The following is a 57399-nucleotide window of genomic DNA, read 5'->3' on the forward strand; positions in this document are numbered from 1 at the left end:
AACGCGATATCCTGCAGTCGCTTCCGCTCGCCTCCACCCTTCTGTTTGCATTTTAAGTCCGGAGCATAGTTTCGATGTCGAGCGTGAGGGCCGGCGGCCCCAGTGAGTTGAATGTTGGCACGACCGACAGGCGCGAACTCGCCTCGTCCACGATGGACGAAGGCTATGGAGCCTATGGTGCAGGGTCCGGAACTGGGCAGGAACTTTCGCTGTCGCTGCTGTGGCGCGTCGCCGTTGAGTGGCGATGGTTGATCCTGGCAGCTATCGGCGTTGGAATTGCTGCAGCAGTTCTCCTCACGTTGCTAACGCCGCTGAAATATCGCTCGGTTGCTTCGCTTGAGCTCAACCCACCGCAGGTTGAAGTCCTGAGCGACGAAGATAACGTCAGCGGGCGGCAGGCTTCCGCTGGTAGCGACACGAACTTTATCGGTACGCAGTTGGGCCTGCTCGAAAGCGATGCATTGGCTGAACGCGTCGCGCAGGATTTGAATCTCGCCAGTAATGAGGAAATCGTTGGAGAAGGTGGAGATCGTAGCGTCAATACCGAGATAGCTGCAAGTTACGTGGCTTCCGGGCTTGAAGCTGAGCTCGAGCCTCAGAGTATGATCGTGCGTCTGTCGTTCGTTGCTCGCGACCCCGAACTGGCAGCGCGGATCGCCAATGCGGCAGCTGAAGCCTATATCGCCATGAATTTAGAGCGGCGTTACCAGTCGACGTCTTATGCTCGTGATTTCCTTGAAAAACAGATTGCGACAACGCGGCGCGATCTCGAACGTTCGGAACGCCAGCTTACAAATTACGCTCAGGAACAGCAGCTCATCACGACGCAAGGCGGCGCCGAGGGTAGCGCGGGCGGCGACACGAATTCGTTGACCGGCAATTCGCTGGTGGCACTCAATTCGGCTCTGGCCGAAACACAAGCTAGGCGCATCGCGGCAGAGCAGCGTTATCGTCAGGCGGTATCCGGTGGAACGACAAGTGAGACCACGGCGAGTACTGCGGGGCTGCGCGGCCAAATCGCAAGTCTGCAGGCTGAATACCAACAAAAACTACAGACGTTCAAACCCGATTATCCCGAGATGGTCGCGTTACAAGCGCAAATCGATGCGCTGAGGAGCGCTGCTACGCAGGAAACCCAAGGCGCTCGAACGGATCGCTTGAACGCTTTGAGGCAGGATTATCAGGCGGCGCAGGCCGAGGAAAATCGCCTTAAGCAGCAGGTCGCTAGCCTCAGCGGGCAAGTGCTCGATCAGCGCGGAAAGCGTATCCAATACAATATTTTGCAGCGGGACGTCGACACCAACCGCGAGCTCTACAATGCGCTACTTCAGCGGTACAAGCAGATCGGCGTGGCGGGCGGCATTGGCGCTGCCATCGCGTCCGTGATCGATCCAGCGCAGCCGGCAAACAGTGCTTTTTCGCCTAATCTCTACCTGAATCTGTTGATCGGGACGGTTCTCGGATTGATCGTGGGAATGCTTTCGGCGCTAGCGCTCGAATTCGTCAACGACACGATCAAGTCACCCGACGACGTTCGCAACAAACTGAAATTACCCTTCCTAGGCGGGATTCCGACTACGCAGGCGGAGCGCCCCGTAGACGAATTGCGCGACAGCGGGTCGGCGATGTCGGAGGCCTATCTTTCGCTGGCAACCGCGATGCAGTTTGCGACAGAAGGAGGTGTACCGAAAACCCTACTTGTCACGAGTACGCGCCCGGCCGAGGGCAAGTCGACCTCTGCATGGGCGATGGCACAAAGCTTCGCACGACTGGGCAAGAGCGTCTTGATGATCGACGCCGACATGCGCCGCCCTGCCTTCGTTACGGGGAAGGAAGACGTCGGCCTCTCTTACATTCTTACCAACACAGAATCGCTTACGGAGCATGTGTTAAAAACCGACGTAGCGAACTTGTGGATGATGCCTGCTGGCGCTATCCCGCCAAGTCCTCCGGAGCTACTTGCCTCCGCACGTTTCGCATCCCTGCTCAACGATGCATCGTCGACTTTCGATATTGTGATCGTCGATGGTCCCCCTGTACTTGGTCTCGCCGACAGCCCGATGCTATCCAGCGTAGTTCAGGCGACACTTATGATCGTCGAAGCCGGGCGCACGCGAACGCGCGCCGCCGTCGAGGCTCAAAACCGGCTCAAGACCGCTGGTGCCCATATGATTGGTGCCGTTCTTGTCCGCTACCAAGCGCAGTCGGCTTATGGCTACGGCTATGGCTATGGTTACGGCGACAAGCAGGAACAGTACCGATACGTGCCGGACGAGAACAAAAAACGCCGCATTCGTTTAACGGTGGAAAATGAAGATTGACGCACTAAAGAGTCCTCGCGGAGCGGTTACTGCCTTTTTGCTCTTCCTTGCTGGCCTGGCACTTGCCTGGTGTTGTTTTCAAACCTCAGTTTCGCGAGTGCTTCCAGCAACATCGCCACTCTCCCTAGCCCTTGATCCCGAGAATCCGCGGATCACGCTAGGACTCGCTATTGCAAAGGTTGCGCAGGTCAAGCCCGGCTCAAAAGCCACGCTTGATGAAGCCGATCTGGAAGCGGTTCGCCGTGTCGCCGCGACTGAACCATTGAACGAGCAACCCTACCTGATTCTTGGCCGTCAGAACGCTATTGACGGCGATTCTGAGCGCGCCACCTCGCTGTTGGAGGCTGGCCAGCGGCTCGATCCACGCAATCGTTTGATCGACGCTTTTTTGCTCGAACGATATTTGCTTGATCAGCAATATGAAAAGGCCGCCGAGCAATTCAGCCTCCTGTCCCGCCTCGTCGGAAGGGCCAACACGCCGATTACCAAGGCGCTGGTAGCCATGGCGACTGATCCTCGAACTCTTCCTGCGGTACGGCGAACATTGCAGACCGATCCGGCGCTCGAGCAGCGTGTTCTTTTGGCGCTTGCCAACGGAGACGCGGAAGCAGCGCGCATCTTCGACTTGGCCAGTCCAACCGCGATCAAGAACGCGGGCGCAGAAGGCAGTTGGGGTCCCGCCTTGATAGGACGGCTCGTCTCCAACGGGCGGTATCGCGACGCACGAGCGATCTGGAGGCGGATATACCAGATTGCCGAGGCGCAGGCGGCCGCTCCCATCTACAATTCCGATTTCGAACGGACCGTGGGCTCCCCGCCGTTCAACTGGACCTTAACTGCGAACAGTCTCGGTGCAGCGGACCCTGGCAAGCAAGGTCTTTCCGTGGAATATTACGGTCGAGAATCCGGCAGCTTGGCCTCCCAGACGCTCGTGCTCAAACCAGGCCGCTATCGCCTGACTTTTGCATCAGAGGGGGGCAAGTCGAATACCGCATCAGGTCTGTTTTGGCGGATTTCTTGCGCGACGGGAAAAAACGCTTCGCTTATTAATCTACCCGTGGGCGACTAGCCCGCCGGAAAACAGCGCAGCGGTGCCTTCACCGTGCCGGAAGACTGTGCAGCACAGAATTTCCAGCTATATGGCGAGGCTGGAGAATTCCCGGAAGAAATCAACACCACCGTTCGCGACGTTGCCATTCGGTCGCTGGGATTGAAGGAATAATGATCCGTCACCTCGTTGTTCCCACGTATTTGCTCGCCTGTCTTCTGCTTGGCGGTGCCAGCGCCGCTGGCTATACCGTCAATCTGTTGCTTCAGCTTGCGGCGATTCCGATTATCGGTTGGGCGTTGTGGACCTTGGCGCAAACGGGCATTCCCACCGCGATAAGAGCGCCGCTTGCTCTATGGGCGCTGCTGGTTCTGATTGCGCTGGTGCAGCTCATCCCGCTTCCGCCTTCAATCTGGACCTTACTGCCAGGTCGCGGCTCCGTGGTAGAGGGGTATCGGTTGCTTGAGATGCCGCTACCCTGGCTCCCACTTTCGCTCGCTCCCGGCAACAGCCTGGCGAGCCTTCTCTGGTTGCTACCGGCGTTCGCGATCTTCTTGGCTACTGTCGTATTGGGCGCATTCCGCGGTCGTGGGGTCGCTATTGTGGTCGTCGCCGTTACGCTCGTTTCCGTTGCACTTGGTGCCCTCCAGGTCGTCAGCGGCGGCAGCGCCTATATTTACGAGATTACCAATTACGGAGCCGCGGTCGGTTTCTTCGCAAATAGCAACCATAACGCAACACTGCTTCTCGTCTCCATTCCCTTTCTTGCTGCGCTACAAAAGGCACTTCTTAAGCGCCATCGCTCACCCCGAAACGTATCCGCTATTAGGCTAATGATCAGCGGTGCCTATGCCGTAATTTTGGTAGGCCTGTTGATTAACGCGTCGCTGGCCGGTATCGGCCTCGGCGTGCCCATTACCTTGGTTACCTGGTTGGTTTTTGGGAAGCAGCGTCCGATTTTCCGTCGGCTAGCGCTCGGAATTACCGCAATCGGAACCGTCGCGGCCATCCTGACAATCGTCATCGGCCCCTTTGGGAACAATCTTTTCGGTAAACAGGGCGATCAGGCTAATTTCTCGCGGCAAACATCCTTTTCCCGGACACTGGACGCGGCTGGAGATTATTTGCCGGTCGGCTCGGGCGTAGGAACATTCCAGAGTATTTACCGCACTCAGGAACCTCTGAGCACGGTTACGCCGTTTTACATGAACCACGCGCATAGCGACTGGATAGAGCTTCTTCTCGAAACCGGTTTGCCCGGTATCGCTCTGGCCGTCCTTTTCCTGATATGGTGGAGCGTACGAGCGCGCGCGGTCTGGGGCGCCGATGAACGTGAGCCTTTCGCTCAGGCAGCCATCATAGCCGGAACGGCGATCATGCTGCATAGCATGGTCGATTATCCTTTGCGTACGGCGGCCCTTTCGGCGGTTTTCGCATTGTGCGTTGGCTTGGTATCGGGCGTGCGACCCTATGTCCGACCGCGACCGGCCTCGGCCACCAAGTCTGGTGCGCGACACATTTCGATCTGATAAAACGGATACGGCTAACCGTCAGCGAGTAAGGCTCGGTCAATCGCTTCCAGATAGCGGTCCTCGATTATGCGGACGTCGAACTCGCGTTCAGTAATCAATCGGCTTGCACGACCCATCGCCTTGCGTTCCTCGGCTGACCGTTCGATCATAACAGTGATAGCGTCAGCCAAGGACATGGCATCGCGCGCCTTGCACAATACCGCATTCTCCCCTTCTCGCGCGATTTCCGTGCAGCCTGGTACATCAGTCGCTACAAGCGGACGGCCCATAGCCGCAGCTTCGAGTAACGAACGCGGCATGCCCTCGCGATAGGAAGGAAGTACCACCGCCGTAGCTTCGGCAAGATGCGGGCGCACATCATTCGTTTCGCCTAGATACCGCAAGATTCCTTCCTGCTCCCACGCGTCAACCATATCTCGACCGATGGCAGTGCGGTTTGGCGCGTCCAAGAAACCGAGCAGACGAAACTCCGCATGAGGAGTGCGTCCTCGAACGATCCGCGCTGCATCAGCAAATTCGATGACGCCTTTGTCTCGCAACAAGCGCGCGACCATCAGGAAGGTCGGTGGCGATATGTCCCTGCCCGCCCCTTCTCCCGGACAAAATTGAGTCAGGTCGATTCCAGAGCCGGGCAGTAATGCGGCGCGCCCCTCCCCTACGAGACGCTGATCGACGAACAAAGCGCGATCATGATGATTTTGAAAGAATACCGTCGATGCCCGTGCCAGTGCCAGGCGGTAAAGCGCGCGCACGACATGCGTCACCGGTCCCTGCTTGATGAACGCGGTTCCCAGCCCGGAGATATTGTTAATGACCGGAATGCCGAGCGACCGCGCCGCCAAGGAACCGTACACATTCGGTTTAATCGTCCAGCCGAGAAAGGCATCTGGTCGCAGCTTTTTCAAAATTTGCCGATACCGAAAGGCCAGGCCAGCATCGTGTAATGGCGAAAGACTTTTGCTATCGATGTCTAGCGGAACATGGCGCACCCCCATCGCCTCGAGTGCAGGACCATGCCCATCATTCGGCGACAGGGCAAACACCTCGAATCCCTCAGCTTGAAATCGTTCGATCAGATTGCTGCGAAAATTGACGAGGTTCCAGCTTGTGTTGATCGAAAGCGCGAGCCTGCCTTTCATGCCGGGCCATTCTCGCGCAACCAAGCCTGGAACATCAGCACGGCCCAAAGAGCCGGTGTATCCTCGGCGGTTCCATCCAGATGGCGCTTCCACCTTGTGCGGATAGGAGCTGGATCGAGATAGCCTTCCTGCCGCATGCGGGAAGGATCAAGCAGATCTTCGGCCCAATCGCGTAAGGGGCCGCGCAGCCACGGACCTAGCGGGAGGGCGAAGCCCGCCTTGGGACGTTCGAACAGTTCGCGCGGAGCATGGCGGTACAGTACCTGACGCAGCACATGCTTGGTGCTGGCACCGGCAATTTTGTGCTCCAGCGGAACGCGTGCGGCGATGGCGGCCAGATTGTGATCGAGAAAGGGAACGCGCGTTTCGAGACTGCAAGCCATCGCGGCGCGATCAACCTTCGCGAGAATGTCATCCGGAAGATAGCTAACAGCATCGGCATACATCATCCGCACTGCATCCGGCGCCCCCGCGCCGAGGTCCATGTCGAGCGCTGGCCGTTGGTGGCTGTCCACACCCAACACGGGTGTATTGACCAGATGCCATTCATCCAAAAGCGAAGCGAACACGTCATCGAGTCCCTGCGCGCGGGCTGCGGTACGCAGAGCCTTCTTAACTTTACTGCCGAAAAATGGCGGACGCCGACGACGTGCCGCGATCGATCCCAGGATGGTCCACGCCGTGTCGGGAAGCCGCCCGCCCGCCCCTGCCAGCGAACGCCGTACGGGTGCCGGCAACCGAGACAAACTGCCCCACAGGCGAGGTGCATGCAGGTAGCGATTGTAACCGCCGAAAAGTTCATCTCCACCGTCGCCGGAAAGCGCCACGGTAACGTGCCGGCGCGCGAAAGCGCTCACCAAATGCGTAGGAACCGCCGAACTGTCGGCGAAGGGCTCGCCATACATTTGTGGCAGGCGAGGAATCTCGGCAAGTGCGTCGGTCGCACTTACGTACATCTCGTGGTGATCCGTACCGAAATGGTCCGCCACTTCGCGGGCGTAGACCGCTTCGTCGAAGCCAGCTTCTTCGAAACCGATCGAAAAGGTCTTTATCTGCCCAGAGGTAACGGCGTGATAGAGAGCCACCACCGTGGACGAATCGAAGCCACCCGACAGAAAAGCACCGACCGGTACATCGGCCACCGCTTGACTCGATACCGCCTCACGCAAACCTGCTTCTACCGCATCGGTCGCCTCTTCCAGACTACTAATCGGATCACCGAGACCGGCTTGCACGACGCTTCGGTAAGACCAATAGGTTTTCAGATTCGCCCCGTCACGTTGCCCTTCTTGCAACGGTTGCGTGCGTGGCTTCGCCACCGCATCTCGCGTTACCGTCAGAATGGTAGCCGGCGGTAGCTTGTAGATGTTCTGATAGATGGAAAGCGGGGCTGGAATATAGGTGCGCGAAAGCAAGGTTGACAGCGCGGCCCTATTGACTGGATTGTCGAACCCCGACAGCGTTCGAATAGAACCCAGTTCGGAGGCAAATGCAAAAACGCCCCCGGCCCACCCGTAATATAGCGGTTTTTCTCCGAAACGATCGCGAGCTAGGGATAGGGTTCCTTCTCGCTTGTCCCACAGCGCCAAGGCGAACATTCCGGTCGTGCGCCCAAGGGTCGCCTTGAGGCCCCAGCTATCGATCGCCGCAAGAAGCGTTTCCGTATCGGAGTGGCCTCGCCATTCCTGGGAAGCGCCCTCGGACTCCAGCGCTTTGCGAATATCGCGGTGATTATAAATTTCGCCGTTGAAGACGAGCATATAACGGTCAGATGCGGAAGCCATGGGCTGGTGACCCGATGGCGAGAGATCGATGATCGACAAGCGACGGTGTGACAAACCAATTCCACACTCGCTGTCGGTCCATACGCCGCTATCGTCCGGTCCGCGATGCTGCAGGGCGTCTGCCATGGTGCGCACGCTATCAGTAGAAACTGATGTCTGGCTGAGTAAGCCGCTGATACCGCACATATCTGTTTAACCCCAGTGTTTCGCATCTGTAAGAAGTTCAGAGCGCTTCGCGAGCTCCGCCGAGTGCGCTTGACAGTTTAGCGTGTGCCCTTAGAGCGCTTCGCGGCAATAAGGAACCTCCATGCTTTCTGGCAAATCCATTCTCGTTACCGGCGGTACCGGTTCGTTCGGTCAGGCGTTCATCAAACGCGTTCTCGCGGATCATCCCGAAGTCAACCGGATCGTGATTTTCTCGCGTGACGAGTTGAAGCAGTTCGAAATGCAGCAGCATTTATCGCCAACTGAATATCCGCAGCTGCGCTATTTCATCGGAGATGTCCGCGATCAGGATCGTCTCCGTCGCGCGCTCGAAGGCATCGATATCGTAATACACGCAGCCGCGTTGAAACAGGTGCCGGCGGCCGAGTACAATCCTTTCGAATGCATCAAGACCAATGTTCTTGGCGCACAGAATCTGATCGAAGCCTGTCTCGACACCGAAGTAAAACGCATCGTGGCGCTGTCGACCGACAAAGCTGCTGCTCCGATCAACCTGTATGGCGCAACGAAGTTGTGTTCAGACAAGTTGTTTACTTCCATTAACAATATCAGTGGTTCACGCGACCTGCGCGCATCGGTCGTGCGTTACGGCAACGTGATGGGCAGCCGTGGATCGGTGATCCCCTTCTTTCTCGCACGCCGTGAGACCGGTGAACTCCCGATTACCGACTCCACTATGACGCGGTTCAACATCACGCTCGCCGAAGGCGTGAACATGGTGCTCTGGGCGCTCGAAAACATGCGCGGCGGTGAATTATTCGTCCCCAAAATCCCGAGCTATAGAATCGAGGACGTGGCCGAAGCGATTGCACCGGGCTGCGACAAACCGGTAGTGGGCATTCGTCCCGGCGAGAAAATCCACGAGGAAATGATCACCGAGAGCGACAGTCTCAATACCGTCGATATCGGAGAATATTACGCATTGCTCCCCAGCGGGAACGAGCGGCTGCGCAAAACCTATCTGGACGAGGGCGCGACCGAAGTTCCCAAGGGATTCCGCTATGACAGCGGATCGAACGAAGACTTCCTGACGGTTGAGGAGCTACGCAGCCTAATCGAAGCACAACTCGGCACCGGCCCGCTCGCGTGAGGGAAGGCTCGGTGACGCTGCTCGTTCTCGGCGCCACCGGCCTTCTGGGCCAGGCCTTTCTCGCAGAGGCGAGTAAGCAGGGCATCACGGCACGGGGAGCAGCGCGTCGCCAAGCCGACATCGCGCTGGATATCACGGATCCCGATGCTCTTGCTGCTACGCTGGAAGCCGAGCGACCGGACATCATCGTCAATTGCGCCGCGCTCGTCGATGTCGCCGCGTGCGAGGCTGATATCGGCCTTGCTTACCGGATCAATGCCGAGCCGCTCATCACATTGGCCCAATGGTCGCGCAAGACCGGCGCGAAGCTGGTACATGTCTCCACCGATCATTATTTTGCAGGCAACGGCCCGATTCCGCATAACGAAGACGCGCCGATTACCGTCTTCAACCAATATGCCGCCACCAAATTGGCGGGCGAGCGTTTCGCGGCATTAAATGCAGAAGCATTGACGCTTCGCACAAGCATCGTCGGAATGCGCGGATGGGAAAAACCGTCCTTCGCCGAATGGGCGATCCAAGCCGTTCTTCAAGACCAGGAAATGACGCTGTTCGCCGATGCCTACACCTCCAGCATCGACACTGGCTCTTTTGCGCGCGCCGCTTTAACCTTGGCGCGTCGCGGAACATCCGGGGTGCTTAATCTTGCCGCTCGCGAAATCTACTCGAAAGAAGCTTTCATTCGTGCGATCGCTGACGAATTGGGCGTTGAGCTGACCAAGTCCAGCTCCGGTTCAGTTGCAGCGCTTGATCCACCCCGTCCGAAGAGCCTCGGGCTGGACGTCTCCCGTGCTGCCGCGCTATTGGATCATCCCTTACCGGATCTACCACAGGTGGTTCGCACCCTCGTGGATGCCTATCGGAGCAGAAAATGACATACAGTAAGGCCATTAAGATCGGGGATCGCGAGATTTCCGACAGCAGCCCGACTTACTTTATCGCAGACATCGCCGCCAATCACGACGGTGACCTCGGCAGAGCCAAAGACCTCATTTGGAAATCCAAGGAAGCTGGCGCCGATTGCGCTAAGTTTCAGCATTTTCAGGCCAACAAGATCGTCAGCGACGTGGGATTCTCGAACGGTGTCGGTCAGGTTTCGCACCAAGCCGCATGGGAAAAACCAGTCGATCAAATTTATGATCAGTACCATACCCGGCGTGACTGGACGCAGGAGCTGGTCAATACCTGCCGCGAAGCCGACATCGAATTCATGACCACGCCCTATGATGCGGAAGCAGTGGAAATGTTTTCCGGCATCGTGAACGCTTACAAAGTTGGATCGGGTGACATCACCTTTCATTCGCTGATCAAAAAAATTGCGCAGCAAGGAAAGCCTGTGCTGTTGGCAACAGGCGCGGCCGACATGGCCGATACCGAAAGCGCGGTAGAGGCCGCGCTGGCGCATAATCCGGATATCTGCCTGATGCAGTGCAACACCAATTATACCGGTAGCCTCGAAAATTTCGGCTTCGTCAATCTCAACGTCCTGAAGACCTTTGCCGAACGCTGGCCGGGGATGCCGCTCGGCCTCTCCGATCACACGCCGGGCCACTCGGCGGTGCTGGGGGCCGTGACGCTGGGCGCGCGCGTGGTGGAAAAACATTTCACCGACGACAACGCACGTATTGGTCCGGATCACGCTTTCGCGCTGAACCCGGTTACCTGGCGCGCCATGGTGGACGCCACGCGCGAACTGGAACTGGCGATGGGCGACGGTGTGAAGCGTGTCGAAGGCAATGAGATGCAGACGATCGTAATCCAGCGTCGTGCCTTGCGCGCCGCGGCTGATCTTCCCGCCGGCACTACGCTGACGAACGACAATGTCGAGGCGCTGCGGCCCTGTCCGGAAGGGGCGATCTCGCCTGCCCATGCCGACGATGTGCTGGGTAAGGTCCTGACGCGCGATCTGGCGCGCGGCGCGGAGGTGGTTTGGGACGCGCTTCGCTAGTCGTCGTCATCCCCGCATTCCGCGAGGAACGCACGATCGGCCCGGTCGTGCGCTCCGCTCGCGAGCATGCTGATGTAATCGTGGTCGACGATTGCTCGCCGGACGCAACTGGCGATCGGGCGCGTGAGGCTGGGGCAATTGTCGTGCGCAACGTCGCTAATCTTGGCTACGACGGCACCCTCTCTGCTGGCTTCGACGCCGCAGCTGAAGCGGGTTACACTCACATCGTAACGATGGATGCAGATGGCGAGCACGATCCGGCGCTGGTGGCGAAGTATCGCGAAGCTCTCATTGGGCGCCACATGCCGCTTGTGTTGGGCGTTCGGCCGCACAAACAACGCGTTGCGGAAACAATCATGGGCTTGGTTATTCGCGCCCGGTTCGGCGCGAATGATATTCTGTGCGGCATGAAGGGCTACGACATGCGACTGTGGGAACTTAACGGCGGTTTCGACCACCATGAAGGTATCGGAACAGAACTGGCGATTAACGCGTTGAAGGCTGGTGTATCATTCGAAGAAATTCCCGTCGCAGGTACGCCCCGCGCTGACGCACCCCGCTTTGATCGACGCTTGCGAGCTAATATGCGAATAATAAGAGCATTGTTTGGCGCAGTCACCCGTCCAAATCAATTTGATGTCGGAGAGGCTCGCTTCTGAAGTCGGAAGAAGGCAAGATAATGTATTCTTTCGAACGGCGCGACTCATGCCCATCCTGTGCTTCCGAATTGCAGGACGTACTGGCACGCACGAAATTTAAAAGCGACCAGCTTTGGCCGGTTGTCGCCTTGCAATGCAACGCACCTGAAGGCTCGTTGGGAGAGCAGGACTACGAAGCGGTGCAATGCCCGGTTTGCAGCACGATTTATCAGAGTTGGGTCGGCAATGAGGAATTGCTTGCAGACCTCTACGGAGAATGGATCAGCGATGAGTTGACCGACCGGGAGAAAGTTCGATTTGCCTGGTTGACCGATAACCCCAAGCTTAGTCGCGACGCCCATGATCTAATGACTGCCGCCGCTATTTTAAAAACCCCCCTGAGCGAATTGAAGACCCTCGATTACGGCATGGGTCTTGGACTCTGGGCTGAGATTTCCGGTAAACTGGGATGCGCCTCTTATGGATTTGACTATTCTAAAAGTCGCACGGAACTGGCCGCCATGAAGGGCATCCGCACAACCACTCTCGCGGAAATCGATGGCGCAAACTTTGATTTCATAAACCTTGAACAGGTCATGGAACATGTAACTGATACGGACACCACAATGACACTGATTCAATCGGGCCTGCGCCCCGGCGGGCTGTTGCGCATCTCCGTCCCTGGCCAGAACGCGCTCCGGTCCGCGCTAAAGAAGCTAGGTTCAGGTACTTCCCCTTCGGCCTCTGAGATAGATCCGCTCAGCCCACTGCAACATGTGAACGCTTTCACCAGTAAGGGCCTCCGGGAACTGGGGCGTCGATTCGGCGTGATACCGATCTCCCAATTCTACGCGCAAAGATTCGCATTTCTTTTGAAAGGCGGTATTTCGGTCCGCTATCCGATCGATGGAGCGAAGGAACTACTGCGGCCTCTCCTGCCGTTAGAGAACCGACGCAATCTTACGGTCTGGTTTCGCAAACCTTTTAGGGCGCGCAAAAACCCGCGCTCCAGATGTAACACTCTTTCCCCGCACGAAGAGCGAACTCTATGATCGCGATCATTCCAGCCCGCGGGGGCAGCAAGCGGATCCCGCGCAAGAACCTCAAAGATTTTTGCGGCCGACCGATCATCGCTTATAGCATCGAAGCAGCATTAAGTTCGGGCTTATTCGAGCACGTAATGGTTTCGACCGACGACGCGGAAATCGCCGAGGTTGCGCGCGAGCACGGAGCGGATGTTCCATTCTTACGCTCGGCCAAAGCCGCTGACGATTATGCATCGACGGCTGATGTGCTCGTTGAAGTGATCGCCGAATACCGGGCTAGAGGAGTGACTCCCGACATTGCGGCTTGCATCTATCCTACTGCCCCCTTCGTGACTCCAGAAAAACTTACTGTAGCGGCGGAACGCCTGAGTATGTCAGAGGCTGATTGCGTCATGCCGATAGCTCGGTTCAGCTTTCCGATCTGGCGTTCCTTCAGACGCGAATCGGACCAAGTGTTTTATAATTGGCCAGAACACGCGCCAAAACGGTCACAAGATTTGCCCCCGGCCTTTCACGACGCTGGCCAATTCTATGTTTTCCGGGTCCCCGTGCTTGAACGGACTGGACAATTCATCACGGATAAAACCATTGGTATCGAAATGCCCGATTTGGAGGTACAAGATATCGACACTAATGAAGACTGGGCAATGGCTGAATTAAAGTTCGGTATTTTGCAACAGTCGGCTGGTCCCAATCTTGACAACTAGTATAGCTGAAAAATCGATCGCAAATTATGACCGCTAGCAGCGATAGCAACACTTTTTCCCCCGATACGGCCGGTGTAAATATGATGGCGTGGGCGGAGGATCTCTTTCCCATCTGTCGTAGCTTGACCGGCGCTGGGGTTCGGCAAACACTTGACTATTTAGAAGAACGCCTACCTGGACTGAAACGACACAGCATTGCTAGTGGAGAACCGGTATTCGATTGGCAAGTTCCTCCTGAATGGAACATAACCAAAGCTTACATTGAAGATGAGGCCGGCAATCGAGTTGTCGATTTCGCCGACAACAACCTTCATGTTGTAGGTTATTCCGAACCGATTGATCGCAGAATGAGTTTGGCGGAACTCCAAGACCATCTCCATTCCCTTCCAGAACGACCTGACTGGATACCCTATGTGACGAGCTACTACGCACGACGTTGGGGCTTCTGCCTCACTGACCGCAAGCGTAGCGCTTTAACCGAGCAAACGTACCATGTGGTGATCGATTCTTCGCTATCGGAGCACGGTCAGTTAGATTACGCTGATTATTTAATAAAAGGCCGCTGCTCTAAAGAGATTCTTTTCTCCACCTATATCTGTCATCCATCAATGGCGAACAACGAGCTTTCCGGGCCAATTCTGGCGTTGGCACTTGCTCAATGGTTATCGAGTAAAGATGATTTGCGCTATAGTTATCGGTTCGTTTTTTCCCCCGAAACCATTGGCGCGATCGTCTATCTCTCGCGAAATTTGAATACACTTCAAAGCAATGTTTTGGCCGGCTATATTTTGACCTGCGTCGGGGACGAGCGGAAGTACTCCTTTATGCCATCACGCTATGGCAACACTCTTGCCGATCGCGCGGCCAAACACTGTCTGCATCATTATGTCGGTAATTATGAGGCTTACAGCTTTTTGGAGCGGGGCAGCGACGAGCGTCAATATTGCGCTCCTGGCATCGATTTGCCCGTAGCATCTGTTATGCGCAGCAAATATTGGGATTATCCCGAATATCATACCTCTGCAGACAATTTGAGCCTGATTACTGCGAAGGGCTTGCAAGGCTCCTTCGATGTTTATGGCAAAATAATAGACCTTTTGGAGAACAATTACTTTTATACAGTTCAGGTTTTAGGAGAGCCGCAACTAGGAAAACGAGGATTATATCCCAACACTAGCAAACGAGGCTCTGCGAATGCGGTACGGAACCTGACAAACGTGATCGCTTATGCTGATGGATCGAACGATTTGATAGCGCTCGCCGACAGGGTGCAGCTATCTGCGAACGACGTAATGGCCCACCTTAGCCCATTGCTCGCAGAAGGTCTCGTGAGCGCCGTAGACGGTGAAACGAACATCAGAGGGTGATCACCCTGAGAACGATACGCAGGCGGACAGCGTTAAAAGGAACTGTCGGGGCTTTGCTTGGCCTAGCGAGCAGCCGGGCGTTGAAAGCGGAAGAACCGCTCAGCCCGGAGATGTTCGGTGCTCGCGGCGATGGGAGGTCGAACGATACCCTGGCGTTCACCTTATTGGCTGAAGCGATTGATCAACGTGGTGGCGGCCACATCGTTCTGAATACTGGTTCGGTCTATGTCGTCGGACTTCAGACGCGCGCCCACGCGGGCGCTCCGGGTTACGCGTATCAACCTGCCCGCCTCCTCGAATTTAGCGATTTAAGATATGGACTGGTGGTGGAAGGTAACGGTGCAACAATCCGCGCCGCAGCAGGCCTACGCTACGGCAGCTTCGATCGCGTCACTGGCAAACCGCATGTACATGTAATGCCGTTCCTCGATATCTCGACTATCGCAGAGCCTTATGGAGCTATGATCGCTGTTGCACGGAGCAATGGACCAATAGTAATTCGCAACGTTACCCTCGACGGTAACGCGGGAGCCATGCAGATTGGGAGTGGATATGGTGACACCGGAATACAGATCAGTGGGTCTGGAATCTTTCTTCGAGACAATCGCAACGATGAAATAATCGAAAACGTACACACTCACGATCATCCACAAGATGGCATGATGATCGATGGCCTCGATGACGAGGATTTGGCATCGACAGTTGTGAGGCGCGCCCGGAACGTTCGGTGCGAGAACAATGGACGTCAAGGATGCAGTCTCGTCGGTGGCCGAAGCTGGCGCTTTGAAAAATGTGCATTTAATCGAACCGGTCGCGCAGCGCTTTCGAGCGCGCCTTCTGCCGGTTTCGATATTGAAGCGGAAGGCGGTAAGATCAATCGGGGCCATCGTTTCGTAGACTGCGAGTTCATCGACAATGCTGCGAATGGAATGGTAGCAGACAGCGGCGACAGTGCAGACTGTCACTTCCTTCAGTGCCATTTCGTCGGCACCACAAGCTGGTCGCTCTGGTCCGCCAAACCCTATTTTCGCTTCCAACGCTGTCTGATCGTGGGCACCGCGGTCCGACCGTTCGGCGATGTCGACCCTGAACGTGCAACCCAATTCGTTGAATGCTTGTTTACCGACAATCCCGCTCTATCACCAAACGGCAAGGTCTATCGTGAAGACCGGTCGGATGGCCCGCTGTTTGACCTGTCCGACGAACAAAACATCCTGTTCGATCGGTGCAAGATGCTGTGCGTGGCAGGCGCCGTTCTTCCTTGGTCGACGAGAGCGATTTATCGTGACTGTACCATGAGGCAGGGGTTCGCTAGTACCGGATATCCGCGCGGTACGTACGAGGGAAGATCAACGATTGTGGGAAAGGTTGCACTCTACGGCAGCAATTTTCCAGGGTCGGTGATTGTCAACGGTCAAGTATACGAGCCCTGAGCAAGCGGCGCGCACAGCCTAACAAGGCTTATTCGTACTCCATAAAGTTTTCGCCAATGAAAACCGATGGATTACTATAGAATGCTTTCGTCAGGAATTTGACGGCGGAAGAAACGGAATAGCAAGACAGGTTGGTATGCTCCTTGTTGGAACCTACTTCTTTAACATCTAAACCTTCGTGCAACTCCTCACTCGACAAACCATATACGAAATCGAAATCGCAACCATCCACATCGCGCCTTCTCAAGAAAGCCGTATAGTCCGTGCCCAGATACTGCTGACCGCAATATACCTTGGTAGGAAAAGCTTTGTTATAGCGATAGGTAGCACCACACGACTGCTCGATATAGTGCACAATCGTGTTTCCAATCGCGACAGGTCGACCAACATGGAGGAATGAGGACGTCTCTCCCACCAAGCGCTCAAACACACTGTCAGCGCCGAAAGCACTTTTTCCGATGTCGTCAACGATATCGGCTTTGGGCCCCAAGGCTGCAACAGAAAACAAGGGATGCGTAGAGCGCCTGACCGAGGGAAATTCAATAACGTCTTTATTCAGTGCCCCAAGTCGCGATTGCGTAGCATTCACATCGAAGATGCCATGTGATGTGTATGTGAACGTGGGAACCAATACGGTTTGCCCCCGATCTACCATTGGATCAATAAGGGACTGAAAAAAGTTCTGACGAGAAGTAAAGTTTGCTATCTCCCGTCCAAATGTTCGCAAGTCCGTATATAGAAAAACGAACTCGCATTCGTGAACACCGACATCGTGGTAGCCGCGCTCTATGAACTGCTTGAAGGTTGAGTTATCGGTAGTCATCAAGGAATGCCTACCTTTCCACACTTTTAGCGTTCTCGACGCACCAAGAAAGAAGCTCGGTTGGCGTCATTATATCGTCCGGCATCTTTAATCCGCCCAATTCTAACGCGTGCACTATCCATTCTACGCAGTTCATATCAGCGGCATCACGCGAGCGACTGTTGCGTAGAGTTCGTACAAAGTCAGGAGCGTCCGGGGTTAGATGCCAGCCTCGATTCGCTCGTTCCTGTGCAAGAATAGGCGCGCAAAGCAAACCGGGTCGAGCCAAGAATGCCAGCGCGGCCTCCCGTTCTTCTAAATGGATTGCAAAGAAAACTCGCTTCCCTTTTGGCATGCGCTCAGAAGACCAAGGGACAATCCGCGCCCCCAGTAAAGACAGATCGGCGAGGCCATGATCGGGTATTGACAGCCCGACATGGTTTGCCTTTCCATCGACGACAAATATTACAATTTCACAGTTCGATATCATGCGTCGCCTTCGATCGATAGGGCAAACGGATCACGAATTCCAGGCACTACCAATTTTAACAGACGCCGTACCTGTTCGCAGTCTATGGTAGTGCGGGAGCGCTTCGCCATTGAGAATGGCGCGCTGTAAATGTCGCAAGTAGCGCATACCTTGTTCTCGCGGAGCAACCGGTGTACGAACACGATTGATTTTTCGGTGACGGATGCAAGACCCGACCAGACTTGCCAATGCTCACCTTCGAACAGTTCGCGGCGATGGGCCATTTGTACACGGCCCGCAACAACTGTGAGATCGTTTCCGGCCTCTATTATTTCGCTGCGCGAGAGTAGCGCATCACAAGCCTCGTCAAACAGACCAAGATAGCGGGCCATATTCATATGTCGATTGCGGTCAATCCACTCCGGCAGAACACGGCCTTCGCATGCGAGAGCAAACCCCTTCACTGCCCCGCACCATATTTGGCAGCCAATTCACGACGATCGATTTTGCCATTTGAAGATCGTGGCATCGCGCGTAATAGGAACAGGCGCTTCGGCACCATGTAAGATGGCAGCAATTCGCGTAGACGGCGTTTCAGCGTGGATATTTCCGGCGAAGCTCCTTCGCGTGGTTCGAGTGCAAGGCGGATTTCCTTTACGCCAGGTTCAATCTCATGAACAAATGCGGCTCCTAGAAGAATGTCGGGGAGTTGGGCGGCCGCGCTCTCGACCTCCCCCAACTCCACGCGATAGCCAGCAATCTTCACCATTGAATCGATTCGACCGAGCATGAAAAGCTCGCCTTCCTCGTTGAGCACCCCAATATCTCGAGTATGGAATGCAGGTTCGCCCTGCCACTCAAAATACGCCTCGCTCGTGCGCTTTTCGTCAGCGAGGTAGCCTTGCGTCACGCACCGACCGATCATGCAAATTTCACCAGGCTCGTTGGGCCGAGCAATCTCATTGTCCTCATTCAGAAGTACAAACGGCATTTGCGAATGAGCGCGACCAACCGGCGGATATCGACCTTTCTGCAAATCTGGCAGATCCCTCTGATCAACCCGATGCATGGTGTTGACTATGGAGGTTTCGGTCGGCCCCCATACATTCCATATTGCCATCTCTCTGCAGGCGCTAAACCAAGCGAGAACATGCGCTGGGGGAAAGAAATCCCCGCCTGATATGATCCGGCGGACGGACGCCAGCCGAACGTCACCTAGCATTCCGGCCCTCAGGAACTGCGAAAAAAACACTGGCGCGGAAAAGATCGAGGTAATTCGATGCTGAGATATCTCAGCCAATGAAGTATGAACGTCCGATGTTTTTGAAAAAATTGCTAAGGGCACACCGAAATAGATCATGGTGAACAGATCGAACATTGATATATCGAAGAAAAACGGCGCCACGTTACCCATGACATCTTCTTCATTCCAATCGATGACGTCAACGCTCCACGTCATCGTGTTATCAATATTATCACGACTGACCATTACCCCCTTCGGAGTACCGGTCGATCCTGACGTAAACAGAATATACAGCAGGTGGCCGGGCTTTGATTCACTCGAGCCTTCGAACTTGCCTTTCGCGTCATTAGGAAGGGCGATTGGATGGTTTACGAACCGCAATGCCTGCTCAACATGAGTGGGATCGGTGACGATCAGAAGATCGGCATAATCCAACTTTTCCATGCACGCACGAAGCCTATCCGCCGGTTGATCGGGCGAGAGTGGTGAAAAAGCTTTGCCTGCGAGCAACACACCGAGAATAGCTGCAACGGTTTCGCCGGTGCGATCGACGAAGATGGGGACTGCAACTACGGAATCTATGCTCTCGGATCGCTTCTCCAGCTCAGCTCGATAGGCTGCCGCACGATCCAGAATTTCCTGCCAAGTCCATGATCGGTTTTGATCCATCACCGCGACGGTATCGGGCGAGGTCTCTTCTCGTAGTTTTAGACGCGAAAAGAGTGACATGGGCTTCAGATTGGGCATAACTCAGCTATTGTCGGGACCGATGGGAGCCGATCCGGCCGCAGTTGAATTTAAAAGATCGAGGAGTGTTTGATAGCGCCGAAAGGCTTCGAACGTCGCTGGGTCGCCCAAATCCACCTTCTGACCTAGTCGGTTTTCGAGAAAAACAGACATCGTTACGAGATCCAACGAATCCAAAATGCCGGCATCGATTAGGTCAACCTGCCGAATTTCGTCCATGGCTCCCTCACCCTCGCGCTCCACGAAAAAGTCATCGAGTGCCATTTCGGCTTCACTTTTCGGCATGCTTGTGTCTCTCAATCAGATCAGGATGATGGCCTCGCGCTCGCACATAGCGATACGGCGCCTAAGTGCAACATCTCGCAGCGTCGATCGCGAAAGTACGCTGGGTGTCATTCAATGCCACTGGAGAACTGTTTCAAGGCAAGCTAGGGCTCCCCGCCATGAACGTCACCGTCGTCGATTATGCAAACAGCAACGCACATTCGATTCTGCGCGCACTGAACGCGATCGGGATCGAACCGCAATTTTCACCCAATGCGCATACTATCGCGAACAGCGATTTTTTGATCCTGCCGGGTGTTGGCCATACTGGCAGCGCCTTGGCCGAACTGCGTCGGCGCGACCTCGTGTCGCCGCTCGAGGATGCGGTGTTGGGACGAAAAATTCCGGTGATGGGAATCTGCCTCGGCATGCAGATCATGGTCGATTACGTTGAAGAGGGCGATTGTGAAGGGCTGGGCTGGGTCACTGGCCGCGCCCGAGTCCTCGAGGTGGCGGACCGTTACCGTTATAAGGTACCGCATATCGGGTGGAATTCGGTGGTACCCGACCCGGCGTCTCGCTTGCTTCCTTCCGACGGGACCGATCCAGCCTATTATTTCTGCCATAAATACACCGTAGACGGGCTGGAAGAAACGGATAGCATCAGCCATTTTTCCTATGAAAGCGAGCGAGTGGCAGTGTTCGAGAAGGGTAATATTTTCGGCGTGCAGTTCCATCCGGAGAAAAGTCAAGACGCGGGCCGGGCCTTGTTTCGCCGCTTTTTCGAAAGGGTTTGAGCCATGTTCCGCCCTCGCGTCATCCCTGTTATTCTGGTCGACGAGCGCGGCCACGCGGTCAAGACCGTGCGTTTCAAAAAGCCGCTTGATCTCGGCGACAGCGTAAACACCGTCAGCTTATTCAATGCGTTTGAGGTGGACGAACTGGTCGTACTGGATATTTCTGCCTCGCGTTTGCAACGCCGCTTTACCGATAGGCTGATGGCCGATCTCGCTTCTGAGGCGCAAATGCCGTTGGCGGTCGGCGGCGGGATTCGTACGATCGAAGATGTTCATGCGCTGTTGGAAGCTGGCGCAGAGAAGGTCATCATCAGCACCGCGGCGTTGGCCCGTCCACAGTTCGTGCGCGACGCGGCCGAACAGTTCGGCTCGTCCTCGATCACCGTGTGCCTCGATCTGAAGCGCGACTGGCGCGGTCGCCCTCGTACTTCGCTCTCATTGCGCGGGAGCAAGTCGGAAGGGCCGGCCCACGTGGCTCGGTTGATGGAAGAAATGGGTGCAGGCGAACTGATTGTGCAGAGCGTCGATCAGGACGGCCGGATGAGTGGATACGATCTGGAACTTATCGGCGAGGTTGCGGATGCCGTAGGAATACCCGTAGTCGCACTGGGCGGCGCCGGCACATTCGAGCATATTCGTGAAGCCAATCAAAAAACCCAAGCCAGCGCATTTGCATCCGGCAGCCTATTCTGCTTTCAGGATACCAACCGGGGGGTGCTAGTCAGCTATCCCGGATCCGACGATCTTGCTACGCTCGCTACGCGATCCTGAACCAACGAATTTTTCGAGAACGCCCCCTCATGGCCCGCCCTTATCAAATCTGCACGCGTTGCGTGATGGACACGACAGACCCGCTCATCTCATTTGACGATGCTGGTATGTGCAACCATTGTACCGACTTCCTGGCCAATCGCATGGGCGTGATTACCGCGCCTGCGGAAGGAACTGCGTCGCTTGAAACCCTGTTCGATCAAGTTCGCGCGGCGGGACGCGGGAACGACTATGATTGCGTCGTGGGCGTGAGCGGCGGCGTGGATAGCTCCTATGTCGCGGTGCTTGCCGCCGAGCACGGACTGCGCGTTCTTGCGGTACATCTCGACAACGGCTGGAATTCAAAAATTGCGGTCGAAAATATTCGCAATCTGGCTACCCGACTGAAATTCGGATATGCCAGCTACGTTCTGCCATGGACGGATTTCCGCCGTGTTCAAGTTGCCTTTCTGCAGGGTTCGGTGCCAGAAGCCGAAACGCCGACCGATGTCGCCATACAAAGAGCGGTCCACGACAACGCCCGCAAGGCTGGTGCAAAATACATTCTAAGCGGTGGAAATATCGCCAGCGAAGGAATTCTGCCGAAAACCTGGCACTATAATGCTCGCGATACACGCTATTCTCACGCTATTTTAGATGCTGCCGACTGTCCGCGTTCCGCGTTTGCAAGTCAAAAATTCGGCGCCTTACAGGAGGGTTATGCGCGCGTCATGAAAGGCATTCGAACCGCCTACCCGCTCAACACGATCAGTTACGATAAGGCGGCCGCCCGTGCGAAGCTGGAGCAGGAATACGGGTGGCAATATTACGGGGCCAAGCATGGCGAATCTCGCTTCACTCGTTTTATTCAGACCTATTACCTGCCGATCAAGCATAGCATTGATTATCGCCGTGCTACGCTAGCCAGCGAATTGCTGACGGGCGCTACGACGCGCGAGGAAGCGTTGGCAATTCTTGAGACCAGTCCCTACGCCGATTACGATGTCGATGGCGAAAGTGCCTACATTGCGAAGAAGCTCAACTTGTCGGGAGCGGATTTGGCCGCGATCATAGCTGCACCGCCGAAGTTCTATTATGATTACCCCAATAACGAAGAAGGGCTCGCCCGTCTCTACGACCTTTACCGCCGGATGACCGGGCGGAAAAAGACTTCGAATTTTTGACCAACTCCATGATTCCTGCACGTAAAGAGTTCGCCGACATGTCATTGAAGGATGCCATGCGCACTTTGGCAGCGACGGCCAGTCCATCGCGCCGCCGCCTATTCGCTCTTACTGTCGCGCTGATGTTGGTAGGGGCTTTCGCGGAGTTGGCTACGATCGGTGCGGTCCTCCCGTTTCTGGCGCTGGTAACCGCCCCCGAAAGAGCTCAGGATTATCCGCAGCTAATCGCACTTGGCGAGCGTTTTGGCGGCGGCCAGGCGGGCATCGTGCTGGCTGGCGCCGCGCTTTTAATCACGGTCGCCATCGTCGCCGGCGTGGTTCGGCTGGCGCTGACCTGGGTGAACTTGCGCTTCATTCTGCTCTACGGGCATGATGTCGGCGTGACCATTTTCGGACGGTTGCTGCGTCAACCCTATAACGATTTCGTGACCCGCAATTCCAGTGTGGCGTTGTCTTCCATCGATAAGCTGAACTCGGTCGTCTTCGGCGTGCTCATGCCTTTGATGCAAGGCGCGGCTGCGGCGGTCATATCGGTTTTCATCGTCGTCGGCTTGCTCATTATCGATCCCGTCGCAGCCAGCATGGCAGCCTTTTCACTAGGCTTCACCTATATCGCCGTGTCGCTTTTGACGCGCGCGCGCCTCGGCCGCAATGCGTCAACACTCGGCGCCGCATCAACCGAACGCGTTAAGGTTGTACAAGAGGGACTAGGCGGCCTTCGTGATATACTGATCGACGATTCTCAGGTCGTCTATGAGCAAGCATTTGCGCAGCTTGACTACCGTTATCGCTCCGCCCTCGTCGTTAACAATATGATCGCGCTTGCACCACGCTTTCTGGTGGAAACCGCAGTAATCGTAATGATCGCGGTGATTACGGTTTATTTCGCGCAAAGTCCCGGAGGCTTAATTGCAGCGGTGCCGGTTCTTGGTGCGTTGGCGATTGGCGCGCAGCGGCTGCTGCCGCTGGTCCATCTAGCTTATAACGGCTGGGCAGCCTTCGCTGGCAGCAGTCAGTTGATAATCGATATCGCGCAGCTTCTGCGCATTCCGGTACTGAAATCGGCCGGCGGACCGAAGCGTGCATTGCCGCTTCCGTTTGCGAACGAAATCTTGATCAACGATGTCTGCTTCCAATATCAAGAAGGGGAACCGGCATTGCGCGGAGTCTCCCTTGCCATCAAGAAGGGAGAAAGGATCGGCTTCGTCGGTAAGACCGGTAGCGGAAAGAGTACACTGATTGATCTATTGATGGGATTGCTCCCTGCCAAGCATGGTGAGATACGCATCGACGGAACAAAGCTTGATGAGGACACCGTCGCCAACTGGCAAGCTCAGATCGCTCATGTACCGCAGTCAATTTACCTTTCTGATGGTACTATCGCATCGAATATCGCTTTTGGTGTCGCGCGCGAAGAAATCGACATGGACCGGGTAGTCGAAGCCGCGCGTGGTGCCGATATCGATAGCTTTATAGCGCGGCAACCGGGGGCCTATGATGCAACCGTAGGTGAGCGGGGCGTTCGTCTGTCGGGCGGGCAGCGCCAGCGGATCGGGATCGCCCGGGCACTGTACAAAGGTGCGGATGTCCTCGTGTTCGACGAGGCGACTAGCGCGTTGGACGAGAACACTGAGTCTGCGATTATGGAATCGATCTATCGGCTGGATCGCAACGTGACACTGCTCATGATCGCGCACCGTGTGTCGACGCTGTCCGGATGCGACAGGATTATCCGGCTCGCGGAGGGGCGTATCGTTGAGATAGAAAAAGCGTGACTGCCGTTCCTTGGCTCTCCTTCACGTTAATGACCGAATAAGGTGTGAGTGGCTTCCGTCTTCTGGTAATCGAGAGGTGCATGGATCAGAGGTGTCTAGGCGAGGTAGACAAATTTTCCTGCCTGTCTCTCATGGGATGTGTACCGACTGAACCTCAAGGCGTGCCGCCGCCGCGTCCCGCAATCGGGCCTGAAGGATCAGGTCGCTGACTTCTTGATAAATGGTCGTGAGATCAACGAGGAACAGCCATTAGCCGTCCATCCAGCGATCAACGGACTGCTGCTACGTAGCACTGTTTAACGTTGCCAAAAGGGCGTCGTAGACATTGAGGTTGTTGGCGGTGCCTTCTGTCTTGTCCAAGCGGATAGACTCGATGCAGTTGCACGACCTATTCGAAAGCCCGAGATCGTCTTGTTTAGAGGCTTCGACGATCTGCTCAAACGAAGGGGCACCAGTTCAAAGGCACACCGTGTTCGTCATCGTCTCGTAGCAGCACAAATATATCCCGGATCGTTCGTCAGCTTTTGTGAAAAAGGGAAGACTAAAGCCTGCAAGGACCGACATTTGGCGAGAGGTGCGGCCGAAGTGACGCGATGAAGCAGGTCTGATTTATGGCGGCAGGTTTGAACTGGGGCGATTTCACAGAGGCAGAATGGCTCATCCTGAAGGACCTACTGCTGATCGAGCCTAGCAATCAGGGCCAGGGCAGATCTCTCGAACAGAACCGTTCGCTCATCAACGGTATACTGTACCGCCTTCGGTGTGGTCCGCCGTGGCCCGACGTGCCGCCCAGTACGCGAGTTGGAACACCATCTACTGCCAGAGTATGCTCCACCCCCTTGCCGAAGCCTTCGGGCGACCACTCGCCTTCCATCTGACCGGCGGTGAGACGGCAGACTGCAAGCCGTCCGACGCTTTGATCGTCGTGCCGGAGCGTACGCCGGATGCGCCGCTGCCTGCAGGAAGCTATAGTGCCGACGGCATCTGTGCCGACCTTGCGAAACGAAGCAACGCTCCAGTCGTCCCCGGCCGCTTAAACCGCCGGGTAGAGATCGGGCATCACCGGATGCTTTACAAGAAGCGCAACCGCATCGAACTCACGTTTGGCCACATTAAGGTCAACCGCGCCATTGCCAATCGCTACCACCCACTCGCTAACAGTCATTTCGGAATGGTTCGCCTTGTTACCGCGAGAGAATGGCTCAGATTTGTCTAGGCCGCACGAGGCGTTGCAGCGGGTAGACGATCCGTTTATTCGCTGGCAAATATTTGTCCACCATGGATGATGTGCCAAACGCGCCACTTCGCCCGGAATGAAGTCTGTTCGAACAGAGCGATTCTAATGCACCTACCAATAGCATTCCGAGCTGCTGTTTATCAGAAATGCTATATTCGGCGAGCGCAAGACGGTGTAACGGCATCCGCACTCATTTTCGAAATTATGCGTAAAAAATTACCTCTATGTCCATACCAGCAAGAACGCTTCTCATAAACGCCAACCCATTCCCCCTCAGCATCGCGACCTTACGTCATATCGGGATCGATTCAGTTGCGAAAGGCAAGCAGGTCGACGCTTATGATGCCTATCCTGGGGTATTTGCCCACTCCCCGTTGACGCAACCTCGCGATCGATTGTACGAACGGATCGCTTCCAAATATAGTCGTTTTCTCCTGCCTGTAATTAATGGTTCGGATATCACCAGAAGCGTACGTCCGTACGCGTATAAAGTGCCGCCGCTTCCCGAAAAAGTGGACGAACTGCGCGGAGCTACTGCTTTCGGCGCGAAGGTCGGATTGGCAGCCTTGAGCACAGCGTCCAGCTTGACCAAAATCGCTGATCGCGATCATACCTCGCGATACGGCCCGACTTTGGAAAAGGCATGGATCGTCGCGCATCGAGCAGCCGCGATTGCAGACCAACTGCGCGGTCGCTACGCGGAGGTATATATTTTTAACGGCCGACAGGCGGAAACCCGCCCCTTTTGTGACATTCTCGCGGAGGATAGCACGGTCGTACGATACGAAGCTGGCGGGCAACCAGATTCGTTCATCACCGTCCGCGGTCCGCTATTCGATAGCCAATTGCTTAGACACCGCGTTGCCGAACATCCATTCAACCCAAACGCCGCAGAGCATTATTTTGACAGTCGGCGAAGCCGGCTTCCCGGAACCGATTCCCACCGGTTCACCAGCAATCAGACGCGGGGCATGTTGCCTCACAATATCAGATCGCATTCGATCGTCACCATGTTCACATCGTCGGAAGATGAATTCTTCGCGGTCAGAGATACGGCCGACTTCGGGGTTTTTCAGTCACAGATGGAGATCGCACTAGTCGCGGCGCGTTTGTGTACTGAATTGGGTATAACATTCGTCATTCGTCTCCATCCGCACCTGGCGTTGAAGAATGACAGTTGGCGGCGCAATTGGGATCTCGAAGAGCTTATGGCTACGGGTGCTACGGTCATACTGCCTGATGCACCGGTGGACAGCTACGCGTTGGTCGATGCTTCACAAGCCGTGATCACATGCGGTTCCACGGTGGGTGTGGAAGCAGCTTATATCGGGCGACCGAGCCTCATGATCGGGGAGACCTATGCGACGGCTCTCGGCATTTGCCATCGGGCCGATACTGTATCGGAGCTGAAGGCATTCCTTCGCGCGCCGGCACCGAGGGCGGATGCCAAAGCGAATGCCTTGAAATTTGCGTCCTATCAGGCAACATCGGGAGCACCAATCACCGGGCTGACAGACGGCTCGAAGCCTGACGCAGCGCGGATCGAAGGCACCCTTGTCGATCCCGCACGCTGGCTGGTAGCGAAGGCACGGAAACTCGTAAGATTTGGTTAGTGCGCGATTGCCTGCCCTAACTTGATGGGAAAGACGCGCGACGAGCCGACGAAATGATTGAAAATCAACCTAGCATTATGTCCTGATAGCGCTCGATTTGACGTTGGCCTGAAAGGCTTGCAGCCCGAAGGCGTGCAGGTTCTGGATCATAAGCGTCACGAACGCGAAACAGTATTGCTTCGGCCATTGCCTCCGCATCGTTACAGGGCACCAGGGTTCCAAATCGTCCATTCTCGAGAATTTCGCGCGGACCCGTAGGGCAATCAGTGCTAACGATTGGTAAGCCCGCGTGCATAGCCTCGATTAAGACGTTTCCATATCCTTCAAGATCAGACGAAAGCACGAAAAGGTCTGCCGCGGTAAAGTACGGCCATATATTCATATCAAACCCTGCAAAAACCACATGTCTTTCGAGACCGTTTCTCCTCACTTGATTTTCGAGTTCGGTCCGAAGATGCCCCTCCCCCAGTATTAATAGTGATGCATTGATCTGCCTACGCAGTAATGCAAACGCATCGAGTAACAGAGCGAAGTTTTTCTCGCCTTTTAACTCGCCAACTGCTAATAAACGAACTGTGCCATCGGGCCAGAGGTGCCTCGCTTCGATGGGAAGTGGAAGGTTGCTCGGTAGCGTAATTGGGTTATAGATGACTTGGACACTTTCGCGACTCAATCCGATGAACGCGCACATGTCCTGCGCTACTCCTTCCGAGACCGCTACTAAATTGTCGGCCGCACTATAAGCGTGCCGGGTCAAAAGGCGGACAAATCGACTCCGTAAGCGGAAAGGCGCCGTAGAAAGTGGTGTATGCTCTGCGCCGATTACTCGGGTTGATACGCGCGACAACTTCCGTGCAAGTATTGAAATCAACGGGAGAGGCCACATCATGGCTTGAATAGCGTCCGGCTTATGTTCGCGCAGATAACGGACCAAAGGCCCGATAGCCTGATGCTGCCGATCTACCTTCAATTCGTGGATTGTCACCGCGTCCGGTACCAAAGGCAGGAGTAAGCCAGTTGCCCTATAAAGAACGAGATCGACGCGATGCCCTTTAGCTACAAACCCTTCCATCAAAGACAATGCCACGCGTTCGGCGCCGCCCCCACCCATGTCCGGTAGGAATAGCGCCAAATGCTTTGCTGTTTTCAAAACAGAAGAATCAGGTTCAAGGCGGGGTTTGGCGAGTATCATATTGACCTTAGGCCGAACTCTATAACAAACAACATCACAACACCAGATCGTACGGTACCGGGCGATAGTCTAGTGAGGGCGGGATTTTTACTTCAACGTGCGGATTCACAAGCTGTAAACCAACCTGCGCCGCGGACGCCTGCGCGCGTTCTGTCCAATCGATTTTTCGCATACGCTCAATGGCGTAAGATCGAGTATTGAGATAAGCTACATGGCGCCTCGTCAACAAGTCATCTGTGGCAATTGAAACAAAAAAGGCCACGCGTTCCTGTGGATGAGTTCTGTATATTCGACCCAACCGTGCCTTTCTCAGAACTCTCCACGCAAGCCCGTCTGGTCTTACACGAAGATTGAGAACGCGCAACTTCGGACTGTTAGCACTATGTGAAGTTCGGCCGTTCCAAACGACGAGATCGCCCGGTTTTATCTCCGGAGAAACCATAGGCCCTTCGAGTCGGTCAGGATAGTTGTGTGATTTTTCTAGAAAATCAATGCCGCCGGGCAAGTCGCCATGGGCCTGAGCGTAAATTCCGAACCGAATGATTGGGTACCTATCGATGGACCAATCTGGCGCGTCGCGGTCGTACCGGTCAGTGCAGTCCTTGTGGAAGCCAGCCCCCTGTTGCGCTCCGATAACGAAAGTCGAATCGCCAAAGTAAAGCGGCTTTTCGCCTAAAATGTCGCGCGCATAGTACAACAAGCGGGGATGAAGTACGATGTCACATAGACCAGGAATACTTAGCAGGTCAGCAGGTTGCGACTGCGATAAACCGTGTTGCCGCAATGCTTCCCTTCGCCAGTTCAACACGTCACTCGGATCAAACGCGTCGCGGATCACAGCGAAACCGTCTCGCCAAAAGTTTGAAGCGATACTGTCAGCTTCCGTCATAAACTCACCGCGGCTTCCTCGAACTGCCCTTTGCGATTCCTCTCTAGCCCGTTCATACGGTTTGGCCTTGAACTCAGCGACAGTCTCGAGAAATCTAGGTCTTTTAAAATTTGAACTTTACTGTCGGGGGTGAAAAATAGATTGAAAAGACATCTAGCGCGTTTAGCCCGCGCTGGAGCGTCCATCACGTCAATTTTGGTGATGCAATCTAACAAATCGGGAGCATAGAAGAACCGCCGGCCTTCACCGACGCGCTCGATATCAGGATACGTTAACAAAGACGGCATCGCATGAACTAAGACCGGCAAACCGGTTTGCACTGATTCCGTTAACGTCGTACCACCATAAGTAACCACCAGGTCAGCCCAATCTAACTCCTCTACGAGTTGCTCAACACCGGACAGAGACACGCTTTCTAGTTTGGCTGCATGCGCTGCGATCTGTCCGGTATCATCACTTGGGTGCGGACGCCAACGGATCGTGAGATCGGGCCGGACACTCGCAAGAAGTTCGGCCGAACGCAACAACTCAATTTCGAAATGCTCAAGAGGAAAGCCCGACGGCCCCCAACTTTCATGGCTGTAGCCACTCAACAACAGAATATTTTGAACCGGGCGGTGTATCGGACTAGTCCTGAAACTTGGCGGCGCAACAAGCAAGGGTTTCTGCGAAAGCATCTTGATCAATTCCACATCAACTTGTGAACGACCCAAGACATAATCGGTGAATGTTTCATGAAACCCGAACCAGCCAAGGCCACCGCTACCATGCCGGAAATCGATTGTGATGACGCCGGAACGTTGAAGCGAACTATTTGCGGCGGCAGTGTCAACAACATTTAGGACTGAGAAAACAACGATAGTATTTGCAAGATCGTGGCGTCGAACGCAGCGCCGCGTAGCTGTATCGATCATCAAGGCCTGAATGACATCCGCGGTAACAAAGCGCGCTACGCGATCAGCAAGCTGGAACTTGGAAAAATTGCCAACTGTACGAATAATCTCATGGTCGCTGAAACATATCAACCGCACGGCTACCTTCAGTACGAGCCAGATGCCACGAACGAGGCACGCAAGAAAACTTGTTAGCAGTTCCGGAAGTACCAATTGACCTATTGGGATACCAGAATCCGGTAAGGTTGCCCATTCCGGAATACCCGGCCAAAGCTCGCCCCCCCTGTGTTCTCGGCTGGGAACCAGCGAAGTCGTCAATAGGATTCCGTAACCTGTTTTATCCGCAGCAAGGCGTTGTAAAAGGTGAGAATTACCACGCGGCCAATTCGGGTCAAGTGCAAGCCAAACTTTCGGATTGCCCTTACCGTGAAACGTTCGTAATTTTCGAATTGATGATCTAGAGCGGACAAACCTCAGTATCTGCCCGGCAACTGCACCGATTAAGCGCCACACTATCAATAAAGCGACTCGCGCGCGCCAACCCGAATTATCGACACGCTCTGGAAGAACTTTTCCGCCGCTGACCTCCGTACGCTGACGCAGAAGTTCAAGTCCGGACCAGTCCCTGTCTAAACAAATGAATGTACCATCAGGATGGGCATCAGACAGGCCATCAACATAGGAAACAGCTTCGAACAACGGCTGGAGGAATCGATTCCCGGCTGAGGCATAGAGTGCCTCCGATGCGCTGATTCGATCGTTCAGAGAGGCGGCCAGCCAATCAATCCAAGAGTGCACGGATTGGGCAAGATCGCGCGAGGCAATTATCGGATGAACCATTCGATAAGCGCCGAGTTCGCTCGTTACCAAGCCAGTAACGTCTTCGATCCAGTTCGGCCAATTGAGGGTGAGAGAGGCTCCAGAAGCCACGATTCTAACGCGAGAGCCTTCGCCGAGCAGCGAGCGTGCGATCTCGAAGGCTCGGCTTAGTCGCCTGCCAGCGGGCTCAGCTTTTTCGCCGTGTACAGGCTCCGGGACCAATACGATCGTTTCGCCGGGACGAATTTCCGACGTCGTCCCATGGCCAACCGAATATTGCTCTAAACGGGCGGTATCGGTCCGGTTGCGCTCTTTCTTGGACATTAGCTTTTATGGCTCAACTCGTACGATTCACCGAGCATGAGGTTTCGATGCCGTTCGATTGCGTTTCGTCCCGAAAGCTCAACTGCCCGCGCCCGTTGGTTACTGGGACTGACATCCACACCAAGCATCTTCTCGATCCCTCGCGCCAGAGCGACCGGATCACGTAGCGGCACTAGTTCGCCGTAAATGCCGCCTTCAAGGATTTCATCTGGGCCACTAGGACAGTCCGTACTGACAATCGGGAGGCCCGCATGTAGCGCCTCGATGAGAACGGTAGGCAAGCCTTCGTAATCGGACGATAAAACAAACAGATCAGCGGCGTTAAAGAAGCGCCATATATCCTTATGGAAGCCGGCAAAAGTCACGCAGTCGGAAAGGCCGAGCGCGTTCATCTGTTGTCGCAGCTCTTCTTCACACTCCCCCTCCCCGAGGATTACCAGCGAAATATCCCCCCGCTTGCGCAATATTGCCATAGCTTCCAAAAGAAGCGAAAAGTTCTTCTGGTTTTTTAACTCACCTACTGCCAGAAGCCGATGCGTGCGATCTGGCCACAAATCCCGCATGTCATCCTCTGATACGGGTTCTGCTGGCAGCAGAAGAGGATTGTAAATTACTTCGAAATACTCGTGCGGCAGACCGATCAGAGTAGCAACATCGTCAGCTACACCCTCCGAAACGGCCGTCAGCCCGTCCGCACGACGATAGAAAAAGCGTGTGACAGCCCTGACCACTTTATGTCGCAACGCAAATGGCATGTAGGATAGTGTTACATGCTCTCCACCCACGATCCGCGTATCGACGTGCGCAAGAATGCGCGCCATTACCGAAACCACAGGCAAAGGCCACATCATGGCGTGGAGGGCGAAAGGACGCCGCTCTCTTAGATACCGAGTCAGCGGCAACAGAGTGCTGCGCTGGCGAGGCGCATGAAGATCAAAGATCTCGACTTCCTTCGGGACCATCTCTAGCAACGGCCCCTTACGTTCCGACAGTACAAGATCGACGGGATGACCGCGCTCTAAAAACCCCTCTAGCAGAGCCAAGGCGACGCGTTCCGCGCCCCCGCCCCCCATGTCCGGCAGGAACAAAGCGAGCCGCCGTTTGTCGTTCGGAACGTGTTCACTTTCAACCATTTCCGGGACGTCCCGTCATCTCCTCCAACACGGCCAAGTAGCGAGCTCCAGTGGCTTCACGCGAATAGTATTTTACCGCTTTCGCTCGGGCCGCGGCCCCCGTGCGTTCGCGCTCGCCGCGATCGCGGCACAACCGCTCAAGAACGTCGAGCCATTCCTCATCCGTCCTGACCAGATAGCCGTCCACCCCATCAGTAACCTGATAAACGGCCGTACCGATAGAGCTAGAAACGCTGGGAATACCGAAGGCCATGTACTGGATCACTTTCAGCCCCGCCTTGCCGAGCACCCAATCATCGTCCGGTAGCGGATATAAACCAATATCAAGCCGCTGCATCTGAGAAACTTCTTCCTCTCGCGACCACGTCAGCACCTCCAAATCCACGCCCGGGAGAGACCATTCGAAATTACCAATGACCACCAGCTTGTAATCCAGGCGCCTCGCCAGTTCCTGTAGAACTGGGCGCAATAGATCAAGATAGGGTACCGAACTGAATGTGCCTGTCCATCCTATTACCGGCTTAATGGGAGGCTCGCCGCCGCCCTTATCGTGGCATGGGCGGAACGTCTCAGTGTCAACCGATGGATAAATTAGGCTGACAGATCTTTTTCCGTTCAGCGCTCGATACCGGTCAACCATGAAGGGGGAGGCGGTAATGACATGATCGGCCTGTTCTAACAAATAACGCGCTTTGCCCCTGCCCTTCAGCTTTTGACGTAGCCCGCGCGGGGCGCCGTCGTCGGTGAGTAGGTTATCCTCGATATCGTAAACCAACGCACGCGCCATTTTGCGAACCGTTCGTTCAGCCCAAGTGGTTCCGAAAGGTGTAACCCACATCGCTACATAGACGATATCGTAACGCCGGATACGCGTAAGATCTCGCATCCGGCGTAGATGTCCGCGAAGCGTACCCCAAATCTTGGCAATGCGGTGGCCCGATACGTAGGCCACATCCCAAAGGCTTAAGTCTATGAAAGACGACACCGTGACGTCAAACCCGGCTGCTCGCCATTCATCCAGATACTGTTCGTATTTCAGACGCTGGCCTGCAGCGACGCCCTGCGGGTAGGGGCAAAGAACCAATACGCTTGGCATCAGATGGAGCTCGACAACAGCGACCGATAAATTCTGCGATAACTCTCGATACCCCTAGTCAGCGAAAAATGCCGCTGGGCTGAGGTTACGCAGCGTTTAGGCAACTCTGGATCGGGAAGTAGTTTGAGAAGAGCATCAGCCGCTTCTTCAATCGCCGCCCCGTTCACCGTAGCGATCGCAACCCCTACCCCTTCCTCTTCGAGTATACGTGCCATGTCTCCGCACCCCTCGTTCCCGACGACCGGAACGCCGCAACCAAGATACTCCGCCAACTTGGTTGGAGCACTCGCAATCTTGGAAAAATAGGGCGTAATGAAAGCCAAGGCTGCGTCCATTCGGCGGATTTGCGCGGGCATGGTGGCTCGCGTAGCCCCTGTGATCTCTACATCTCGGGAATCGATCCCCGCGACATGCACCGCCCGGCGCAACTCGTCCTGCTGATTGCGATTGATTAGCAGCAACTTCGCGTCAGGCCGCCGGCGCTGGACCGCCTTAAAAAAGGTAATCATCTCGTCCAGCATATACCAAGTTCCAATCTGCCCAACGTAACCGATTGTTAATGGCCTTTCATGAGTTGGACCATCCTCAGCTGTAAAATGATCGAGGTCGGTGCAGGTTGGAATTACGTCGATTGGTGCCGTAGCACGACCAAAACGCACGTCTTCGCGCAAGTAGGGAACCGAAGCGTGCGTGAGCGTCACGATATGGTCGGCGCGCCGCAGCATCGCTTTCTCGATAACCTTCAGCACCCGGTAAACCGCGCCGGTTTGGCCGATCATACCGCCATCCACGCGCTCGTCCGCCCAGAAGCCTCGAATATCGACGATAGAGCGTGCGCCTGAAATCACTTGTGCCGGCCATACCATGGCTGCACAAAGTATACTGCGCGAATGTACAATGCGTACGCGATGACGTATAGCCAAAACTAGGGCGTGTACGACTGCGCCGCTCATATCCCACAAAGTCGAAAGAATTTTCGGCCGCTTGTGATAACGATGAGGGTGCCAGACGATACTTGCAGCGCGTAGCCGGTCTTCCATAACGGCTATCCGCTTCTCATCACGAATATCTGCCGATTTCTCGAAGCTGATCAAATGAATATTATAATGCGAAGCAAGATGCTCGAGATAGGCAACGACCTGGCTCTCGCCGAGCGGCTCTAGAATTCCATCATAACACATATACAATGTGGTCGGTTTAGACGATTTCATTGCGCACCGAATATAATCGATTTGTACGGAACCCAATATTTCGCGTGAGTGGCAAATACCAGCCACACTAGCTGCACGGCAGCCGAATAAGCGCAAACGGCCAAAACGAGCTGAGCGTTCAACGCCTTTTGCTTACCGAATATGTAGGGAATTCGCGGCAGAACGGCGATTTGCAAAGGTATAAGAAACAGCGCAAACCTGTCGATCGCAGTGGTAAAACTGGCTGCGAGTACGAGCGGAAACGTAGCAAGTGCGATCAGCGCGAACACAGTCCATACTTCGCTTTGATAGGAGCCGAAGCCGAGACGTTTACGCCATATGAGCGCGAAGAGAGCCGGCAGAAGATTCATTGCCACTCGTACGACTGCACCGCCGGATTCATATTCCGCATCAACATAGTTGGTGATGTAGGTATCCGCACTGCGTGCCAAGAGCAGAGCAAAAAGTATAACGAACGCCAATGCCGCACCGATGGCGTACAGTAGATTGCGACGGAACAAGGGTGCGAGCACAATCGGAAGGACGAGAAGGGAAGCGCGGTGGAACAGCGCAGCGGCAAGCACATAGAATATAAGTTTTCTTGTTGAACGACCGTCAGCGTGGACCAACCCGGCGAGTATCAAACCGATCGCGACGCCTTGACGTGTATATCCCATACCAACCACGATGATCAGATACGGTATGGCAACCAGAAAACTTAGAGCAGGATTAGGTTGCCGCGAACAAAAGCGGACGATTCCGAAGGTCATGATCAGACCGCAAACAAGATTGACCAACCATATTCCTGCATTAAGCCGACCAGCAACAAAAACCAACGTCACATAGCCGCTGTCGAACGTATCCAATGCCTGCCCGTAATTTAGCAGCTGCACCATATTGTAGTTTTGAAGGTAAGGAAACCAATCTCCACCGACTTCGTAACGCAATCCCATTAACAACGCCGTTGCGAAGACTAGAATATAGGTCCCGCTAGGCATGCTGGTGCGTTCCGGAACCTCACCAGCGGCTTGAGGTACACGGTTATAGGCGAAAGCCGCCATCATCCACGCGATAAATAGGATCCAATAGGGTAGCAGGTGAGCAGTCCTGATCGTCTTACATTCGGTCGCGCCCGCTTAGAACGTGGCTGTTCAAGTGGCAATGGAAACTCGATCATAAGCCTTCCTGCCCCCTCTTTCTCTCTTGCCCTGCCCTTCCCCCCTTCCCTAGAGGGGATGCAAATCGAGAAGGAAACTAAGATTTATGCACGTTCTGGTCACCGGTGCTGCCGGATTTATCGGTTTTTCCACCGCGCGGCGGCTGCTCGATCGCGGCGATAGCGTCATCGGGATCGATAGCGTGAACGCATATTACGATCCGTCGTTGAAGCGTGCACGCCTTGCCGAACTAGAGAAAACGTCGGACAGTTTTTCCTTCGAACAAGTCGACTTTGCCGATCACGAAGCGCTCGATGCTGCGCTTGAGGGGAAGACGTTCGATCGCATCGTCCATCTGGGCGCCCAAGCCGGCGTTCGTCACTCGATCGAGCATCCGCGCGACTATCTTACGTCCAACTTGGCAGGCCATCTCAATCTTTTGGAAGTGGCTCGACATCGCCAGTCGGAACACATGGTCTATGCCTCCTCGTCGTCGGTTTATGGCGGCAACGACAGTCTTCCCTTCCGCGTTGAAGACCGGGTCGATCAACCACTTTCCCTGTATGCCGCCACCAAGAAGGCGGACGAGTTGATGAGTGAAACCTATGCTCATCTCTACCGCCTGCCCCTTACCGGTTTACGGTTCTTCACCGTGTACGGGCCTTGGGGGCGACCCGATATGGCGATGTGGCTGTTTGCCAAGGCGATTATGGAAGATCGTCCGATCGACGTTTTCGGCGAAGGCCGCATGCGCCGCGATTTCACTTATATCGACGATATTGTCTCAGGGATTGTCGCCTGTCTCGATAATCCGCCTGCCGACGATGGGGAGGAAAAGGCGGGCGGCAGTGTGAGTCCGCATCGTCTATACAATATCGGTAATAACCGGTCCGAGGACCTCGGACATATGATTGAACTCATCGAGCGGGAAATCGGCAAACCAGCCAAACGAAATCTTCTTCCGATGCAGCCTGGTGACGTGCGTGACAGTTTTGCCGACATCAGCGCCATTCAGAACGATCTCGGCTTCGCGCCGACGACCAGTATTGATGAGGGAATTCCGCGCTTCATTTCATGGTACAAGAATTATCACGCGTTGTAATTTCAATGGCTGGCAGTCGCTGATCGGCGCATGATCGCGCGCGACTACTATCAGGTCCTCGGCGTGCCGCGCACGGCCGAACGGGCTGAGATACGCAACGCTTATGTGCGGCTTGTAAAGCGTCACCATCCCGACACGATCGGATCCCTCCCGCATCGTTTGCAAGATGTGCAGCGAGCCTATCGTTGCCTCACCGATGCGCAGGCGCGAGCTGCGCATGATAACGACATAGTCGAGAACGAGCATGCGCATCGGGTTCGGCAGCGGTTGGTGGAACGGCGATTGAGCCGCCTGGATCAACCCCGGGTGAAGAGAAACTCTCGCAGCCAGAAACCCGGCCGTGCACTTGCGATAACAGCCAAACGCAGGAAGCAGCATCTGCCGCGACCGCTGATGCTGATTGCGATCGGCGGGCTGCTATTCACTTGGCTCGAGGTTTTCGGGCTCAGCTGACTGCTATTTTGCGCCGAACCCCGTCAACATGATACCGACCGTGCGGATCGCGATCAGCACATCGAGCCAGAACGAGAAAAACTTGATATAGTAGAAGTCATAATGGAGCTTGACGTTCACGTCGTCGAGAGCCGCTACATGCCCCTGATTGACCTGAGCCCATCCCGTAATACCGGGCCGCACGATGTGACGGTATCTGTAGAACGGAATCTCTTTCTCGTACCAATGCGAAAGCGCCACCGCTTCCGGGCGCGGGCCGATCCAACTCATCTCGCCACGCAAGATGTTGAACATTTGCGGCAGTTCGTCGATCCGTGATTTTCTCAAGAAGCGCCCGACACGCGTAATCCGCTCATCTTCGTCGAGCGTGATCGCTGCCGCACGTCCGTCATCGCCTTCGCTATCGGGCGGTCGATCCTTCATCGTACGAAACTTCAGCACGTCGAACGGTACGCCCCGGAACCCCATGCGCCGCTGACGGAACAATATGGGGCCCGGTGAACTGAAGCGTACCAGAAGGGCGATGACAAGCAGTGGTAGCGCGAGCAGTGGCAATAATAAGATGGTGGAAACGACATCGATGCTGCGCTTAAACCCGCGATAGGCAAGCGCGGGGATCAGAGAGCCAAAGCTGTTTTCGGAGAGATGCTCGATTTGCACACGTCCGGTCAACGATTCCCGCAACTGCTTCGTATGATAGACTGGAATACCGCTGATCGCGGCTTCAGCCAGCATTCGTTCCCAAGCAGCAGTATGATTGCTTCTCAGATCCGCGACAATGGCTGCGTGCGGATCGCGCGGAAGGTTCGGTTCCATCAGTTCGATCCATTCGACATCTGGGACGTCCTCGACGATACGCATAACGCCGACCGGCACATAATAGAATCGGCCACCCTGGCTGCGCTGGTCGAGAAATCCCAGGAGAAAACTGAACCCAATTGAGGCGACATACCCGGTCAGCAGCATTGGCCCGCTATAGGGAACGCGTAAAAGCAGCAGGGCCACCGCCGCAATTCCGAAGGTGGTGGAAAACGCAGGAACAATAAAGCTGAGCGCTCGCGCCCCGGGATAAGCGGTGACGCGGCGGAAAATGAGGAGCGCCGTCGACGCGGCAATAGTCGAAGCGATCTGCGTGTTATCTGTGCTCTGCAGTTCGCGGGTGAGCCGACCGAACAAGATAAGCGGCGCGATCAGTGGTAGCAGATAGGCTGCGAGCGCCACTGCCAGAAGCTGCTGCCAAAGGCCGAATTTCGTCCAGCTCATCCGTGCCGAACGGCGATGATCGCCTGCAGAAAACACGCTTCCGATCTCCGATTACGATCAGTCCTGAAAAAAGGCTGGCGGGCGAGCAATCCCGTCCAACCGGCCGACTTTATCAGTACCCGGCCCTATTCCCCGGATTTCCGTCAGCGATACAACTCCGTTTAACAAATTGATCGCAAAAAGAAACCTACGCGGAGCTGGAGCTTCCAACACTAATCTTGCCTCCAATGCAAGCGGTCGATACCAGACGGCCACCATGGCATTCCCTGTTCAACTCATCCCTCCTGTCCGCCACGGTGATGCCCGAGGTTGGTTCACCGAGACTTACAACCGCGAGACATTCCGCAAACTCGGGATTAATTGCGAGTTTGTTCAGGACAATCATTCGCTATCCGCGCCGGCCTACACGCTACGAGGCCTCCATTTCCAGATACCACCTTACGCGCAGGACAAACTGGTTCGCTGCATACGCGGTAGGATCTTCGACGTCGCGGTGGATTTACGGAAAGGCTCTCCGACTTATGGCAGGTGGGTCGGCGCGCAACTTAGTGCAGAGAACGGCCACCAGCTTTTCGTGCCTGTGGGATTTGCTCACGGATTTCTCACGCTCGAACCGGATTGCGAAGTCGTTTATAAATGTTCCTCCCTTTATGCCCCTGAGCATGATGGCGGAATCGCTTGGAATGACGAGGATGTCGCGGTTTCATGGCCCTTACCAGAAGGCGTCCCGCCGGAACTTTCGTCCAAAGATAAGCAGTTGCCCCACCTTTCGGCCTTCAACAGTCCTTTTGACTATGATGGCCATCCGCTAGAACCGCTCGACCCTTAAGGAATTTTCCATGCGCATTCTCGTCACCGGAGGCGCTGGGTTCATCGGCTCGGCCCTGGTCCGACACCTTATTGCCGATACGGACCACGAAGTTCTGAACTTCGATGCGCTAACATATGCCGGCAACCTCTCAACCGTTGAGGCCGTTGCAGAAAGTGACCGCTATCGCTTCATGCGTGGTGATATTCGTGATGCCGTCGTTGTTCGCAACGCATTCGATGGCTTCCAACCGGATATCGTGACCCACTTGGCCGCAGAAAGTCACGTCGATCGATCGATCGACGGTCCGGACGCTTTCATACAAACCAATCTGGTCGGCACCTATGTCTTGTTGAACGAGGCGCGCCGGTACTGGCAGGGTTTGGAAGAGGCGGCGCAAGACCGGTTCCGATTCCATCACATTTCCACTGACGAAGTCTATGGTTCCCTCGGCGAAACCGGCCTTTTCACCGAAGAGACCCCGTATGATCCACGCTCGCCTTATTCTGCAAGCAAAGCCGGCTCGGATCACCTCGTTTCGGCCTGGGGCCACACCTTCGGACTTCCGGTGTTGATCACAAACTGTTCGAACAATTACGGGCCGTATCACTTTCCAGAAAAGCTGATTCCGCTCGTGATCGCCAAGGCGCTGGATGGCGAACCGTTGCCAGTCTACGGCCAAGGGAATCAGGTGCGTGACTGGCTCTATGTCGAGGACCATGTGCGGGCATTGTCTGCGGTGTTCGAGAGAGGCGAACCAGGCCGCAGTTACAATATCGGCGGACATAATGAGAAGCAGAATATAGAGGTTGTACAGGCGATTTGCACAATCCTCGATGAGCTGGCACCGCGCGCCGACGGAGCGGGCTATGCTCGCCAGATTACGCATGTGGCCGACCGGCCGGGACATGACATGCGCTACGCCATCGACGCTTCGCGCATCGGCGCGGAATTGGACTGGCAACCCCGCGAAAGCTTCGAAAGCGGTATCCGAAAAACGGTGCAATGGTACCTCGCGAATGAAAGCTGGTGGCGACCTCTGATCGCCGCCAAGGCGACAGAGCGCCGCGGCGTGGGGCGCTGAACCGTGGCGCAAGGGATTCTCATTACGGGGTCAACCGGACAACTCGGCATCGAAATGCGACGATTGGACTGGACGAATGTGTTCCATCCCGTCTTCCTCGACCGAACCGAACTGGACCTGACAGATGCCGCCGCGATCGTTCGTTTGGTGGAAGACGGATATGGCGGCGCGCCGTTTGCCGCTGTCGTCAACGCAGGCGCGTATACCGCGGTAGATCGAGCGGAAACCGAACAGATCCTGGCTTGGGAAACCAATGCAATGGCTCCGGCTGCTTTCGCCGAAGCCTGCGCGAAGACGGGTACGCCGCTGATACAGCTTTCAACAGATTATGTGTTTTCTGGAGAGCGCGAAGGGAGTTGGGAAGTCGACGACGAAACCAAGCCTATCAACGTTTACGGTGCTTCCAAGCTGGGCGGAGAACTCGCCATCAGGGCCAGCGGAGCACGTCATGTTATCATTCGCACCGCGTGGGTGGTATCCGCCCACGGCCAAAACTTTCTGAAGACCATGCTCAAACTAGGCGCAAGCCGGGATGCGCTGAATGTGGTCGCCGATCAGTTCGGCAGCCCGACATCCGCCGCCGATCTCGCAGTTGCGGTGCAAACGATCGCGCTTGCCATGGCGCGTGATGCCAAACTGGCGTCTGCCACCGTTCATTTCAGCAACGCCGGTGAGACCCACTGGGCCGATTTCGCGTCGGAAATTTTCCGCCAGTCCGCGCTGCGTGGCGGCCCGTTCGCCGAGGTCGGGCCCATCGCCGGCAGCGATTATCCCACACCGGCCAAACGCCCTTCCAATTCGCTTCTCAATCACCGAGAGATCGAAGCACGGTTCGGCATAGTCCCGCGCCCATGGAAGGTCGCACTAGGCGACATTCTTGATGAATTGCTTGGAGCAGCGAAATGAAAGGCATCATACTTGCTGGAGGCAGCGGCACCCGGCTTCATCCCGCAACGCTTGCGGTTAATAAGCAGCTGCTGCCGGTCTACGACAAACCAATGGTCTATTACCCGTTGTCTGTTTTAATGTTAGCAGGGATCCGCGAGGTTCTCGTTATTTCCAGTCCGGAATTCCTGGGCACCTATCGCACGCTTTTTCAGGACGGCTCAGCATTCGGGCTGTCGATCCGATATGCCGAACAGCCGAGGCCGGAGGGACTCGCACAGGCGTTCACCATCGCCGCAGATTGCGGTTTTCTTAGCGAGGGCGAAGGGGCAGCCCTGGTGCTCGGCGATAATATCTTCTTCGGTGCCCATTTGAGCGACCTGCTCGCCAGCGCCGCAACGCGAACCGAGGGCGCAACCGTTTTCAGCACGAGAGTCGATGATCCGCAGCGATACGGCGTTGTCGAACTCGGTGAGGACGGTCGCGCTGTATCCTTGGAAGAAAAGCCTCAACGCCCCAAATCCAACCATGCCGTTACCGGGCTCTATTTCTATGATGGGCGCGTCATAGACTTTGCTCGCTCACTTAGCCCATCACCCCGGGGTGAGTTGGAAATTACCGACCTTAACCGGCGGTATATGGAAGCGGGCGATCTTTACGTAGAGCAAATGGGCCGGGGTTACGCTTGGCTCGACACCGGCACTCACGATAGCCTGCTCGAGGCGAGCGAGTTCGTCCGCACCCTTCAGCACCGGCAGGGCATTCAAATCGCATGTCTCGAAGAGATTGCATTCGAGAAGGGGTTCATCACCCGCGATCAGGCCAGGGCGCGCGGGAAAATGTTCGCTAAAACTGCTTACGGCCGTGCCATTCTGCGCGCTATAGAGGAATAAGAGGACTAGAGCGGGCTTCAGCTTCCGCAAAAGGTGCTGGAGAGAGTTTTTACTCGTGCTAACCCATCCCGTCGGCGCCGCTGCGCCAGGAGCGGCCGCAATGACTATTCCGGAGTCTCTTTACACCGCCCTGCTCTGGCTCGGCGAAGCTGCCAGCCGCTACAAGATGCTGTTCGAACATATGTTGGGGTTCAGCAGTGATGCGTTGCATGTGCTCGTTGGCGTTGCCCTCCAACTGTTCGTGGCCTGGGTCTCGCGGCGCTCGCTGGCCCACACCTTACCTTGGCTAACAGTGGTGATGCTAGAGCTTCTGAACGAAGGCAACGATCTTTTGACCGAGATCTGGCCTGATCCCGCAATGCAGGCAGGCGAAGGACTGAAAGACCTATTGCTGACGATAGCCTTGCCCACTTTGTTGCTGGTAATCGCCAGAAAGCGACCATCTCTGCTGGTATCCCGCAGGCATTGTCGCACCAGTGGCAATTAGCCGATGTCGGCGAATGGCAAACTGTCTGCGGATCGAGTTTCAGGTTTTGGAAGCAAGGTTCTTGCTCGCTGAATTACGGCCAGCTGCCACCTTAGCCACGCGCCAGAACAGCTTTGGATCTAAGCGTGCAAGCTTGAACCCGTGGCGAAGGGCCGCGATCCAACGGCCTTCGATCTTAGCGGCAACGGCTCGATGTTTTTCCAGATGCGCCTCGAATTCGGGTGTTCGGCTTCTTGGGAAATAGGCCGCAAACAACTCAAGATCCGCCGACATACGCAACCAGCGATCCTTTTCGGAAGCGAGTCTGGTCACCGAGTTCGGGTGCATTCTAAATACCGCATCGGCGCGGTTCACATAGCGGATCGGACCTTCTCCAGCCAATTGGAGAAAAATTGCCCAATCGGCCGAGTGAACCCGCTCGAACCAGTCCGGAAACGATGCGAACATAGAACGGCGAAAACAAATGCTGGATGTTTGAAAAAGATGAAAATCGAAGAGGTTCTGCCCGATATCGACCATCTCGGGCGGCGCCGAGCCACGCAAATAGGCTTCACTGTACGACTGATCGAGAAAGAGTCCTGTAGATTGGTCGAAGCGCAACGCGTCATGTGCCGCGGCAGAATATTCAGTATTGCTCGCGAGGAAGTCGACTTGTCGCTGCAGCTTGCCTACATCGGTCCAGTAATCGTCGCCGTCAAGCATCGCAACAAATTCGCCCCGGCAACTGGCAAGATTGGTCATGTTGTTGACGCGGCCGATGATCCCGTCCGGCCGGCGGGGTTGCAGGTTGAGGAAAATCTTCTCCGGATGCCGGTCGCGATATTCCTTGAGCAATTCGCGCGTACCGTCATCGGAGAAGTCGTCTCCGATCCGGATCTCGAACGGGAATTCGGTTTCTTGCGACAGCGCGCTATCGATCGCACGACCGACTAGGTCGACTTGATTGTAGGTGAGGATCGCTACACTAACTCTTGGAGCCGCTTCGCTCATGCAGCACGGCTCGCATACAGGATTCCGGCGCGCCCGAAACCGTCACCGTTATAGAAGAGGTGCAAGCGACCGTCATGTTCCACTACATTGGGATAACATTGCATCGAACGGTCGTGCAGTCCCCGCGGTGGGCCAGCTTCGTCCGACGTGCGCTGCCAATTTGCACCGCTATCGGCAGAATGCGCCACCGCCAAGCGGTAACTTCCCGCGCCGTCCCGAAAATCTTGGTTGTCGCGGTGGCAATACCACATTTCCCAGCGCCCATCCGACAACGCGCGTACGCTAGGGCGAGCCTGTGCTTCGGCCTGGTGACGCTGCGGTAACACAGTGCCCGTTGAGCGAGCCCACTCGATACCGTCGGATGAGGTCGCATGTCTCAGAACATAGACCGGCTCGGCCCGTCCCTCATGCGCCTCAAACCGTATGGTCGACGCGTACCACAAATGCCATTCCGTTCCCCGCCGGAACGCGTATGGCGAGGCGGTGAAGAACGGTTCGGTCGGGCTGCGATCCACCACTGCCCCAGGGAACAACCGAGTAAAGCTGCGCCCATCGTCCTCACTCACCGCAATGCCGATGGCGTTGCGATAGGGCACGGTGACGCTGGCGTTATATGGTGACAGTACCCATCAAACCGCCGCCTTCGGTAGCCACAGGCGTGCGAGTAGGCCGCCGAGGTCTTCGCTTTCTTCCAGCGTGATGCCGCCTTCGTAGATTTCGGCGACGTCGCGAACGATGGCGAGGCCGAGGCCGGTGCCGGGTTTGCCGGTGTCTAGGCGTGCGCCGCGGGCGAAGATTCGTTCGCGTTCGACTTCGGGGATACCCATGCCATCGTCCTCCACCTGGATTTCGACGCGGTCATCCTTTTCCTCGACGGTCACGAACACGCTGCCGCCGCCATATTTGGCCGCGTTTTCGACGAGGTTGCCGATCATCTCGTCCAGATCCTGGCGTTCGCAGGCCACGATCGCGTCTTTCGCCCCGGTCACATCCAGCCGCACATGATCGTAAAGACGCCCCACCGCGCGCTCGACCGATTCCAGCGAATCCCACACCGGCGCGCGGCTGTGCGCGTGGCCGCGGCGGCCTACGGCGCGGGCGCGGGCGAGATGGTGGTCCACCTGGCGGCGCATCGTGGTCGATTCGCGCATCACTACCTGATCGAGATCGGGCGATTTGGCGGTGGCCGCGTTCATCACCACGGTGAGCGGCGTTTTCAGCGCGTGGGCAAGGTTGCCAGCATGCCGCCGCGCTTCTTCGGCCTGCCGCTCATTATGATCGAGCAGCGCGTTGAGCTCACCCACCATCGGCATCACCTCTTCCGGGAAGGAATCGGTGATGCGCGATTTGCGGCCCGACCGCATTTCCGCGATCGACTGCCGCACGGAGCGCAGCGGCCAGAGCCCATACAAGGTCTGCAGCGCCGCCATGACGACGAGCCCGATCCCCAGGATCGCAAAGCTGATCAGCAACGTGGAGCGCAGCCGCTTGATATCGGCTTTCACCGTCTCCGTGCTTTGCGCCACGGCGAAATTCCATCGCACGTCGCTGTCCGGCAGGATGATGGTGCGCTCCACCATGCGCAGCGTAGCCCCCTGGAAGCTGTCGACGTCGCTGAAATGGGGGGTGAGATAGGTTTTATTCACGTCCACCGGCAGCGTGCGATCCCATAGCGAGCGCGAGGGATAGTCGGGATAATCCCGGCCCCGGATCTGCCAGTAGAAGCCGCTATTGGGCTCCATGAAGCGCTGATCACCCAGCGGGCGGCTGAACCGCACTTCGCCGTCGGGTGCCACTTCTGCGGACGCGATCATTGCGGTAAGGACGTAATTGAGCTGGTTGTCGAAATTGCTCTCGACCGAGTTCACCAGCACCCGGTCCAGCGCCAGCGCACCGCCCAGCAGCAGCACGCCGATCCACAGCGCGGCAATGCCGATCATGCGCTTGCTGAGCGAGCCGGTGCTGCGCGGGTGCGGCGGCGGGGGCGGTGTATCCCGTGCCGCCCGCCCCTCTTCGGTCAGCGTGAAGGGCGCCGCATCGACCCGCCCTTCCAGCGGACCGACCGGAACCAACGCGCGGTCGGCGGTGAGAGGTTCATATCCTCCCTCCCCCTCGCCGCCGGAGGGATCGATAGGACGCTGCGTATTCAGGCGTCGGGATCCTCAAGGCTATAACCGAGGCCGCGGATGGTGGTGATCACCTCGGCACCCAGCTTCTTGCGGATGCGCGTGACGAACACTTCGATGGTGTTGCTGTCCCGGTCGAAATCCTGATCGTAGATATGCTCGATCAATTCGGTGCGGCTCACCACCTTGCCCTTGTGGTGCATGAGGTAGCTGAGGAGCTTATATTCCTGCGCGGTCAGCTTCACCGGCTCTCCCGCCAGCGTCACCTTGCCCGAGCGCGTGTCGAGGCGAACATCGCCCGCAGTGAGTTCAGAAGAGGCATTGCCCGACGCGCGGCGTATCAGAGCGCGCAGGCGAGCAATCAGCTCCTCGGTCTGGAAGGGTTTGGCGAGATAATCGTCCGCGCCCGCATCGAGCCCGGCCACCTTGTCGGACCAGCTGTCGCGCGCGGTGAGCACGAGGACGGGGAACTTGCGCCCCTCCTTGCGCCACCGGTCGAGCACCGTCAGCCCGTCAATTTCAGGCAGGCCGAGATCGAGGATGATTGCGTCGTAGCTTTCGGTGGAACCCATGAAATGGCCGTCTTCGCCATCGGTCGACAGATCAACAGCGTAGCCGATCCCCTCCAGCGTAGATTTGAGCTGCTGGCCAAGCGTGGGTTCGTCTTCGACGATGAGGACGCGCATTATGGTCTCCGGATTGCCTGTCTGTTCTTGCGTCGTAACGATTAGGACGTTCGGAAGTTCAGAGCAAAGGCTTTGCGCTTCTGGAAAGCAGGGCCGCCGCCGCCTCAGCGCGTCTCGACAATCTCACCGGTGCGCGCGTCGACATCGACGAAATAGACGCGGCCATCCTTCAGAAATTTCAGGCGGTAGATTTGCGCGCGCGCATCATATTCAGGCCCCAGATACTGCATCCCGCGCATCTTGGGCAGTATGCGCCGCTCGATCTCCCGGAGGCTCATAGTTTCGCCCGAGCGCAAATGATTGCGCGCACGGCTGTTGTCGTCCTGCGCATGCGCCTGCGTGACAATTGGCACGATGGGCGCGGCAGCCGCCAAGAACGCGGCGAGGAGGATCGATGAAATACGCATGATGGCTTTGCTGTAGCGTGAAGCCTTTGAATGTTTTGTGAATGCACCGCTCAGCCAGCGTTCCGTTAAGATAGCTCGCGCTGTGGATGAACATAAAGAAAAGGTCGGCGCATCGCTGCGCCGACCTCCTCATATGCTTCGTGATCGCGGGGTTTAGAAAGCGACCTGGAAGCCGCCGCGCGCCCCGACTTCGCCGCTGTCGAAGCCGACACCGAGACCCGCGGAGACCGACGCGTTTTCCGCGACGCGCGCGCTGAACGCGGTGGCCGCTGCGGCGCGGTTGTTGAAGTAACCGACACCGCCGGAGAAGGCGTAGTTCGTGCCCGGCAGAATCGCGGGTGATTCCATGGCAAGCGCCATCGCCACACCCTCGTTCGCCTTGCGGATTTCCTGACGGTTATCGTCGGTCAGGCTGAAGAGCGTCTGCACGTCGCCCTGGAGACCCTCGATCGAGCTGGTATTGGCGGCGATTGCAGAGGTGTTAGCGGCGACTGCGGATGCCGCCGCGACATTAGCGGTGCGCCCAAGCGTGCCGTTATTGTCGGTGGTTACCACCGAGATCGGGCCCGTCTGATACTGTCCGCTGGTGCCGAGGCTTGCGACCACAACCTGACCGTCATTGGTCGCGGTTGCGCCGTTGCCGATGGCGATCGAGTTCGCACCGGAGGCCACCGACTGGTTGCCCAGCGCAATCGCGCCGGAACCGGAGGCGTTGGCCGCCTCACCCGCTGCGAGCGAGCGTACGCCGCTGGCATTCGCCAGATGGCCGAGCGCCGTCGCGCGTTCGGCGGTGGCTTCTGCGCGCCAGCCATAAGCGGTGGCGGCAGTGGCCACGGCGAGCGCCTGCCCGCCGACCGCGGTGGAGGATGCGCCGGTGGCCTGCGTCGCGCGGCCCCCGTTCATGCCGCCATCGCGATTGCCGCCGATTGCAACGGCATCACCGCCGCTGGCAAAAGCCGTGTTGCCGATGGCGATGGCGTTGTTGCCGGATGCCACGGCATCCTCAGCGCCCGCGAAGCTCTGCGCGCCCGAAGCGACAGACTGGTGCCCCACGGCCGTCGCCATCGCGCCGGTTGCCTCCGCCTGCCAGCCAAGCGCCGTTGCGCCGGGCGTCGAGGCGATGCTCTGGCCGCCAAGCGCGGTCGTGCTGTTGCCCTGAGCACGCGAATCGGCGCCGAGTGCAACGGAATCCGTGCCGGTGGCAGTGGAACGAAGACCGATCGCAACGGAATTGGTGCCGGAGGCGACCGCATCTTCCGCCCCCGCAAAGCTGCGATCTCCGGAAGCCGTGGTCTGGTGGCCGACAGCAGTTGCCATTGCGCCGGTTGCGCGGGCCTGCCAACCGATCGCCGTCGATCCCGGCGTGGAAGCGATGCTCTCCCCGCCTACCGCGGTGGTCGAATTGCCGGTGGCGCTGGCGCTGTCGCCGATCGCAAGCGCGTCGATGCCGTTGGCGACGGCCAGATTGCCGATCGCAGTGGAGTTGTCCGTCTGTGCCTGCGCCGCTTCACCGATGGCGAGCGAACGAACGCCTTGAGCCGATGCGAGGTGGCCGAGAGCATGGGCGCGCTCCGCCCCGGCATTGGACTGCCAGCCGAAAGCCGTTGCGCCCGGACCGGTGGCGACGCTCTCGCCGCCGACTGCGGTCGTGGAATTGCCATTGGCAAGGGCGCCATTGCCGCATGCCAGCGCGTCACTGCCTTCGGCCGATCCGCCGGGGCTGAAGGTGTTCGTATCGTCATTGTAGACGACGCATTCCAGATCGCCATTTTCCGGCGGCATGGGAGCAGCGGTCTGGGCAGAAGCCGGCGCGGTGGCGATGACGGCGGAAAGCGCCGTCGTAGCAAACAAGGCTAGACTGGTCTTCGTGAATGCGGTTTTCATGATGATATCCCTCTGGCTAAAACGTCTCCACCCCAGAGGCCGACGAACTGCGTCGCTTAGCCCCAAGAGATTTTCGGCACATCACAGAACGGGAAAGTCGCAGAACGCAGCCTTCGCGAGGCGCCGGCAAGAAAGGGCCGGCACAAGGTAAAGACAGCAGTCTGGATACTCCTCGCACAGTGACGTCATTCATCCTACGTCAAGGAAACAACGCCGGACGCAGCGAATGTGAAAAAAGTTTTTATTATAATCCGTCGCTTAGCCGGCAGTCATTGTGCCTCATGCGGCATCCATGCGCGCGGCTTAGATGTGGGAGACGGTACCGCTTGCGACGATCGGCGTAGTGGGCGCTTCATATTGCCCCTCCCCTGCGGGTTCATAGGTAACGGCCAGCGTCGCCCCGCTGTCCAGCAGCTGCCGCAAGGTCGTCTGAAGCGCAATGGTGGTGACCTCGCCGTCGCGAACCGTGCCGCCAGAGCCGATCGTGCCCACCGCTTTTGGCGCCTGATCACCCGCGATGATCCATAGCACGGGAACCGATCCTTGCGGCGAGGCATCCGCGCCATCCGCACCAACTGCGCGGATGCGCAGCATGGATTGCCCCTGCTCCGCGCTGGCCACGAGACGTGGCCCCTGATCGCCAGTCAACTGTGCCACCAGGATGCGGTTGAGATCGGGCCCGTCTGACACAGGCGCGGTCTGCGCCGTGCGCACCGGTTCATCGGCGCTCCGCCGATCGAGCAGCTGCAGCCCGCCCAGTCCCGCGGCGAGGACCGCGAAAACGATTGCGGCGGCACGCCAGCCGGAAGCGACACCGCGCGGCGAATTTTCGTTCGCAGCGATCGGCGTAACGGGGGCAACAGACTGCGTGCCATGTTCGATGGCATTGAGCCGGGCGCGGATTTCCGGATAAAGATCCCGCGAAGGCTCGCGATTTTCGAAACCGGCGAACAGCGGCGCCAAATGCGCTTCCCATCGGCGGACTTCCGCCGCCAGCTCGGGATCGCGCGCAAGCTGTTCGAGCGCCTCGGCGCGCTCTGCCTCCGACAGCAGACCGAGAACGAGTTCAGCTGCCAGCAGCATGCGCGTCTCGTCAGTCATAGGTTGATCGATCATCCAGACATTCTCTCAAGCGTTTCAGGCCGCGCCTGATCCAGCTTTTCACGGTTCCAAGAGGCTTGTTCTCCCGGTCCGCCAATTCAGCGTAGGTCAGACCCAGGAAGAAGCTTTCCTCAATTGCCTTACGCTGGTCGTCGGTCAACGTCTCCATACAGCCGAGAATTTCCCGCCGAAGTTCGATCTGGTCCCAGTAATCGTCCTTCAACAGGCGCGCGCGGGCATCGGCATCATCGGTAGGGTCGAAAACCTTTCCCGATCGTGTACGCGCCCGTTGCCAGTCGATCGCGCTGTTGCGCGCAATGGTGGAAAGCCAGGCGAGCGCGCTGCCGCGGCCGGGATCGAAATAGCGCGCGGTAAGCGCCACCTTCACATACACGTCCTGCAATACGTCCTCAGCCGCGCCGGGATCGTTGCAGACCCTGTAACAGATGCCGAAGAGCCGCGCCCGGCTGTTACGATAGACCGATTCCAGCGCATCCCGCTCACCGGCGGCAATGCGTCCAAGCGCGCGCGCGAGGACGCCGTTCAAATCGTCCTGCGGATCTTTTTGTGTCATACACCCCCTGAAGCGGCGATCGGTCATGCCTGAAAGCACCGTCCCCTATATCGGTACCAAGCGTTCGTCCCATACCGCATACAGGGTTCGCATCGCTTTGATCAAAGGATATAAGCTTTCTCATGCACGAAAAACTTCGATCAAGCTTCTTCAGCTTATTGGGAAATAAGGGTTTCACCGACGATGCCGAGATGATGGCACCGTGGTTGACCGACTGGCGCGGGCGTTATCACGGCAAGGCTGCAGCAATGCTTTCGCCCAGCTCTACGGAGGAAGTTCAGGCTGTTGTCCGCCTGTGCAGCGAGCACGGCGTGGTTATAGTGCCACAGGGCGGCAATAGCGGAATGGTGGCAGGCGCCACGCCCGACGAAAGCGGCAATGCGGTGCTGCTCTCCCTGCGCCGAATGGACGCGATTGCGATGGACCGGATCGAAGAAGGGCTGGTTTTGTGCGAGGCGGGCGTCATCCTGCAGAACCTGCACGATGCGCTGGCGGAAGAAGGCCGCCGGTTCCCGCTGACGCTCGGCGGCAAGGGTTCGGCAACGGTGGGCGGCCTCATCTCCACCAATGCAGGAGGCACCCAGGTGCTGCGGCACGGCACCATGCGCGCTTTGGTTGCGGGCCTCGAAGCAGTGCTTCCGGATGGCTCGGTCATCGACGGCACCGCCGCTTTGAAGAAGGACAATCGCGGCTTCGATCTGCAGCAGCTGTTCATGGGCAGCGAAGGAACGCTCGGCATCGTCACCCGCGCCGTTCTGAAGACCGCACCGGCGCTAATCGATCGCTGCGCCGCCTGGATCGGCGTTTCGTCGCCCCACAGCGCCTATCGTCTGCTGCGCTTTCTGGAAGAGCGCAGCGCCGATCGTCTGGAGGGTTTCGAACTCATTCCCCATGAGACCGCTGAAGCGACGATCGCCCATCTTCCTGGCACACGCGCGCCGCTTACGAACCCTTCCGCCTGGTACGTACTCGCAGAATGGGTGCAAGACCGCGCCGATCAGGAACCGCCCCGTATCCTTGCAGAGCGCTTACTCACCGAGGGGGCAGAGCAAGGGCTGATCGAAGACGCTGTGCCCTCTGCCAATGAGGCCCAGGCAGAAACCTTTTGGCGGATCCGCGATTCGATTTCGGAAGCGGAGCGCGCCTTGGGCCCTGCATTGCAGCATGATATCAGCGTCCCGGTCGCGGCTATGCCGGACTTCATCGAGCATGCGTCCGCGCGGATCGAGAAGGATTATCCCGGCACCAAGGCGATCGCTTTCGGCCATCTTGGCGATGGAAATGTTCATTTCCACGTCCGCGCGCCGGACGGCATCGAAGCGGAGAAATGGTACCGAGACGATGGCGAGACCATCAGCGGTTCGGTTTATCAAATGGTGGTTGAAGCGGGCGGCTCGATATCTGCCGAGCATGGGATCGGCCGCGCGAAACGACAGGAACTGGCGCGGCTCACGCCCCCTGCCCGGCTGAATATGCTGGCCGCAGTCAAACGCGCACTTGATCCCAAGGGCATTATGAATCCCGGTAAAATCCTGCTCACCGCCGATTGACGTTCTCTTCAGATTTGATGGTTAAGAGGGCACATTGAAATCGAGTTTCAGGTAGTTCCAGGTCAGGCGACATGACTGAACAAACGCGCAAACATCATGTCGCGGTAATCCTCGGCACGCGGCCGGAGGCGATCAAACTGTTTCCGGTCATCGCCGCGCTGCGCGAAGAGCCGGCGCTTCGCGTAACGGTGATCGCGACCGCTCAACATCGGGAGATGCTGGACCAGGTGCTGGCCATGGCAGATATCGTGCCAGACCATGATCTTGCCGTCATGCAGCCCGGCCAATCGCTCGACTCGCTGACCGCGCGTCTGCTGGAACGTATTGGCGGGGTGCTCGACCGCGAGAAACCGGACCGGGTGATCGTACAGGGCGACACAGCCACCGCCATGGCCGGAGCTCTTGCCGCTTATTACCGCCGTATCCCAGTAGCTCATGTCGAGGCCGGTCTTCGCAGTCATAATATCTACCATCCATGGCCCGAAGAAGTGAATCGCAAGATTGTGGGGACGATCGCCGACCTCCATTTCGCGCCAACTGAAAAAGCGGCCGAAGCCTTGCGCCGCGAGAACGTTGCACAATCTGCAATTCACGTGACGGGGAACACCATCATCGATGCCTTGTTCGCGACGCGCGATCGAGTGCGGGCCAATCCCGCTCTCGCATCACGCATTCAGCCCGTGCTCGACCAATTTGACGGCCGCAAAATTCTGCTGGTCACAACCCACCGACGTGAAAATTTCGGCACGGGATTGCGGAACATCGTCGATTCGGTCGGCGTCCTAGCTAAACGGGAAGACTTGGCGTGCGTCATCCCCGTTCATCTCAATCCCAACGTTCGCGCGGTCGTTGAGGAGCGTCTTGGGGGCAATCCATCGATCGCTCTGCTCGAACCGCTCGATTACGCGAATTTCACTTGGCTGCTCGCCCATGCCGACATCGTGCTGACCGACAGCGGCGGCCTGCAGGAAGAAGCGCCCGCCTTCGACAAACCGGTTCTCGTCATGCGGGAGACGACCGAGCGGCCGGAAGGCGTGGACAATGGTACGGCCCTTCTGGTCGGTACGGACTCGCGAAAGATCGAGACGGAAGTGCATCGCTTGCTTGACGATCCAGCAGGCTACGGGGCAATGGCTTCTGCGCCGAATCCTTTTGGAAACGGCAAAGCCGCGAAACTTATTCGCGATATCGTCGTTTCCGTGATGAAAGGCTGAACTGTATTCTCAAAACATAAAACATGCAGTTCATCTTTTTTTAGCGTCGTCTGATCCAATTAGCGTTTGGCGAACCCTAGAGGCTGTGGTAATCGCGCAGCTTAAATCACGAGTTAGAAATATAAGGAGCAAATATGCGTCTTGCAAAAGTTCTCACCGCCGCCGCGGCGGTCTCCCTGGTGGCCACCCCGGCTCTCGCTCAGGCCGCTCCGTCGGTCGAGCGTATTGGCGCTTCGCAGAGCGAAGACAGCGAACTTGCTGGCGGTTCGGGCATCATCATTGCGGTTCTCGCCGCTGCTGCCGTGATCGCTGCGATTGTGATCGCCGTCGACGGTGGTGATGACGAGCCCGTTAGCCCCTGAGCTGACTCTCGCATTGAGATTTGAGAAAAGGGCGGCTTCGGCTGCCCTTTTTTTTGCTTTGCTCCTCGGGGCGATGCGGAAGCAACTGCCTCGCCACTTCTGCGAAATAGGTTGCAGCGGTCGCGGCGCTGTCTCACCTTCCTCTGACTCGCGGCCGTTGGGTCGCAGAAGCGTCATACTCTTGCGTAAGACTCGGTGAGTTCAGTTATTTGTTTTTCGCCAATGCTGTACTTTCTAAATATCAGCCGAGATGTCCGCTTCGGCCCCTATCATGCCTCTCACGTTCGGCCAGCGATAAGCTTACCGGTTTCTTTACCCAATTCCGCCATAGCCTTGCACCATATATCGGGGATGTGCCTCCCCTCATCATGATGCGGGAGCTTATATGCAGGCGGACAGTAAACCGACGGTCGCCGTCATCGGCTTGGGCTATATCGGTCTGCCGACCGCGGCGGTAATTGCCCGGTCGGGCAGCCGAGTGATCGGCGTCGATGTTTCGCAGCATGTCATCGACACGATCAACGAAGGCCGTATCCATATCGAGGAGATCGACTTGGAAGGCCTCGTTCAGGGCGTGGTCGCCCGCGGCCTGTTAAGCGCCTCCGCCTCCGTACCGGTCGCCGATGTCTTCGTGATTGCCGTTCCCACACCTTTTGATGAGAATCATGCGCCCGATATCCGCTATGTTCTGGAAGCAGCGGAAGCCATCGCGCCGCAATTGAAGCAGGGCGACACCGTCATTCTTGAGTCGACTTCACCGGTCGGCACGACCGAAACCATGCGCGATCTGCTCGCGCGCGAACGACCCGATCTCGCTATGCCCGGAACGTGCGACGGAACGGCGGACATCGCCATCGCATACTGCCCCGAACGCGTATTGCCAGGCCGCATTCTAGAAGAGCTTACCAATAATGATCGCGTGATCGGCGGCATCACGCCGCGCTGCGCGCGCAAGGCGCTGAGCTTCTATCGCCGCTTCGTACGCGGTGAATGTGTCACCACCTCATCGCGCGCGGCGGAGATGACGAAGCTGACCGAGAACGCCTATCGCGATGTCAATATCGCCTTTGCCAACGAGCTTTCGATCGTATCCGACAAACTGGGCCTGGACGTGTGGGAAGTCATTCGCCTGGCCAACCGCCATCCGCGCGTAAATATCCTATCGCCTGGGCCTGGCGTCGGCGGCCACTGCATCGCCGTCGATCCTTGGTTCATCGTACACAGCGCGCCGGAAGAAACGCCGTTGATTCGAACCGCCCGTTCGGTGAACGAGGGCAAGGTTGGGCATGTCGTCGAAAAGGCCGAGCAGATCATCGCACAGACCAACGGTCCCGTCGCCTGCCTCGGCCTCGCCTTCAAAGCGAATATCGACGATTTCCGCGAGAGCCCAGCGCTCAAAATCGCGGCGGCGCTGGCCCAGCGGCATGGCGATCGCATCCGAATCGTAGAACCCTACGCCGCCGCCCTCCCCAACGCGTTCGACGGCACCGGTGCCCGCCTGATCGACCTCGACAGCGCGATCGATGATTGCGCCGCCTTCATTGTCCTGGTGGATCACGACCTCTTTAAATCGGTGCCGCTCGACGAGCGTGCCGACAAGCGCGTCTACGACACGCGCGGTATCTGGCAAGACCAGCCCGGCGCGGACCACACACCGAGACGCCTGCGCCTAGCCAATTGAGTTAATTGATAATAGGCTAAAGTATGAACCAGAGTTTCCCCGTTCTCGTCACCGGCGGCGCCGGCTATATTGGCAGCCATACGGTGCTGGCCTTGCTCGATGCCGGATGGGAGGTCGTGGTTCTCGACAATCTCGTCACCGGCTTCGCCTGGGCGGTGGATGAGCGCGCGACCTTCGTCGAGGGCGCTGTGGAGGACATGGCGCTTACCGGGCGCGTGATCGCGGACAATGGCATCAGCGCGATCCTGCATTTCGCGGGCTCCGTCGTGGTCCCGGAATCGGTGTCGGACCCGCTCAAATATTATCGCAACAACACTGCCGCCAGCCGCGCGCTGATTGAGAGCGCCGTCACCGGGGGCGTGCGGCATTTCATCTTCTCCTCGACTGCCGCGACCTATGGCGAGCCAGAAAGCATTCCGGTGCGGGAGGACGCGCGGAAGCTGCCGATCAATCCCTATGGCCGATCCAAGCTGATGACCGAGGAGATGCTGAAGGACGTCGCGGCGGCGCATCCCATGAACTATGCGGCGCTACGCTATTTTAATGTTGCGGGCGCGGACCCGGACGGACGTTCCGGCCAATCGACCGCGGGGGCAACGCATCTGATCAAGGTCGCGGTCGAGGCAGTGACCGGCAAGCGCGATCATGTTGCAATTTTCGGCAGCGATTTCGATACCGCCGACGGCACGGGCGTGCGCGATTATATCCACGTCACCGATCTGGCCGCCGCCCATGTCGCCGCGCTGGAGGCGCTGATTGCCCGCCCGGAAGATAGCTACACGCTGAACTGCGGCTATGGTCACGGCTATTCGGTGATCGAAGTGCTCGACGCGCTAGACCGTGTCACTAACCGGCAGATCAGACGCAAGTTTGAGGCGAGACGCGCCGGCGATCCGGCAGCCCTTGTCTGCGACAACAGCGCCATCCGTTCCGCACTCGACTGGACGCCGAAGCTGGATGATCTTGACTCGATCATAGGCCATGCGCTCGCTTGGGAGCGGACATTGCAGGACCGTAAAGTTTAGTCGTTTGCACCACGCAGCCTTTGTCATCATCAGCTGTTATCCCAATCTGGTAATCGGCTGAGGATTTCCGCCATGAAGCTGCAGCGTCACTATGTCGAAAAACCGTGGGGGCGCACCGATCTGCCGCCGCCGTTCGGTGATGGCAGCGGGCGCCGGATCGGCGAAATCTGGTATGATGACGAACGCCGCGATCTGCCCATCCTCGTCAAATATCTGTTCACCAGCGAGAAGCTGTCGGTCCAAGTCCATCCCAGCGACCACCAGGCGCGCGCGCGCGGAAAGCCGAGCGGTAAGGAAGAATGCTGGTTTATTCTCCATGCCGAGCAAGGCGCGACCATAGGCGTCGGCACGCACCGGGAGCTATCTGCGGACGAACTGCGCAAGGCGACTGAATCAGGACAGATCGAGGAATTGATGGACTGGAAGCCCGTCCGGTCGGGCGACTTCTTTTATCTGAAAGCCGGCACAGTCCATGCGATCGGTGCCGGAATCAGCCTTATCGAAATTCAGCAGAATGCGGACATCACCTATCGGCTCTACGATTATGGACGGCCACGCGAACTACATCTGGACGAAGGCGTCGCGGTGGCGGATGCCCGCCCCTTCCCTGCCGAGCTTCAGCGCCATATCGACGAAAGCGAGGATCAGAGGCTAGTCGACGGGCCGAAGTTCGATTTGCAGCTTTGCGGGGCAAGCTTCTCCGGCGTGAGCAAATCAGCACCGCTCTGGATCGTTCCGCTGGCCGGCACCGTAACTTTGGAAGGTGAGGACGGCGCGCGCGGTGACTGCTTTTATACCGATTCGCTTGACCGGCTGACCGCTTCAGACGATGCCCGCATGCTCATCGCCTGGGAGCATGCATGAAGATTACCCCCCTCATCCTGTCCGGCGGATCGGGCACGCGGCTCTGGCCGCTATCCACGGCGGAGCAGCCGAAGCAATTCCTCGCGCTAACCGCCGATGAGACGATGT

Annotated in this window: 54 protein-coding genes (2 of these 54 only partly in view); 33 read left to right on the forward strand and 21 right to left on the reverse strand. The window is 57.0% G+C overall.

The annotated features are described in order from the left end of the window. The 4 genes from I6A82_RS12080 to I6A82_RS12095 all read left to right on the forward strand — a co-directional run. Positions 1-56 carry the 3' end of a polysaccharide biosynthesis/export family protein gene (locus I6A82_RS12080; RefSeq protein ID WP_198095068.1) on the forward strand. 646 nt of this gene lie to the left of the window's left edge, so only the last 56 of its 702 coding nucleotides appear in the window; its start codon lies off the left edge, out of view; the stop codon is at positions 54-56. A gap of 96 nt (positions 57-152) precedes the next feature. Then, on the forward strand, positions 153-2321 hold the full coding sequence (locus I6A82_RS12085; RefSeq protein ID WP_232343437.1) for a GumC family protein: 2169 nt from the start codon (positions 153-155) through the stop codon (positions 2319-2321). Next, the gene (locus tag I6A82_RS12090; protein ID WP_198095070.1) at positions 2311-3390 is read left to right on the forward strand and encodes a tetratricopeptide repeat protein; all 1080 of its coding nucleotides are present in this window, start codon (positions 2311-2313) and stop codon (positions 3388-3390) included. The genes I6A82_RS12085 and I6A82_RS12090 overlap by 11 nt, the downstream gene beginning before the upstream one ends. 152 nt (positions 3391-3542) lie before the next feature. Continuing rightward, positions 3543-4898 (forward strand): O-antigen ligase family protein, encoded by a 1356-nt coding sequence (locus I6A82_RS12095; RefSeq protein ID WP_198095071.1) that lies wholly within the window; start codon positions 3543-3545, stop codon positions 4896-4898. A gap of 14 nt (positions 4899-4912) precedes the next feature. On the opposite strand, the gene I6A82_RS12100 is transcribed toward I6A82_RS12095, so the two are convergent. Together I6A82_RS12100 and asnB are read right to left on the reverse strand one after the other, a co-directional pair. After that, positions 4913-6040 carry a glycosyltransferase family 4 protein gene (locus I6A82_RS12100; RefSeq protein WP_198095072.1) on the reverse strand — a complete coding sequence of 376 codons (1128 nt, stop codon included), beginning with the start codon at positions 6038-6040 and terminating at the stop codon, positions 4913-4915. Beyond that, complete coding sequence (gene asnB / locus I6A82_RS12105; RefSeq protein WP_198095073.1) at positions 6037-8010, reverse strand: asparagine synthase (glutamine-hydrolyzing); 1974 nt, start codon at positions 8008-8010, stop codon at positions 6037-6039. The genes I6A82_RS12100 and asnB overlap by 4 nt, the downstream gene beginning before the upstream one ends. A gap of 121 nt (positions 8011-8131) precedes the next feature. On the opposite strand from asnB, the gene pseB reads away from it, so the two are divergent. The 8 genes from pseB to I6A82_RS12145 all read left to right on the forward strand — a co-directional run bounded on the left by pseB (position 8132) and on the right by I6A82_RS12145 (position 16278). Then, the gene (gene pseB / locus I6A82_RS12110; protein ID WP_198095074.1) at positions 8132-9139 is read left to right on the forward strand and encodes a UDP-N-acetylglucosamine 4,6-dehydratase (inverting); all 1008 of its coding nucleotides are present in this window, start codon (positions 8132-8134) and stop codon (positions 9137-9139) included. A gap of 11 nt (positions 9140-9150) precedes the next feature. Then, positions 9151-10014 carry an SDR family oxidoreductase gene (locus tag I6A82_RS12115; protein ID WP_198095075.1) on the forward strand — a complete coding sequence of 288 codons (864 nt, stop codon included), beginning with the start codon at positions 9151-9153 and terminating at the stop codon, positions 10012-10014. After that, positions 10011-11087 carry an N-acetylneuraminate synthase family protein gene (locus I6A82_RS12120; protein ID WP_198095076.1) on the forward strand — a complete coding sequence of 359 codons (1077 nt, stop codon included), beginning with the start codon at positions 10011-10013 and terminating at the stop codon, positions 11085-11087. Before I6A82_RS12115 ends, I6A82_RS12120 begins: the two co-directional genes overlap by 4 nt. Then, positions 11069-11746, forward strand: coding sequence for a glycosyltransferase family 2 protein (locus I6A82_RS12125; RefSeq protein WP_198095077.1), 678 nt, complete (start codon positions 11069-11071; stop codon positions 11744-11746). Before I6A82_RS12120 ends, I6A82_RS12125 begins: the two co-directional genes overlap by 19 nt. Before the next feature lie 20 nt (positions 11747-11766). After that, positions 11767-12777 (forward strand): class I SAM-dependent methyltransferase, encoded by a 1011-nt coding sequence (locus tag I6A82_RS12130; RefSeq protein ID WP_198095078.1) that lies wholly within the window; start codon positions 11767-11769, stop codon positions 12775-12777. Further along, complete coding sequence (gene pseF, locus I6A82_RS12135) at positions 12774-13478, forward strand: pseudaminic acid cytidylyltransferase (protein WP_198095079.1); 705 nt, start codon at positions 12774-12776, stop codon at positions 13476-13478. Before I6A82_RS12130 ends, pseF begins: the two co-directional genes overlap by 4 nt. Positions 13479-13504: 26 nt before the next feature. Then, positions 13505-14845, forward strand: a complete 1341-nt coding sequence (locus tag I6A82_RS12140) for a DUF4910 domain-containing protein (RefSeq protein WP_198095080.1) — start codon at positions 13505-13507, stop codon at positions 14843-14845. Between the two features lie 80 nt (positions 14846-14925). Next, positions 14926-16278, forward strand: a complete 1353-nt coding sequence (locus tag I6A82_RS12145) for a right-handed parallel beta-helix repeat-containing protein (RefSeq protein WP_198095081.1) — start codon at positions 14926-14928, stop codon at positions 16276-16278. A 28-nt stretch (positions 16279-16306) separates the two neighbouring features. Here I6A82_RS12145 and I6A82_RS12150 read toward each other — a convergent pair whose 3' ends face one another. The 4 genes from I6A82_RS12150 to I6A82_RS12165 all read right to left on the reverse strand — a co-directional run bounded on the left by I6A82_RS12150 (position 16307) and on the right by I6A82_RS12165 (position 19824). Beyond that, a complete protein-coding gene (locus I6A82_RS12150; protein ID WP_198095082.1) occupies positions 16307-17101 on the reverse strand; it encodes an AAC(3) family N-acetyltransferase in 795 nt (264 codons plus the stop codon). 465 nt (positions 17102-17566) lie between these two features. Next, entirely contained in the window at positions 17567-18013 is a 447-nt protein-coding gene (locus I6A82_RS12155; RefSeq protein ID WP_332310969.1) for an acyl-CoA thioesterase, read from the reverse strand. Next, a complete protein-coding gene (locus I6A82_RS12160; protein ID WP_198095084.1) occupies positions 18010-19539 on the reverse strand; it encodes an AMP-binding protein in 1530 nt (509 codons plus the stop codon). Before I6A82_RS12160 ends, I6A82_RS12155 begins: the two co-directional genes overlap by 4 nt. Before the next feature lie 3 nt (positions 19540-19542). Further along, positions 19543-19824, reverse strand: a complete 282-nt coding sequence (locus tag I6A82_RS12165) for a hypothetical protein (protein WP_198095085.1) — start codon at positions 19822-19824, stop codon at positions 19543-19545. 158 nt (positions 19825-19982) lie between these two features. On the opposite strand from I6A82_RS12165, the gene hisH reads away from it, so the two are divergent. The 7 genes from hisH to I6A82_RS12200 all read left to right on the forward strand — a co-directional run bounded on the left by hisH (position 19983) and on the right by I6A82_RS12200 (position 27159). Further along, the gene (hisH, locus tag I6A82_RS12170; RefSeq protein WP_198095086.1) at positions 19983-20600 is read left to right on the forward strand and encodes an imidazole glycerol phosphate synthase subunit HisH; all 618 of its coding nucleotides are present in this window, start codon (positions 19983-19985) and stop codon (positions 20598-20600) included. Positions 20601-20603: 3 nt separating this feature from the next. Further along, positions 20604-21371, forward strand: coding sequence for a HisA/HisF-related TIM barrel protein (locus I6A82_RS12175; RefSeq protein WP_198095087.1), 768 nt, complete (start codon positions 20604-20606; stop codon positions 21369-21371). 29 nt (positions 21372-21400) lie between these two features. After that, positions 21401-22534 carry an N-acetyl sugar amidotransferase gene (locus I6A82_RS12180; protein ID WP_198095088.1) on the forward strand — a complete coding sequence of 378 codons (1134 nt, stop codon included), beginning with the start codon at positions 21401-21403 and terminating at the stop codon, positions 22532-22534. Next, positions 22531-24309, forward strand: coding sequence for an ABC transporter ATP-binding protein (locus tag I6A82_RS12185; protein WP_198095089.1), 1779 nt, complete (start codon positions 22531-22533; stop codon positions 24307-24309). The genes I6A82_RS12180 and I6A82_RS12185 overlap by 4 nt, the downstream gene beginning before the upstream one ends. Positions 24310-24920: 611 nt before the next feature. Beyond that, positions 24921-25187 carry a transposase gene (locus I6A82_RS14745; protein ID WP_198095090.1) on the forward strand — a complete coding sequence of 89 codons (267 nt, stop codon included), beginning with the start codon at positions 24921-24923 and terminating at the stop codon, positions 25185-25187. Next, positions 25136-25525, forward strand: a complete 390-nt coding sequence (locus I6A82_RS12195) for a transposase (RefSeq protein ID WP_198095091.1) — start codon at positions 25136-25138, stop codon at positions 25523-25525. The genes I6A82_RS14745 and I6A82_RS12195 overlap by 52 nt, the downstream gene beginning before the upstream one ends. 245 nt (positions 25526-25770) lie before the next feature. Beyond that, on the forward strand, positions 25771-27159 hold the full coding sequence (locus tag I6A82_RS12200; RefSeq protein WP_198095092.1) for a hypothetical protein: 1389 nt from the start codon (positions 25771-25773) through the stop codon (positions 27157-27159). A 64-nt stretch (positions 27160-27223) separates the two neighbouring features. On the opposite strand, the gene I6A82_RS12205 is transcribed toward I6A82_RS12200, so the two are convergent. The 7 genes from I6A82_RS12205 to I6A82_RS12235 are packed head-to-tail and all read right to left on the reverse strand — an operon-like array spanning position 27224 to position 35759. Further along, positions 27224-28351 (reverse strand): glycosyltransferase, encoded by a 1128-nt coding sequence (locus tag I6A82_RS12205; RefSeq protein ID WP_198095093.1) that lies wholly within the window; start codon positions 28349-28351, stop codon positions 27224-27226. 34 nt (positions 28352-28385) lie between these two features. Beyond that, complete coding sequence (locus I6A82_RS12210; protein WP_198095094.1) at positions 28386-29240, reverse strand: hypothetical protein; 855 nt, start codon at positions 29238-29240, stop codon at positions 28386-28388. Beyond that, positions 29237-31276, reverse strand: coding sequence for a hypothetical protein (locus I6A82_RS12215; protein WP_198095095.1), 2040 nt, complete (start codon positions 31274-31276; stop codon positions 29237-29239). Before I6A82_RS12215 ends, I6A82_RS12210 begins: the two co-directional genes overlap by 4 nt. Beyond that, entirely contained in the window at positions 31276-32409 is a 1134-nt protein-coding gene (locus I6A82_RS12220) for a glycosyltransferase (RefSeq protein ID WP_198095096.1), read from the reverse strand. Before I6A82_RS12220 ends, I6A82_RS12215 begins: the two co-directional genes overlap by 1 nt. After that, positions 32402-33505 (reverse strand): glycosyltransferase family 4 protein, encoded by a 1104-nt coding sequence (locus I6A82_RS12225; protein WP_198095097.1) that lies wholly within the window; start codon positions 33503-33505, stop codon positions 32402-32404. The genes I6A82_RS12220 and I6A82_RS12225 overlap by 8 nt, the downstream gene beginning before the upstream one ends. Further along, a complete protein-coding gene (locus I6A82_RS12230) occupies positions 33505-34716 on the reverse strand; it encodes a glycosyltransferase (RefSeq protein WP_198095098.1) in 1212 nt (403 codons plus the stop codon). Before I6A82_RS12230 ends, I6A82_RS12225 begins: the two co-directional genes overlap by 1 nt. Further along, positions 34713-35759 carry an EpsG family protein gene (locus I6A82_RS12235; protein WP_198095099.1) on the reverse strand — a complete coding sequence of 349 codons (1047 nt, stop codon included), beginning with the start codon at positions 35757-35759 and terminating at the stop codon, positions 34713-34715. The genes I6A82_RS12230 and I6A82_RS12235 overlap by 4 nt, the downstream gene beginning before the upstream one ends. Before the next feature lie 199 nt (positions 35760-35958). Here I6A82_RS12235 and I6A82_RS12240 point away from each other — a divergent pair, with 199 nt between their 5' ends. Both I6A82_RS12240 and I6A82_RS12245 read left to right on the forward strand, forming a co-directional pair. Further along, positions 35959-36954: an SDR family NAD(P)-dependent oxidoreductase gene (locus I6A82_RS12240; RefSeq protein WP_198095100.1), complete on the forward strand. Its 996-nt coding sequence runs from the start codon at positions 35959-35961 to the stop codon at positions 36952-36954. 30 nt (positions 36955-36984) lie between these two features. Next, the gene (locus I6A82_RS12245) at positions 36985-37407 is read left to right on the forward strand and encodes a J domain-containing protein (protein ID WP_198095101.1); all 423 of its coding nucleotides are present in this window, start codon (positions 36985-36987) and stop codon (positions 37405-37407) included. 3 nt (positions 37408-37410) lie between these two features. Here the strand turns inward: I6A82_RS12245 and I6A82_RS12250 are convergent, their stop codons facing one another. Next, positions 37411-38706, reverse strand: coding sequence for a sugar transferase (locus I6A82_RS12250; RefSeq protein ID WP_332310970.1), 1296 nt, complete (start codon positions 38704-38706; stop codon positions 37411-37413). Positions 38707-38926: 220 nt separating this feature from the next. On the opposite strand from I6A82_RS12250, the gene rfbC reads away from it, so the two are divergent. The 5 genes from rfbC (at position 38927) to I6A82_RS12275 (ending at position 42827) form a co-directional block, all read left to right on the forward strand. After that, the gene (gene rfbC, locus I6A82_RS12255) at positions 38927-39499 is read left to right on the forward strand and encodes a dTDP-4-dehydrorhamnose 3,5-epimerase (RefSeq protein ID WP_198095102.1); all 573 of its coding nucleotides are present in this window, start codon (positions 38927-38929) and stop codon (positions 39497-39499) included. A gap of 10 nt (positions 39500-39509) precedes the next feature. Continuing rightward, positions 39510-40562: a dTDP-glucose 4,6-dehydratase gene (gene rfbB / locus I6A82_RS12260; RefSeq protein WP_198095103.1), complete on the forward strand. Its 1053-nt coding sequence runs from the start codon at positions 39510-39512 to the stop codon at positions 40560-40562. Positions 40563-40565: 3 nt separating this feature from the next. Continuing rightward, the gene (gene rfbD, locus I6A82_RS12265; RefSeq protein ID WP_332310971.1) at positions 40566-41468 is read left to right on the forward strand and encodes a dTDP-4-dehydrorhamnose reductase; all 903 of its coding nucleotides are present in this window, start codon (positions 40566-40568) and stop codon (positions 41466-41468) included. Next, the gene (gene rfbA, locus I6A82_RS12270; RefSeq protein ID WP_198095104.1) at positions 41465-42340 is read left to right on the forward strand and encodes a glucose-1-phosphate thymidylyltransferase RfbA; all 876 of its coding nucleotides are present in this window, start codon (positions 41465-41467) and stop codon (positions 42338-42340) included. Before rfbD ends, rfbA begins: the two co-directional genes overlap by 4 nt. A 100-nt stretch (positions 42341-42440) precedes the next feature. After that, positions 42441-42827 carry a hypothetical protein gene (locus I6A82_RS12275; protein WP_198095105.1) on the forward strand — a complete coding sequence of 129 codons (387 nt, stop codon included), beginning with the start codon at positions 42441-42443 and terminating at the stop codon, positions 42825-42827. A 39-nt stretch (positions 42828-42866) separates the two neighbouring features. Here I6A82_RS12275 and I6A82_RS12280 read toward each other — a convergent pair whose 3' ends face one another. The 7 genes from I6A82_RS12280 to I6A82_RS12310 all read right to left on the reverse strand — a co-directional run bounded on the left by I6A82_RS12280 (position 42867) and on the right by I6A82_RS12310 (position 50595). Further along, positions 42867-43817, reverse strand: coding sequence for a glycosyltransferase family 2 protein (locus tag I6A82_RS12280; RefSeq protein WP_198095106.1), 951 nt, complete (start codon positions 43815-43817; stop codon positions 42867-42869). Positions 43818-44446: 629 nt separating this feature from the next. Further along, positions 44447-45757: an ATP-binding protein gene (locus I6A82_RS12285; RefSeq protein WP_198095625.1), complete on the reverse strand. Its 1311-nt coding sequence runs from the start codon at positions 45755-45757 to the stop codon at positions 44447-44449. 206 nt (positions 45758-45963) lie between these two features. Beyond that, positions 45964-46629, reverse strand: coding sequence for a response regulator transcription factor (locus I6A82_RS12290; protein ID WP_187336627.1), 666 nt, complete (start codon positions 46627-46629; stop codon positions 45964-45966). 104 nt (positions 46630-46733) lie between these two features. Continuing rightward, positions 46734-47036, reverse strand: a complete 303-nt coding sequence (locus I6A82_RS12295) for a PepSY domain-containing protein (protein WP_198095107.1) — start codon at positions 47034-47036, stop codon at positions 46734-46736. Positions 47037-47189: 153 nt separating this feature from the next. Continuing rightward, on the reverse strand, positions 47190-48920 hold the full coding sequence (locus I6A82_RS12300; protein ID WP_198095108.1) for a YadA-like family protein: 1731 nt from the start codon (positions 48918-48920) through the stop codon (positions 47190-47192). 303 nt (positions 48921-49223) lie between these two features. Then, complete coding sequence (locus tag I6A82_RS12305; RefSeq protein WP_198095109.1) at positions 49224-50036, reverse strand: anti-sigma factor; 813 nt, start codon at positions 50034-50036, stop codon at positions 49224-49226. Beyond that, positions 50014-50595, reverse strand: a complete 582-nt coding sequence (locus I6A82_RS12310) for a sigma-70 family RNA polymerase sigma factor (protein ID WP_198095110.1) — start codon at positions 50593-50595, stop codon at positions 50014-50016. The genes I6A82_RS12305 and I6A82_RS12310 overlap by 23 nt, the downstream gene beginning before the upstream one ends. Before the next feature lie 122 nt (positions 50596-50717). Here I6A82_RS12310 and I6A82_RS12315 point away from each other — a divergent pair, with 122 nt between their 5' ends. From I6A82_RS12315 to I6A82_RS12345, 7 genes are all read left to right on the forward strand, one after another. Next, complete coding sequence (locus I6A82_RS12315; protein ID WP_198095111.1) at positions 50718-52145, forward strand: FAD-binding oxidoreductase; 1428 nt, start codon at positions 50718-50720, stop codon at positions 52143-52145. Positions 52146-52216: 71 nt separating this feature from the next. Further along, the gene (wecB, locus tag I6A82_RS12320) at positions 52217-53359 is read left to right on the forward strand and encodes a non-hydrolyzing UDP-N-acetylglucosamine 2-epimerase (RefSeq protein ID WP_198095112.1); all 1143 of its coding nucleotides are present in this window, start codon (positions 52217-52219) and stop codon (positions 53357-53359) included. A gap of 134 nt (positions 53360-53493) precedes the next feature. Continuing rightward, positions 53494-53721, forward strand: a complete 228-nt coding sequence (locus tag I6A82_RS12325; RefSeq protein WP_198095113.1) for a hypothetical protein — start codon at positions 53494-53496, stop codon at positions 53719-53721. 385 nt (positions 53722-54106) lie between these two features. After that, complete coding sequence (wecC, locus tag I6A82_RS12330; RefSeq protein ID WP_198095114.1) at positions 54107-55402, forward strand: UDP-N-acetyl-D-mannosamine dehydrogenase; 1296 nt, start codon at positions 54107-54109, stop codon at positions 55400-55402. 23 nt (positions 55403-55425) lie between these two features. Beyond that, positions 55426-56427, forward strand: a complete 1002-nt coding sequence (gene galE / locus I6A82_RS12335; protein WP_198095115.1) for a UDP-glucose 4-epimerase GalE — start codon at positions 55426-55428, stop codon at positions 56425-56427. A gap of 72 nt (positions 56428-56499) precedes the next feature. Next, positions 56500-57291 carry a class I mannose-6-phosphate isomerase gene (locus I6A82_RS12340; protein WP_198095116.1) on the forward strand — a complete coding sequence of 264 codons (792 nt, stop codon included), beginning with the start codon at positions 56500-56502 and terminating at the stop codon, positions 57289-57291. Next, positions 57288-57399: the 5' end (the start) of a mannose-1-phosphate guanylyltransferase gene (locus tag I6A82_RS12345; protein ID WP_198095117.1), read on the forward strand. 962 nt of this gene lie beyond the right edge of the window; 112 of the gene's 1074 nt are visible here — the first part of the coding sequence; its start codon is at positions 57288-57290; its stop codon lies beyond the right edge, outside the window. The genes I6A82_RS12340 and I6A82_RS12345 overlap by 4 nt, the downstream gene beginning before the upstream one ends.

This window comes from Novosphingopyxis sp. YJ-S2-01, assembly GCF_016093175.1.
Lineage (GTDB): Bacteria > Pseudomonadota > Alphaproteobacteria > Sphingomonadales > Sphingomonadaceae > Novosphingopyxis > Novosphingopyxis iocasae.

What these genes read in the sequence shown, in the direction of transcription:
- I6A82_RS12085 (WP_232343437.1), top strand. Translation starts at nt 153, where the DNA reads ATGGACGAAGGCTATGGAGCCTATGGTGCAGGGTCCGGAACTGGGCAG.
- I6A82_RS12090 (WP_198095070.1), top strand. Translation starts at nt 2,311, where the DNA reads ATGAAGATTGACGCACTAAAGAGTCCTCGCGGAGCGGTTACTGCCTTT.
- I6A82_RS12095 (WP_198095071.1), top strand. Translation starts at nt 3,543, where the DNA reads ATGATCCGTCACCTCGTTGTTCCCACGTATTTGCTCGCCTGTCTTCTG.
- I6A82_RS12100 (WP_198095072.1), bottom strand. Translation starts at nt 6,040, where the DNA reads ATGAAAGGCAGGCTCGCGCTTTCGATCAACACAAGCTGGAACCTCGTC.
- asnB (WP_198095073.1), bottom strand. Translation starts at nt 8,010, where the DNA reads ATGTGCGGTATCAGCGGCTTACTCAGCCAGACATCAGTTTCTACTGAT.
- pseB (WP_198095074.1), top strand. Translation starts at nt 8,132, where the DNA reads ATGCTTTCTGGCAAATCCATTCTCGTTACCGGCGGTACCGGTTCGTTC.
- I6A82_RS12120 (WP_198095076.1), top strand. Translation starts at nt 10,011, where the DNA reads ATGACATACAGTAAGGCCATTAAGATCGGGGATCGCGAGATTTCCGAC.
- I6A82_RS12130 (WP_198095078.1), top strand. Translation starts at nt 11,767, where the DNA reads ATGTATTCTTTCGAACGGCGCGACTCATGCCCATCCTGTGCTTCCGAA.
- pseF (WP_198095079.1), top strand. Translation starts at nt 12,774, where the DNA reads ATGATCGCGATCATTCCAGCCCGCGGGGGCAGCAAGCGGATCCCGCGC.
- I6A82_RS12140 (WP_198095080.1), top strand. Translation starts at nt 13,505, where the DNA reads ATGACCGCTAGCAGCGATAGCAACACTTTTTCCCCCGATACGGCCGGT.
- I6A82_RS12150 (WP_198095082.1), bottom strand. Translation starts at nt 17,101, where the DNA reads ATGACTACCGATAACTCAACCTTCAAGCAGTTCATAGAGCGCGGCTAC.
- I6A82_RS12160 (WP_198095084.1), bottom strand. Translation starts at nt 19,539, where the DNA reads ATGCCCAATCTGAAGCCCATGTCACTCTTTTCGCGTCTAAAACTACGA.
- I6A82_RS12165 (WP_198095085.1), bottom strand. Translation starts at nt 19,824, where the DNA reads ATGCCGAAAAGTGAAGCCGAAATGGCACTCGATGACTTTTTCGTGGAG.
- hisH (WP_198095086.1), top strand. Translation starts at nt 19,983, where the DNA reads ATGAACGTCACCGTCGTCGATTATGCAAACAGCAACGCACATTCGATT.
- I6A82_RS12175 (WP_198095087.1), top strand. Translation starts at nt 20,604, where the DNA reads ATGTTCCGCCCTCGCGTCATCCCTGTTATTCTGGTCGACGAGCGCGGC.
- I6A82_RS12180 (WP_198095088.1), top strand. Translation starts at nt 21,401, where the DNA reads ATGGCCCGCCCTTATCAAATCTGCACGCGTTGCGTGATGGACACGACA.
- I6A82_RS14745 (WP_198095090.1), top strand. Translation starts at nt 24,921, where the DNA reads ATGGCGGCAGGTTTGAACTGGGGCGATTTCACAGAGGCAGAATGGCTC.
- I6A82_RS12195 (WP_198095091.1), top strand. Translation starts at nt 25,136, where the DNA reads ATGCTCCACCCCCTTGCCGAAGCCTTCGGGCGACCACTCGCCTTCCAT.
- I6A82_RS12200 (WP_198095092.1), top strand. Translation starts at nt 25,771, where the DNA reads ATGTCCATACCAGCAAGAACGCTTCTCATAAACGCCAACCCATTCCCC.
- I6A82_RS12205 (WP_198095093.1), bottom strand. Translation starts at nt 28,351, where the DNA reads ATGATACTCGCCAAACCCCGCCTTGAACCTGATTCTTCTGTTTTGAAA.
- I6A82_RS12210 (WP_198095094.1), bottom strand. Translation starts at nt 29,240, where the DNA reads ATGACGGAAGCTGACAGTATCGCTTCAAACTTTTGGCGAGACGGTTTC.
- I6A82_RS12215 (WP_198095095.1), bottom strand. Translation starts at nt 31,276, where the DNA reads ATGTCCAAGAAAGAGCGCAACCGGACCGATACCGCCCGTTTAGAGCAA.
- I6A82_RS12220 (WP_198095096.1), bottom strand. Translation starts at nt 32,409, where the DNA reads ATGGTTGAAAGTGAACACGTTCCGAACGACAAACGGCGGCTCGCTTTG.
- I6A82_RS12225 (WP_198095097.1), bottom strand. Translation starts at nt 33,505, where the DNA reads ATGCCAAGCGTATTGGTTCTTTGCCCCTACCCGCAGGGCGTCGCTGCA.
- I6A82_RS12230 (WP_198095098.1), bottom strand. Translation starts at nt 34,716, where the DNA reads ATGAAATCGTCTAAACCGACCACATTGTATATGTGTTATGATGGAATT.
- I6A82_RS12235 (WP_198095099.1), bottom strand. Translation starts at nt 35,759, where the DNA reads ATGATGGCGGCTTTCGCCTATAACCGTGTACCTCAAGCCGCTGGTGAG.
- I6A82_RS12240 (WP_198095100.1), top strand. Translation starts at nt 35,959, where the DNA reads ATGCACGTTCTGGTCACCGGTGCTGCCGGATTTATCGGTTTTTCCACC.
- I6A82_RS12245 (WP_198095101.1), top strand. Translation starts at nt 36,985, where the DNA reads ATGATCGCGCGCGACTACTATCAGGTCCTCGGCGTGCCGCGCACGGCC.
- rfbC (WP_198095102.1), top strand. Translation starts at nt 38,927, where the DNA reads ATGGCATTCCCTGTTCAACTCATCCCTCCTGTCCGCCACGGTGATGCC.
- rfbB (WP_198095103.1), top strand. Translation starts at nt 39,510, where the DNA reads ATGCGCATTCTCGTCACCGGAGGCGCTGGGTTCATCGGCTCGGCCCTG.
- rfbA (WP_198095104.1), top strand. Translation starts at nt 41,465, where the DNA reads ATGAAAGGCATCATACTTGCTGGAGGCAGCGGCACCCGGCTTCATCCC.
- I6A82_RS12275 (WP_198095105.1), top strand. Translation starts at nt 42,441, where the DNA reads ATGACTATTCCGGAGTCTCTTTACACCGCCCTGCTCTGGCTCGGCGAA.
- I6A82_RS12280 (WP_198095106.1), bottom strand. Translation starts at nt 43,817, where the DNA reads ATGAGCGAAGCGGCTCCAAGAGTTAGTGTAGCGATCCTCACCTACAAT.
- I6A82_RS12285 (WP_198095625.1), bottom strand. Translation starts at nt 45,757, where the DNA reads ATGATCGGCATTGCCGCGCTGTGGATCGGCGTGCTGCTGCTGGGCGGT.
- I6A82_RS12290 (WP_187336627.1), bottom strand. Translation starts at nt 46,629, where the DNA reads ATGCGCGTCCTCATCGTCGAAGACGAACCCACGCTTGGCCAGCAGCTC.
- I6A82_RS12295 (WP_198095107.1), bottom strand. Translation starts at nt 47,036, where the DNA reads ATGCGTATTTCATCGATCCTCCTCGCCGCGTTCTTGGCGGCTGCCGCG.
- I6A82_RS12300 (WP_198095108.1), bottom strand. Translation starts at nt 48,920, where the DNA reads ATGAAAACCGCATTCACGAAGACCAGTCTAGCCTTGTTTGCTACGACG.
- I6A82_RS12305 (WP_198095109.1), bottom strand. Translation starts at nt 50,036, where the DNA reads ATGATCGATCAACCTATGACTGACGAGACGCGCATGCTGCTGGCAGCT.
- I6A82_RS12310 (WP_198095110.1), bottom strand. Translation starts at nt 50,595, where the DNA reads ATGACACAAAAAGATCCGCAGGACGATTTGAACGGCGTCCTCGCGCGC.
- I6A82_RS12315 (WP_198095111.1), top strand. Translation starts at nt 50,718, where the DNA reads ATGCACGAAAAACTTCGATCAAGCTTCTTCAGCTTATTGGGAAATAAG.
- wecB (WP_198095112.1), top strand. Translation starts at nt 52,217, where the DNA reads ATGACTGAACAAACGCGCAAACATCATGTCGCGGTAATCCTCGGCACG.
- I6A82_RS12325 (WP_198095113.1), top strand. Translation starts at nt 53,494, where the DNA reads ATGCGTCTTGCAAAAGTTCTCACCGCCGCCGCGGCGGTCTCCCTGGTG.
- wecC (WP_198095114.1), top strand. Translation starts at nt 54,107, where the DNA reads ATGCAGGCGGACAGTAAACCGACGGTCGCCGTCATCGGCTTGGGCTAT.
- galE (WP_198095115.1), top strand. Translation starts at nt 55,426, where the DNA reads ATGAACCAGAGTTTCCCCGTTCTCGTCACCGGCGGCGCCGGCTATATT.
- I6A82_RS12340 (WP_198095116.1), top strand. Translation starts at nt 56,500, where the DNA reads ATGAAGCTGCAGCGTCACTATGTCGAAAAACCGTGGGGGCGCACCGAT.